The organism is Streptomyces sp. NPDC003247 (assembly GCF_042888135.1).
In the GTDB taxonomy this organism is placed as follows: Bacteria; Actinomycetota; Actinomycetes; order Streptomycetales; family Streptomycetaceae; genus Streptomyces.
This window is the reverse complement of sequence record NZ_JBIAPF010000001.1, coordinates 919,476-975,394: the sequence shown is the minus strand read 5'-3', so window position 1 is coordinate 975,394 and position 55,919 is coordinate 919,476. Positions and strand designations below refer to the sequence as shown.

Below are 55,919 nucleotides of genomic sequence, written 5' to 3'. Positions count from 1 at the left end.
GTTGACCTTGGCCGGCAGGCCGACGCACGGCTTGTTCAGCGAACCCTGCACCAGCGAGAGCTGCGGGCTCATGTCGCCGAACGTGGCCGAGTTGCCGAACGCCTGCGAGGCGCCGTTGCCGCTGGCGGACGTGGTGCCGCTGTCGTCACCGATGGCCAGGGCCGGCGACGCGGACGCGACCGCGAGACCGGCCATGGATGCGGCGACGGCAGCGGTGGCCCACAGCTTCTTCATGTTTTCGTTCCCTTCGAAAAGCGCACTCCCGACGAGGAGTTGCGTGATCGTCAACGGGCCGCGCCGTGCGGGGGTTTCGGACCGTACCCCGATCGGCGCAGCGCACCGGGCCGACGCCGCACGCCCCCCTCGCCGGTACGCGCACGCCCCTCCTCGCCGGTACGCGCACGCCCGCCGCGTCCCCTCGACGGACGCGGCGAGCAGAGACGTTTCTCTTCATCCGGGCACACAACGGAACGACGGGCCGCCGGTGGTCCGGCGGCCCGCCGAAGGGATGGGGCCGTCCCGAGGGCTCAGGGAACGCCCCCGTTCACCTCGTCCTGGCTCAGCCGTTGCCGTCGCCGTTGCCCGACAGGGCCGAGATGTCGTCCAGGATGTGCGACAGCGGCTCGTCGCCCTTCGCCTGGGTGCTGTTCTCGACGCACTGCTGGTTCTGCGGGGCCGACAGGATCGGGACGTCCTGCACGCCGATGTTGAGGAGCCCGACGAGGGACTGGGCGTTGGCCTTGGCCGGCAGGCCGATGCAGGGCTTGTTGAGGGAGCCCTGGATGAGCGCCATCTGCGGGCTCATGTTTCCGTACGTGGCCGAGTTGCCGAACGCCTGCGAGGCGCCGTTGCCGCTGGCGGACGTGGTGCCGCTGTCGTTGCCGATCGCGACCGCCGGGGCAGCGGCGGCGGCGGAGACGCCGACGACGGAGGCGGCGACCGCGGCGCCGGCCAGTACCTTCTTGATCACTTGCTAGTCCCTTCTGAAAAAACCCCGTCCACCGGAGCGCCCTGGTCAACTCCCCCCACCGTGGTTGGTTCCCCCCATTCACTCCGATGGCCCAGCGCGAACGGACGCCGGGGAATGTGCGGCTCCTATCGGGTGAAGCGCCGCAACCATTCCCGGAGTGCCGGGTTGAGTCGAGGCAGGTACATGGGTCCCGGCGTCGGAGCCGGGACGGGGAAAGGAAGAGCGAGATGCTGAAGAAGGCAATGGCCATGGCTGCGGTCGCCGTTTCCGCCGTCGGTGCGTCGGCGGCGGCCGCTCCTCAGGCGCTTGCCATCGGGGACGACAACGCCACGACCTCCGCCAGCGGCAACGGCGCCTCCCAGGCGTTCGGCAACTCGGCCACGTTCGGCGACAAGAGTCCGCAGCTCTCGCTGGTGCAGGGTTCGCTGAACAAGCTCTGCGTCGGCCTCCCGGCCAAGGTGGACCCCCAGTCCGTCCTCCTCCTCGACCTCGGTGTCCAGGACATCCCGGTCCTGTCGGCCGCGCAGAACCAGCAGTGCGCCGAGAACAGCACCCAGGCCAAGGGCGACGAGCCGCTGTCGCACATCCTGGACGACATCTCCGTCCTGGCGGGCAACGGCACGGGCAACGGCTGACGCCCGCGGCTCCCGGTCCGTCCGGCGGCCTTCTTCTCCCTGTTTCCGGCGACACGCGTGCATCCGACGGCGTGTCCCTCCCGGCCGTACGGCCGGACCCCTGGCCGGCCCTGGACCACCGTTCCGCGTCCCGAGGCCGGCCTTTCCCACTTCTTCAAGCAGGAAGACCACGAGATTGCGACAGACCCTGAGCAAGGGAGTGGTCGCGGCGGCCGCCGCGACGAGCATCCTGTCCCTGTGCGGCGGCGGTTCCGCACTCGCCGACACGCACGGGGACGGGGCCGCGAGGAACTCGCCCGGCGTCGCCTCGGGCAATGACATCCAGGTCCCGGTGACCGTCCCGGTGAACGCCTGCGGCAACTCGGTCGACGTCGTCGCCGCGCTGAACCCGGCCTTCGGCAACGTCTGCGCCACCACCTCCGACGCCGACAAGGACCGCGCCCGGCCCGGCGCACCCCACGGCCACGACGACAGCCACGGCTACGGCGCCTCCCACGGCCACGGCGACGACGACTCCGACGGCTACGGCTACGGCGACTCCGGTTACGGGGACGACGACTCCGGCTACGGCTACGGCTACGGGGACGACGACTCGGGGTACGGATCCACACCGCCCCCAGGGGGCGGGGATCACACGCCGCCTCCGGGGGACGGTGGCCACACGACTCCCCCTCCGGGCGACGGCGGTCACACGACCCCGCCCCCCGGCGACGGCGGTCACACGACCCCGCCTCCCGGCGACGGCGGTCACACCACCCCGCCTCCCGGCGACGGCGGTCACACCACCCCGCCTCCCGGCGACGGCGATCACACCACCCCGCCCCCGGGCGACGGCGATCACACCACCCCGCCCCCCGGCGACGACGGGCACACCACCCCGCCCCCCGGCGACGGGAACCACACCACCCCGCCCCCGGACGATGACGGTCGCACCACACCGCCCCGCACCGGGGGCGAGCCGCCCCAGCTGCCCCACACCGGCAGCGAGGGCCTGTGGACCGCCTCGGGGGCCAGTGTCGCGCTGGTCGCCGCCGGCGCGCTCCTGTACCGGCGGGGCAGGGTCGCCACGCGCCGGTGAACGCACGGGTGCCGGACACCCCGCGCCCGGCACCCGTACGCCTCACCCGCACACCCCGTCAGCCGGACGGGGGCGGCGGGACAGGGCCGTGCGTCAGCGCCGGGTCCTGGCCGTCGCTCGGGTCGGTCGGGTCCGGTGCACCCGGTGCACCGGACGGGCCGGTCACGGACGGCGGCGGCGGTGCCGTCCGACGGACGGCCCGGGCGGATGCGGCGGGGGTGCCGACCGGGCTGCCGACCGGGCCGAACCGGCGCAGGCGGCCCAGCAGGCGGCGGGCGACGTGGGCGGTCCACAGGCCCCACATCGCCAGGCCGGGAGCGGTGTCGTCACCGGCGTACCAGGCGAGTTCGCGGCCGTGCGGCGCCGGACGCAGGGCGGCCGGCAGCGCGTAGTTCTCCACCACGAACGACCGCCCCGGCCGCGGCTCCCCCTCCGGCAGCGGACGGTGGGTCAGGTCCAGGTGCTGGGCGCGTACGACGTCCAGTCCGGCGGTGTCGGCGAAGAGACGGAACTGGGCACCGGGGCGCGGGTTGAAGTCGAGCAGGTGGTAGCGGCCGCTCGCACCGCACCGGCGGAAGTCGAGGTCGAAGATGCCGCGGTAGCCCAGTGCGGCGGCGAGCCGCTCGGACTGCGCCTGGACCTGGGGGTTCGCGGTCCACTCGCCCACCGCTGTCAGTCCCGCTCCGCGCGGCCAGGAGCACAGCTTGCGCCCCGGACCGCCGCCGCGCACCCGCCCCGAGCGGTCGGCGTACCCGTGGAAGAACCAGTCGCCGTCGGGGCCGGGCGGCAGGAACTCCTGGAGCAGCAGCCGGCTGCCGGCCTCCTCGGAGCGCGCGTACAGGTCGCGCGCCTCCTGGGGGGAACGCACCACGACGGTGCTGCGCAGCCCCGAACCGGCCGGCAGCAGCCAGGGCCTGCTCCACTTCGCCACCACCGGCAGGCCGAGCCGCCGGACGGCGGAGGCGGCCTGCGCGGCGCTCTCCGGGACCACCGTGTCCGGGTGCGGCAGGTCCGCCGCCGCGCACAGCCCGGCCAGTTCCGCCTTGTCGGCGACCCGCTCGGGCAGCGTGCCGGGCTGCTGCGGCAGCAGGTAGGCGGGCGCCAGCTCCGCGCGCAGCCGGCTCACCGCGACCGCGCCCGCGTCGTCCATCGCGATCAGCACGGCGGGCCGCTCGATGCGGGCCGCCACCCCCAGCAGTACGGCGGCGATGTCGGCGGGGGAGGCGCCGGGCGGCGGCGGGGGATGCAGCCGGTGCGCGAAACGGGACCTGCGCAGGGGACTGCCCGTCACATCGGCGACGACGTGGACGTCGACCCCGGCTCTGCCGAGCGAGCGCACCGCCCCCAGCGTTCCGTGGTGAAAGGGGTTCCGGTCGATCCGCAGCAGTACGGCGGGGACGCGGGTGTCGAGCAGCGACACGGGCTCTTCCTTCGGTTCGGTTCACCGGTGCGGACGATCAGGGCACTCGAAAGCCGTAACGGCGGTGGCGGGCTTCCTTCGCGTGTGACTCTCATATGACTGTGTGTCGGCCACACGTGGAGGGAGGAGCAGGCATGACCCCACAGCGACGACGCGTCCGGTCGCGGCGACCGGTCGTCGTGGCGGCGGCCGTCGTGGTGGCGGCGGCGCTCGCGACCGGTTCCGGATGCACCGCGGGCGCGGGACCGGACGCGGGGTCGGGCGGCCGGCCGGTGCGGGCCGCCGGAGCTGCCGTTTCCCGGCCGGCCGCCGGGGGGAAGCCCGCGCCCGCCGCCGTCGCGCGTCCCGCCGATCCCGGCCCCGCCTTCGGCGCCTACCTCGACTACGGCCCCCGGGGCGTGGCCCGGATGGCGCTGCTCAGCCAGTGGCTGGGCGGCGCCGACCTGCGGGTCGGCCACACCTACCTGCCGGGCGACCGGTGGAGCAACATCGAGGGCCGCTCCGGGTTCCTCGGCGCGTGGGCGGACTGGCGGCGCGAGCGGAGCGACCGGATGCTCGTCCTCAACGTCCCCATGCTGGAGCGCAACGAGGAGGGCCTGCCGGACTCCGAGGTGCGCACGCTGCTGCGGCAGGGCGCGGCCGGACGGTTCGACCACCACTTCCGCGCGCTGGCCGAACGGCTGGTCGCCCTGGGGGTGCCGGACACGGTGATCGTGCTCGGCTGGGAGATGAACGGCGTCACGTACACCCATCGCTGCGGACCGGACCCCGAGGCGTGGCAGGCGTACTGGCGGCGGATCGTCACCGCCGTGCGGGCCGTGCCCGGGCAGCGCTTCCGATTCGACTTCACACCGAGCCGCGGGCGGGACGCCGTCCCGTGGACCCGCTGCTACCCGGGGGACGCCACGGTCGACATCGTCGGCATGGACTCCTACGACCAGCCGGCCGGCCGCTCGTTCGACGAGCAGGTGACGGAACCGTACGGGCTCCGGTTCCACGTCGACTTCGCGAAGAGCCACGGCAAAGCCCTCTCGTACCCCGAGTGGGGACTGTTCCGCAACGGTGACAACCCCGAGTACATGCGGCGGATGCTCGACTGGATGGACCGGCACCGGCCCCTGTACAACACGCTGACCGACTACTGCCCGCACGGTGTGTGGCAGTGCGCGCTCAACCCCCGGGCGTCGCGGGTCTACCGCTCGGTGCTCTTCGGCCGCACCGACGGGCCGGCCGGGCCGACGGCACCGCGGCCCCCGGGGAGCTGCCCGCCGCTGGGCCTCGGCGGCTGGATCGAGCACTGGATCGGCGGCCGGCCCTGCGTCCGCCCCGACCGGTGGCCGCGCGTCCGCTGACCGGCCCGCCCGCGGCGGCGGGCCCGCGTCAGCTCCCGCCGCCACCGGCACGCCGTTCACCCCCCTGGTGCGCCGTGTGCCCCCCGTCCGCCGCGGCGTCCTTGCGCTCCTCCCAGCGGCGCAGCAGCTCCTTGCCCCGCCGGCGCGCGGCCACGTCGCACACCACGGCCGACATCAGCGGGGCCGTGGGCCGGCGGGCGAGCAGCAGCCGCTGGTTGACGACCGGCTCGGGACGCCAGTGGTGCTTGTACGGCTCGTTGCCGCGCAGCAGGCTCAGCGTGCCGCGCCCGCCGTCGCGGCTGTGCTCGCAGCACGCGTCGAGCAGCATCACCGCCACGTCCGCCTTGCGCTCCCGCAGCCGCGGATGGGCGCCGTACAGGTAGCCGCCCGCCAGCCGGTGGGAGAGCAGCGTCAGGTCGACGGCGACCACGTCGTCGTCGAGCCGGAACTCGGTGACCACCGCGTCCCCCGAGCGCACCATCGGACCGACGGAGCGCACCAGGTGCTCGGAGAACCGGGCCTGGAGGTGTTCGCCCGTCACCTTCCGGCCCTGCCACTGCAACCGGTGCAGGTCGAGCAGGCGCCGCAGCGCCGGGTCCACCTCGTCGCCGCGGACGACCTGGCGTTCCACGCCGAGCGCGGTCAACTTGCGCAGCTTGGCCCGCACCCGCTGGGCCTTCGCCGAGGGCAGCCGGGCCACCAGTTCGTCCATCGGGACGGCCGGCAGTTCCAGGCACACCGAGTCGCTCACCCGTCGGCGCGGTCCGTGCCAGCGCTCGTACACCCGCTCCGCCGCGCCGCCCGGCCGGACCTCGCGGAAGTCGATCAGCGCGGTGCGGGCGACGGCCTCGAGACCCTCGGTGAGCGCGGCGACGGCCCGCTCCCCGTGCTCGTCGTCGACCAGCACGTCCCCGTAGTCGGAGATCGCCCCGCCGAGCGGCACCAGCGCGGGCAGCGGTCCGCGGACGGCCATCAGCGGGGCGGCCGCGACGAGCTCGCCGCCGGAGCGCACCAGCAGCAGCCGCAGCCGGCCGCGCCTGCCGTACGACAGCCACCACGAGTGCAGCCAGGCGTGGCTCTGGAACGGGGTGGCCGTCCCGCACCGCCGGTACAGCCGCCCCCAGACGGGTGCGAGGGCGGCGAACTCCTCCTCGTCGGTGACGAGTTCGGTGGTGTACGCCGGCATCACGGCGCTGGGCGGGCGTCGGCGGCGACGGTCGGTCCGGGTACGGCGGCGGTACGGCCGGACTGCTCCCGGTCGCCCCTGGGCCGCACGAGCAGGGCCAGCGCGCCGAGCAGTCCGCCCGCGCTCGCGCCGACCAGCCCGGTCACCGCGGGGGACGCCGACGACGGCTCGGCCGGCTCGACCGCCCGGGCGAACTGCTGGAGTTCGACGTGGGTGGTGGCCTGGGAGTCCCTGGCGTGCCGGGTCAGGGCGCGGGAGACCGCGTTGGCCATGTCGGCGGCCGTGTCGGCGCGTGAGGACGTCCCCGTGATCGCGACCATCGGGGCGTCCGGCGAGGTCGCCGTCCGTACGCCGCTTTGCAGCGTCTCCACCGGCACGCCCGCCCACACCTGCGCGTCCCCGAGCACCGCGAGCTGGGTGGCGACCCGGCCGTAGGCCTGCGCGAAGCCCAGGGCGGACGCGGTGTCGGACTGCTCCGTCGGTACGGCGACGACGTAGGCCGTGGCCGAGTAGACGGGCGGCTGGAGGACGCCGTACGCGGCGCCGAGGAGGCCGCCGGCGAGGGTGCCGGCGGCGACCAGGGACCACGGCGGGAGCGCCCTGACGCGGTGCGCGGGGCCGGACGGCCGGTGCTGCCGGTGCGGCCGGGCGGAGGTCTCGGTCATGACGGAGTGACTCCCTGAGGTGAGGGGGACGACGGGGCCGGCAGGGGCTGCCGGGACAGGGTGGCCGCGTACACGTCCATGAGCCGGGCGGCACTGCGGGCGATGTCGTAGTGGCGGGCGGCCTCGGGCGCGGTGCGCGGGCGCGGCCCCCGCGCGCGCGTCTCGGCCAGCGCCCGCGCGAACGCCGCCGCGCCGCCGGTCACGCGGCGTGCGCCGGGCGCGGTGTGCGCGGGCAGGTCCTCGACCGCGGGGCAGGAGGCGTACACCACGGGCAGACCGCAGGCGAGCGCCTCCACGACCGCCAGGCCGAACGACTCCTCCGGGGACGGCGAGACGAGCACGTCGATCGCGCAGGCGAGGGAGGGCAGGTCGGGGCCGGGGCCGCCGTCGGGGAGGTAGGGGAGTTCACCCGTGAACAGGACGCGGTCGGCGACCCCGGCCTCCCGGGCGGTGCGGCGCAGCGCGTCCTTTTCGGGGCCGGCCCCGACCAGCAGCAGCCGGTGGTCGGCGGGGAGCGCGGCCAGGGCGCGGACGGCGACGTCCAGGCGTTTGCCGGGGTGCAGGCGGCCGACCGCGCCGACGACGTGGGCGTGGTCCGGCAGGCCGAGCCGGCGGCGGACGAGGTGGCGCCGGGCCGGGTCGAAGCGGAAGCGGGCCAGGTCGATGCCGTTGGGGACGACCTGGACGCGGGCGGCGGGGACGCCCCAGCGCACGAGGCGGCCGGCGACCGCGGGGGAGACGGCGACGGTGGCCCGGCCCAGGCGCTCGCCGGCGAGGTAGAGGGCGCGGACGCCCGCGGTGAGCGGACGGCCCTCCAGCCGGGACTCGTTCAGGGAGTGCTCGGTGGCGACGATCGCGCGCACGCCCGCGAGCCGCGCGGCGAGACGGCCGTACAGACAGGCCCGGTACAGGTGGGTGTGGACGAGGTCGTAGCCGCCGGAGCGGATCAGGCCGGTCAGGCGGGGCAGGGCGGACAGGTCGCGGTTGCCGGCCATGCCGAGGTGGACCACGCGCACCCCGTCCGCGGTCAGCCCGTCGGCCACCGCCCCCGGGTTGGTCAGCGTCACGACGTCGCAGTCGGCCGGCAGGTGCCGCAGCATCAGCCGCAGTTGCTGCTCGGCGCCGCCCACGCCGAGCCCCGTGATGATGTGCAGCACCTTCACCGCAGCCCCTCCACGGGCCGTCGGCGCAGCCGGTGCAGCCGGTACTTGAGGAACAGGCGCGGCGCGGTGTCGTTCTGTCCGACGTGGACGCGGGGGAGGGTGAGCGGGCCGTTCAGCGGGCCGGGGTCGATCGCGCAGGCGTAGGCGTACCCGGCGTCGCGTACGGCGTCCACGGCCCGCCGGTCGACGGTCCCGTAGGGGTAGCAGAAGCCGTCGGGTTCCGTGCCGAGCAGCTCGGCGAGCGCGGCCCGGCTGCCGGCGGTCTCCGCCTTCAGGGTGAGGTCGTCGGCCCGGGTCAGGTCGACGTGGGTCAGGCCGTGCGAGCCGATCTCGACGCCCTCGGCGGCCGCCCGCCGGACGCCGTCGGCGGTCAGCAGCGGTCTGCGCGGGCCCAGCGGGTCCCAGGCGTTGTCGCCGCCGAGCCGGCCGGGCAGCACGAACAGGGTGGCGGTGCAGCCGTGGCGGCGCAGCACGGGAAGGGCGCCGGTGAGGAAGTCGGCGTACCCGTCGTCGAAGGTGAGGCCGATCAGGCCGCGGCCCCCGCCCCGGGCGCGCGCGGCGAGCAGCTCGGCCACGGACACGCCCCGCAGGCCGCGCCGCGACAGCCAGAGCAGCTGCCGCTCCAGCCGCTCGGGGGTGACCGTGATGCGGTACGGGTCGTCGGAGCAGTCGCCCACGGAGTGGTACATCGCCACCCAGGGGACGGGGCCGGGGGCGGCCTCAACGGGAACGGACATACGGCAGCCTTCGGATCGCGGAACGGACGGAACTCGAAGCGGTGGCGATGCCCCGGTCGCCCAGGGCCCAGCCGATCAGGACGAAGACGGCGGCCGCGGTGAGCGTTCCGGCGGCGAGGCCGGGAAGGGGGCCGGTGATCCCGTCCGCCACCAGCGTTCCGGCGAGCGTCGCGGCCACGGCCGCCCGCAGCGGCCGGCTCAGGTCGCGCAGCACGAGCCGGACGCGGACCGGCACCGTGCGCGGGCCCGTCCCGGCCAGCAGCACCAGCGCGGTGACGGTGATGCCGGCCGCGTTGGCGGCGGCGATCCCGTACACGCCGAAGGGCCGTACGGCCGACGCGCCCAGGACGCAGGTGACGACGATCCCGACGGTCATCGCGCCGAACGGGTACCAGGACGGGCGGGCGCCCGAGAAGTACGAGCGGGCCAGCGCGCCGACCAGGGTCTGGCCGAGCAGCCCCAGCGCGTACACCCGCATCACCCCGGCCGTCGCCGCCGTGTCCCGGGCGGTGAACGCGCCCCGCTGGAAGAGCAGTTCGATGATCTGCGGCGCGCAGGCGACGACCGTGGCCGTGCCGAGCAGCACCACGCACGCGGCGAGCGCCACGTCGCGCTCCACGCGGTCCCGGGCCCGCTCGGTGTCGCCCTCGGCGAGCGCCCGCGCCACCACCGGGAACGTCACCGTGCACAGCATCAGCGAGAGGATCATCGGCATCTGCGCGACCTTCTGCGCGTAGTTCAGGTGCGAGATCGCCCCGGACGGCAGGTGCGAGGCGAGGAACCGCTCCACGAGGACCTGCGACTGCCGGCAGAGCGCGAACAGCAGCACGGTCGCCACGACGGCCGTACCGAGCGGCCGCGGCTCCTCACCGCCCGCCTCCGGCACCCCGGCCGGACGCCTCCTCAACCGCCCTACTAGCGAAGGCAGTTGAACGACGACCATCAGGCACCCGCCGACCGCGACGCCGACCGCCGCCGACCGCACCCCCCACCGCCCGGCGAGGACGAACATCCCCGTCACGATGCCGACGTTGTACGCCACGTAGATCGCGGCCGGTGCCACGAACCGCCGGTGCGCGCGCAGGGCCGCGCTGCAGTACCCGGCGAGCCCGAAGCTCACCACGCAGGTGGCGGTGAGCCGGGTGCAGTCGACGGCGAGCCGGGGGTCGGGCAGGCCGGGCGCGAGGACCTCGACCAGCTGGGGGGCGAGGAGCACGACGAGGACGCCTACCGCGACGAACGCCGCCGACAGGCGCGGGAGCGTCCCGGCGACCAGGGCGCGGACCGGATCGCCGGGAACCCCCTGGGCGCGCCGGGCCAGGGCCACGCTGAACGCCGGGATCAGCGCGAACGCCAGCCCGTCCTCGATGAGCAGCGTCGCCGCGAACTCGGGCACGGTCCACGCCACGAGGAACGCGTCCGTGTCGCTGCCCGCCCCGAACAGCCGGGCCAGCGCCTGGTCGCGCACCAGCCCCAGCAGCGACCCGGCGACCGACAGCACGGCGGTGACGAGAGCGGCCTTGGCGAGGAACCGCCGTGAGGGAGCGGGGAGTTCGGGGTCCGCGGTCCCGGCCCCGGACCGCCCGGCGCCTCCCACGGACGGCGCGACGGCACCGCGGTCCGCCGGACTGCGGCCGACCGTGCCGGTGCCGGTGCCGGTGCCGGTGCCGGTCGGGCGGCGGTCGGCCGGGCTGCTGCCGGCCGTGCCGCTGTCCGCCGTGCCGCCGTCACTCACACCGCCGTCCGCCGGGCCGCTGCCGGCCGCGCCGCCGCTGGCCGGGCGGCTGTCCGCCGTGCCGCCGTCAGCCGCCCCGCCGTCCGCCACACCGCCGTCCGCCGTGTCCTGGTGCGCCCCACCGTCCGCGTGCGCGGGGTCCTGCGCGTGGCCGTCCGCGCGGGGGGCGCGGGAAGGCGTCACCGTCATCGGGCGAGCGCCTCCTCGCGCCCGTCGCCGCCGACCAGGGCCCACCAGGCCGCGAGCCCCAGGCACACGGCGGTCAGCACGGTCGAGGGCCCGCCGATGTCGGCGTACAGGAAGTCGGTGAGCTGCCAGAGCAGCAGACCGCAGGCGACGAGGGCGCAGTCGGGCCCGGGGGCGCCGGCCCGGCGCACCCGTGCCCAGCCGCGCACCGCGCACACCAGCAGGGCCAGCCAGCCGCCCGCCAGCCCGAGCAGTCCGACGAGTCCCTGCTCCCCGAGGATCAGCAGGTACATGTTGTGCGGGGAGAGCAGCGGCTGCCTGCGGAAGCCGGCGCCGGCGCCGTCGGTGTCGCTGCCCGCGGACAGGGCCACCGAGGCGTGCGCGTCCCGGTTCTCGGGGAAGCCCTTCAGGCCGACGCCGGTGAGCGGCCGGTCGCGCCACATGCCGGCCGCGGCCGCCCACATGGTGTACCGGTCGGTGACCGACTGGTCGGGGGCGTCCGCGACCCGGGTGATGCTGCCGACGCGCTCCTGGAGCATCGCCGAGCCCACGCCGAAGCCGCCGACCAGGACGATCCCGGCGGCGACGGCGACCGCGCCCACCGTCAGCGCCCGCCGCACCCCGGCCAGCGCGAGCTGCGCCGAACAGGCCACCGCCGCCGCGATCCACGCGCCCCGGCTGAAGGACAGCGCGAGGGGCAGGAGCAGGCCGAGGGCGCAGGCGGTGGCGATCGCCCGCTGCCGTACGGGGGCCCGGCCGAGCGCCAGCCCCACCGCGCAGACCAGGCCGAAGGACACGACCGTCGCCATGCCCATCACGTCCTGCGGCCCGAAGGTGCCGACCGCCCGGATCGTCTCGCCCTGGTAGGAGGCGCCGGTCCCGGTGGCGAACTGGTGGACCCCGACCGCGCCCTGCCACCCCGCGAGCCCCACGAACGACCAGGCCAGCAGCCGGAAGTCGGACCGGTCGCGGATCAGCAGCAGCACCGCCGCGGGGACCAGGACGAAGATCTGGAGGTAGCGGCCCAGGCCGGTGATCCCGGCCCCCGGCGAGGACGCGCCCGCCGCCGCGAGCGCGAGCCCGACGACGGGGAGCCCGAGGACCACCGCCGCGGTACGGGACAGGGGGCGCCGCCGCTGCCGCAGCAGCCGGACCGCGCAGTACAGCACCACCAGCGCGGACAGCGCGTCGGCCGGACCGGCGCCGCCCTCGCCGCCGGGGGAGACCGGCAGCGCGAGCAGGGCCACCACGGCGACGACGGGCAGCACCGGCGACAGCGTCCGGGCGCGGGGCAGGGACAGGGCGAGGCTCATCGGACGGTTCAGCTCCCGGTCGGTCGCACGAGGGCGGCCGCGGTGCGCAGCAGGATGCAGACGTCCTGCCAGAGCGACCAGTTGTCGATGTACGCGTTGTCGAAGCGGGCCCGGTCCTCGATGGAGGTGTCGCCGCGCAGCCCGTGCACCTGGGCGAGCCCCGTGACCCCGGTCCGCATCCGGTGCCGGGCCGCGTAACCGGGGTACGTCCGGCTGAACTCGTCGACGAAGTGCGGGCGTTCGGGCCGGGGGCCGACGAGGCTCATGTCGCCGCGGAAGACGTTCCACAGCTGGAGCAGCTCGTCCAGCGAGGTCCGCCGCAGGAAGCGGCCGAAGGGGCTCATCCGCGGTTCGCCGGCCACGCTCCACCGGGTCGCGGACTCGTGCTCGTCGGCCGGGCGGTAGGTGCGGAACTTCAGCAGCGTGAACGGCCGTCCGTCCTTGCCGACGCGTTCCTGCCGGAACACCACGCCCGGCCCGGTGACCCGCCGCAGCACGGCGGCGCACACCAGCAGCAGCGGGCCGAGCAGCGCCAGCAGCGTCCCGGAGACCGCGAGGTCGAGCAGCCGCTTGCCGGGGCTGCCCGGGCGCCGCGGCCCCAGGTCCAGGCGCCGGCAGGCGAACCCGGCGAGCTGCTCACGGCTCGCGTACGACGGGCTGTCGGCGTCGACCTCCCACACCGCGCACCCCGACTCGGCGAGCGCCCGCAGCAGCGGCCCCTGGGCGGTGCGCACCGAGGGGTGGACGCACAGCACGTCCAGGACGCCGTTCTGGACGATCGCCCGCTGCACCTCCTCGCCGGTGGTGAGGACGGGCAGCAGCCCCTCGGGACCGTCCGGGTGCGCGGCCACGACACCGACCGGCCGCACCCCGTACCGGGGGTGGCGCAGGACGGCGGCGGCCACGCGCTGCGCGGTCGCCGCCGGGCCGATGACGAGTGCGGCGCGCGGGTGGCGCAGCAGCGCCCGGCGCCGCCGCAGGTGGACGACCGCGCGGCCGGAGCAGGCGGCCGCGCTCTGCGCCGCCCACCCCAGGAACAGGGTGCGGGCGGAGAGGGCGTGGGCCGGCGTGTGCGCCGCGACGAGCGCCCCCAGTGACACCCAGGCCACCGCGGTCCGGCCGCAGACGGCGGGCAGTTCGTCCAGCACGCCGTGCACCCCGTGCACCGGCCGGGACCGGCGCGGGCGCAGCAGTACCGTCGCCACCAGCAGCAGGGCGACCAGCAGCGGGCGGCGCTGCGCCCCGGTGAGCGCGAGCGCGCCCACGACGACGGCGAGGCAGTCGGTGAGCAGTGGCGGCAGCGAGGAGGCGGGCCGGGCGGGGGACCGCCGGGCCGGGAAACGGAATCCCGCCGCGCTCTCGGGCCGCGGCATCACCGTGACCGGTGGGTGTCCGGGCTCGACTCCGGGGACTCCGGGGGAGGGGACGGTGCTTTCCGCGGTCACGAGTGGATGGACTCCCTGCGTTCGGTGGGTGCGTCGGGTGCCTGCGCTCCGGCCTCGGGCGGCCGGTCGCCGAGCAGTTCGCGGTACAGGGCCGCGACGGCCCCGGCCGTGCGCCGTACGTCGTGCGTGGACAGGACGTGGCGGCGCCCCTGCCCGCCGAGCGAGGCGCGCAGCGGCGGGTCGAGCAGCAGCCCGGCGACGGCCGCGGCCAGCGCCGCCGGGTCCTCGGGGGGCACCAGACAGCGGGACGCGAGCGCGGCCGGCAGGCTCTCCCGGGCGCCGTCCACGTCGGTCACCACCACGGGCCGTTCGCAGGCCAGCGCCTCCAGCGGGGCGAGGGCCATGCCCTCCCAGCGCGAGGGCAGCACCACCAGATCGGCGGCCCGGTACCAGGGGACGACGTCGGCGACGGCCCCGGCGAACAGGACGGACGCCGGGGCGCGGGAGCGCAGCCGCACCTGGTCGGGACCGTCCCCGACCAGCGCGAGCCGGGCGCCGGGCACCTGGCCGGCGACCGCCTCCCACGCCTTCAGCAGCACGTCCTGTCCCTTCTGCCGGCACAGCCGCCCCACGCACACCACCAGCGGGGCGGCGGGGTCGGCGTCCGGCAGGAGCGCGGCGCGCACGGCCGTCGCGGGCGCCGGATGGAAACGCTCGGTGTCGATGCCGTTGGGGACGACGCTCCACTGTCCGGCGATCCCGGCGCGTTCGCCGGTGACGCGCTCGGCCTCGCTCACGCACACCAGCCGGTCGGCCCATCGGGCGGCGAACCGCTCCCAGGTGAGGGCCAGCTCCGCGGTGGTCCCGCCGACCGCCTCGAACGACCAGGCGTGCGGCTGGAAGACGGTGGGGATCCGCCCCCGTACGGCGAGCCGGCCCGCGAGCCCGGCCTTCGCGCTGTGCGCGTGCACCAGGTCGGGGCGCACCTGTGCCAGGACCCGCGCCAGCCGCCGCACCTCGCCCGGGAGCGAACGCCCCGGCGTCCGCGAGGCTTCCCACCGCCGTACGTCCACGCCCAGGGACCGCAGGTCCGCGGCGAGGGCGCTCTGGGGACAGGCCACGGTGACGTGCAGTCCGGCGGCGAGCTGGGCCCGCGCCAGATCCGTCACGACGCGGGCGACCCCGCCGTCCACGGGCTGGGTGAGGTGCAGGACCCGGGATCCGACGTCGGGTTCTGGCTGGTGCATCGCGCGGTTTCCTCGCTCACGGTGTCGCTCGGGACGGGCGGGAACGCGCTGTTCGCGGCCGACGGCGGCGAAGCGCGCCGGCCCGCGTGGCGTCCCGCTGGGAAACGAGCCGAAAGCCCGGCTGGTCACCGCCGAGCCGAAAAACCGCGCCGGGATCGAACAAGCGGGAGAGGCCGCCGGCGGTGCGCGCGTACGCCGGGACACGCGCCGCCGGAGCCGCTCCGGCGCGTTGATCTCGGCGTTCGTGTCCCGTCCCGCTCGAAGGGGGGTCGCCGGAGGGCGCGGGGACGGCCTCGGGGGTCCGTCGAAGGGGTGAGCGATAACAAGCAGATCATCCGAACAGCACGACGGTCACGGACGGTCGCCAACGGCCCGGCGTACGGGCGAACGTGGTCATACGACGTGAAAATATGAACCTGGGGTGCGTCACTCCATTGGCGGCACAACCCCCGGTGGTGTCGCGCGTTGACACAGCGCCGGGCATCCCCGCCCGGGTGTTCGTGTCACAACCCCAAGGAGCACCTCTCCATGTCGCGTATCGCGAAGGGCCTGGTCCTGACCTCCGTTGCCGCCGCGGCCGTCGCCGGCACCTCCGGCATCGCCGCCGCCGACAGCGGCGCGAACGGCATCGCCGAGCACTCCCCGGGTGTGCTGTCGGGCAACGTCGTCCAGGTTCCCCTCCACATTCCGATCAACGTCTGCGGCAACACCATCGACGTGGTCGGCCTGCTGAACCCGGCGTTCGGCAACACCTGCGTCAACGACTGACGCCGGGCGACCGGCGTCACGCGACCGCCGTCGCGACGCCGGTGCGCCGTCCCACGGCCGTCCTCCTGCCGGGGGGCGGCCGTTCGCGTTGCCCCGGACGGGGCAGGGCCGGCGGTCCCGACGGCACGGCCGGACGGGCTCCCCACCAGCGGACACGGCCGGCGGAGGAGGGGTGCGGGGTGTTCTCTCTGTTGCGGGGTGTGACGGGCGCTTCCACGGTGGTGGTGCGACCCGACGCACTTCGAAAGGAACCCTCATGCGTGGTCTGCCCGTCCGGCGTATCGCTTCCACCGCACTGTGCGCCAGCCTCGTCCTCGGCGCCGCCGTCCCCATCGCCCTCGCGGCAGAGGGTGACACGGCTGCCCGTGCGCGCACCCCTGCGGCGTCCCGGGCACCCGTCCCCGGTGCGGACACGGTCACCGCGCAGCTCGAGGCCCTCAACGCGCTCGGCGTCGTCCTCACCCCGGTCACCGAGCTCCTCGGCACCGCCATGCAGGCCGACAACGGCCAGTTGACCGCCGACCAGGCCAAGCAGCTCGGCGACGCCGTCAAGCAGGCCGTCGCCATCATCACGACCGTGATCCCGCCGACCCCGCCGACCACGCCGGACACCGCGACGACGCCGGACTCCACCACGACGACGGACACGGCTACGACGACGGACACCGCTACGACGCCGGACACCGCTACGACGCCGGACACGGCCGCCACGGACACGGGCACCGCGGCTACGACGGACACCGCCGCGCCGACGGGCACGACCGCCACGGGCACGGAACCGACGACCACGACCCCCACGGGCACGGAGCCGGCGACCACGGTCGTCACGGACCCGGCCACGGCCGGCACCCTGCCCCTGCTCACCCGAGGCGGTGACGGGACGAAGGCGCGGACCGCGGCCGCCGACCTCAAGCGGGACGCGCTCACCTCCCTCCAGCAGGCACTCGACACGCTGCTCGCGGCCATCACCTCCGGCGACGCCGCCCAGGTCCTCCCGGCGACCACGGCCGTGGTCAACGGCCTGGTCGACCTGGTCGCGGCGACACTGCTGGGCGGCGACCTGCCCGCCCCGACCCTCGCCGGCCTGCCGCAGCCGGCCTCCGCCCCGGCGACGGCCTCCGCCCCGGCAACGCCCGCCGCCCCGGTGACGCCCGCCACGCCGGCGACGCCCGCGACCCCGGCGACGCCCGCCGCCCCGGCAGCGCCCGCCCTGTCGGCCATCACGCCGCCGGCCCGCACCGGCGCGCTGCTTCCCACCCCCTGACGGACGGCCCTCCCCTCCGCACCCCGGCGCACGCACAGCCCCCGCCCCCCCGGCCGGGTGGCCCGCGCCGGGGTGCGGACATTTTGCGCCCACGGGGTTTCCGCAACCGACGGGGATCGTTAGGCACGGCGTCAGACAGTCCCCGGGCGACCTGGGCCACCGCGCGGCCGAGCTGCCGAGCCGAGCCGTCGGAGTCGCCGGAGTCGCCGAAGAAAGGAAACCCGATGAAGTCCCTGAAGGCCGCCGCCGTCGTCGCCGGATCCATGGTGATCGCCGGTGCCGCCGCACCCGCGTTCGCCCACACCCCGGCCGACCTCACCCCCACCAGCCTCAACGGCGCCGTCGACACGCTCACCCGGGGCCCCTCCCTCGACGTCATGCCGCTGCGGCAGCAGTCCGACGCCCTCGACACCGAGAACGAGAACTCCCCGCTCAACACCGTGAAGGACGCGACCGCGGCCCTCAACGACGCCCACGCCCCGCTCCTCGGCGGGCTGCCCCTGAAGGGGTGACGCCCCGTTCGGGCTTCTCCGGAGGGCCGGTCCCGTACCGCACGGGACCGGCCCTCGGCGCTGTCCGACGCACCGATCCCGGCACCGTTCGAGGCGCCGCGCCCCCGGCGCGTCCCTCGTTCGTGTGGACCACCCGCGTGGCGTCCTCCTCCCGGGTGAGAAGCCGCCCGGACGGCCTCCGGTACGCGGATAGGGTCGCGCGGTGACCTCAACCCCCAGCACAACCCACCCCGCCGGCGCGGCCGAACTGGGCACCCTCGTCGTGATGCCGTGGAGCGGCGAGGCCCCCGACGGCGGCGACATGCCGTACCTCCTCGCGTACTCCCTCGGCGACGCCGCGACCGGTCCCGAGGCCTCGGCCGCCGCCATCGAGCGGCTGCTGAACGACAACGGCCTGTCCGCCGGCGGCGACCTCGTCGACGGCACCGAGCGGCCCGGCCTGCCGGTCGGTCTGCTCGTCGAGTCCGGTACCGCCGTCCTGACGCTGCCGGGCCTCACCGCCCAGTGCGTGCCGCCGCCCGAGTGGATCGCCGCCGTCGGCGAACGCGGCTACGCCTACCTCGTCTTCACCACCCGCCCGTGGCCCGAGGCCACCCCCGGCAGGCCGGTCGAGGCCGAGGCGCTGGCCGCGTTCGCCGGCGCCGACGAGACCCTCCGGGCCGCCGCACACATCGTCCTGCCCGCCCGCAGCCTGCGCGGCTGATGGCGTAGGCCGCCCGGTAGCGGCCGGCAGGCCGGCCCCGGCCCGCCGGTCGGATCTCCGGACGAGCCGACCTTCATCCGTCGTACTACTGCTGCACCCGGGCGATTTGCGCGGCGATGCGCCCTGACGGCGTTTCCCGGCTCGTTACTCGGTACGCACGCACCGCCCCTCCCCGAACTCCGAAAGGGCCGCACCGAGATGAAGACGAAGCCGACCACCCGAGGAGCCCTCGCCGCCGTGCTCACCTGTGTGGCCGCCGCGGCCGGTGCCGTCGCCGCGACCCCCGCCGCCGCGATCGGCACGGTCCCCGTCCCCGTACCGCTGAACGGAGTCGAGAACTCCCTCCACATGGAACTGCCCGAGGCCGCCGGTGAGATCCCGCTGCCGGCCACGGGCACGCCCGACGGCCCGCGGTACGCCGAGGGCCGGCTCCTCCCCGAGCGGGTCCCGCCGCAGGTTCCGGTCCGCGCCGGGCTGCCCGGCGCGGACCTGGACGCGCCCCTGCCGGAGGCCCTCGGCGACGACGCCCGGCTCGTCGGCCTCGAAGCGCCCGCCTCCGAGCTGCGCACCCCCGAGTCCGGACCGGCCCTGGACGTCCCGCTCACCGCCCCCGACGCCGACGGCCTGCCGGGACTGCGACCGCCGCGGGCCGGCGTGGTCGGCCCGGTCCTCCAGCGGGTGCGGGCCGGGGACCCCGGACCGGGCCGGGGCCGGTAGGAGCGGGCCGGGAGCACGGCCACGGGCCCGGACGGCCGTCCGGGCCCGTCGTCATGTCGTGACCAGAAGGGCCGCCGGACGGTTACGGCTGTGGAAGATCCGAACCGGACGAGGAGCACACCGTGGTCGTCAGCCCCGACGGAACAGCAGTGAACGCGGTACCGGTGCCCGCGGCAAGACGCGGGATCCGGCGTGACGTGCTGCGCGGGCTGCTCGGCGCGACCGCCGCGCTGGCGCTCGCCCCGGTCGTCGCCGCCTCCCGGCCCGGGCGCCGCCAGGACGGCCCGCCGGACACCGGCTTCGACGAGACCTACCGCGGCAGGCGCCTGCGGGGCGTCCTGCTCCCCGCGACCCGTGCCGCCGGCGGCGGCGAGCGCTGGCGTGTCACGGTCGACGGCCGCCCCCTGCACCTCATGCGCCGGGCCGACGGCACCTGGCTGAGCATGGTCGACCACTACCAGTCGTACGCCACACCGCTGGAGGCGACCCGTGCCGCCGTGGACGAGCTGGGCCCGGGGCAGACGCTGCGCGACACCGGCTCCGCCGGCGGCCGCGCGCACGCGGGGCACACCCGGTCGGGGGAGCACCGTGGTCTACACCCGTAAGGACGTCAGCACGCTCACCGCCACCGAGCGGCGCCGCTTCGTGTCGGCCCTGCTGGAGGTCAAACGGAGCGGCGAGTACGACGAGTTCGTGCGCATGCACATCGACTACTACGTCTCCGACGGCGAGGGCGGTCTGCGGACGGCCCACATGGCGCCCTCCTTCCTGCCCTGGCACCGCCGGTTCCTGCTGGACCTGGAGGCGGCGCTGCGCCGGGTCGACCCGTCGGTCACCCTGCCGTACTGGGACTGGACGCGCGACCGCGGCAAGACCTCCGTCCCCTGGACCGAGGACCTCCTCGGCGGCGACGGGCGCGGCTCCGACCGTCAGGTGACGACCGGGCCGTTCGCCTACGCCACCGGGAACTGGACCCTCAAGGAGGGCGTGACCGACGCCGAGTTCCTCACCCGCGACCTCGGCCGCGCCCGCGACCCGATCGAGCTGCCCGTCGAGAGCGACGTGGAGTGGGCGCTGGAGGACCCCCTCTACGACGCCTCGCCCTGGAACTCCACCTCGTCGCAGGGCTTCCGCAACAAGCTGGAGGGCTGGGGGACCGGCCGGGGCCCGGCCGCCTGGCGCAACCACAACCGGGTGCACCGGTGGGTCGGCGGGGCCATGGTCGGCGGCGCCTCCGTCAACGACCCCGTCTTCTGGCTGCACCACGCCTACATCGACCTGCTGTGGACCCGCTGGCAGCAGCGGCACCACGACCACCGCTACCTGCCGGCCGAACCACCGGCGGCGGGCAGCGGGCAGTACCGCCGGATCGTCGCCCGGCACGAGAAGCTGCCGCCGTGGGACGTGACACCGGACCAGCTGGAGGACGCGGGGGGGATCTACCGCTACGCGTGAGCCGTCCCGTGCGCGGTGTGTCGCCGTTCCGCGGCGGCCCGCACACGGGCAGAGCCCCGGCGCTCGAGGTGCCGGGGCTCTGCCGTGGGGAGTGCGCGGGACGGCGTCAGCCGCCGTAGTTGCCGCCCGAGTGGCCGCCGCCGGCGTGCTCGCCGTTCTTGCCCTCCTCGCCGTGCTCGCCGCCCTTGCCGTAGTCGTCGTGGTGGTCGCCGTTGGCGCACTTGTTCCCGAAGGCCGGGTTCAGCAGGGCGATGACGTTGACCGTGTTGCCGCAGACGTTGACCGGCACGTGCACCGGAACCTGGACGACGTTGCCGGACAGGACGCCCGGCGAGCCCACGGCCGCGCCCTGCGCCCCCGCGTCCGCCATGGCCAGACCGCCCCCGCTGACCACCACGGCACCCGTACCCAGGGCGACGGCCGTTGCCTTCGCGATGCGAGACATCACGTTCTCCTTAGTGAATCGGTTCGCGCGACAGCAGAAGGCGCCGCCGCACTCCCCGTTCAACGCCGGGGCGCGGGGCCGGTCACGGCGTGTTCGGGCGGATCACCCTTTTCGCAGCTCCGCTAGCCGGTCCCACAGCGTCGAGGGCGTCGCGAAGGTCTCCATCACCAGCAGTTCGTCGGGCAGTTCGACGGCGAACCGGTCCTCCAGCTCCGCGACCAGTCCGAGCAACGTCAGTGAGTCCAGGCCGAGTTCGGTGAGGCTGGCGTCCGCTTCGAGGGGGGAGTCCGCGTCGAGGAAGGGGAGCGTCTGCCGCAGGACGGATTCGAAGTCGCGGTAGGAAAGATCGTTCACGCCTGCTCCTCGATGCTGTGCGGCCTTCGGGTGACGGGTGTGCTCCGTACGGGTCACAGTAGTGCGTGGACGATCACCGGTCAGGGGCGCTGCCGGTGCGCGGAGACGAAGTCGGTGAGCGTGGCGATGGACTCCAGACTGTCCAGGCTCAGATCCAGGGCGGCCACGTCGACTCCGTAGCGCTCGTCGATCGTGCCCAGGAGCGTCACGCCCGCGAGCGAGGTGAGGCCGATCCGCGGGCCGAACAGCTCGGTGTCGGCGGGGAGTTCCGCGATCGCGGCGGCGTCCAGCCGGGCGGCCTCGGCGATCATCGACCGCAGCTCCCGTTCCACCGCCGCCCGGTCGTCGTCACGGGAGGGAGTGCGGGGGTCCGTCACGCTTCGGGGTCCTTTCGGGGGGAGACGTGCAGCCAGGCGGGCGGTGCCGGCAGGTCGCCGTGCAGGGTGCGCGCCAGGACGGCCGGCTCGGCGGCGGTACCGGCGGTGTCCGGGGCGCTGTCCGGGGCGGTGTCCGCGGTCCGGGCGCGGCGAAGTCCCGCCTGGCGCAGCAGGATCCGCATCTCGAGGTTGGCGTCGGTCGGGCGCAGGGTCACCCGGAACTCGTCCGCGCCGGCCTCCCGGGCCCGTTCCATCAGCCAGAACAGGAAGGCGGCGGCGGCCCCCCGGCCGGCGACCCGGCAGGAGAGCGCCAGCAGCGGGACCGACCGGACGCCCGGCGCGCTCCCGTCGACCAGCGCGGCCCCGATGATGCCGTACTCGCCGAAGCGGTCGGCCATCCGGGCGGTGTACAGCGTGTGCCCCTCGGCGGCGGCGAGGCCGCGCAGCCGCTCGGGCGTCAGGCCGGAGGAGTTCAGGCGGTGGGTCCGGGCGGCCAGTTCGAGCGCGCGCGGAACCTCCTCCGCCACGGCCTCGCCGACGGTGAGCCGCATCGCGCACCAGCGCAGGAACTCCTCCCGCGTGCCCTGGAAGCGCTCGCCCTCGGCGCGGCGGGTCTCCTCGGTGCGGTAGCGGCGCACCCGCTCCCGTGACTCGGGGGTGACGTCACGGCCCTCGAACGCCGCCAGCAGCGCGGGCACCTCCTCCGGGCCGAGCGTGCGCACGCCGGGCAGCAGGGCCTCCACCTCGGCGCGCTCGTACGCCGAGTCGTCGACCAGGACGAGCGCCTCCACGGCGATCCCGAGGTCCTTGGCGATCCGGCGCAGTGACTCGCTCTTGTCCTGCCAGGACACCTGCGGGGCGAGGAACCGTTCGCGCAGCCGCGGTACGGCGTCCATCCGCGCGAGGACCGCGGGCGCGCTGCGGCTGGCGAGGCTGCTGAGCACACCGCGGGCCGCCAGCGCGTCGATCGCGGCGAGCATCTCGGGGCGGGGGACGGGGAGGTCGTCGGTGGGCGCCTCGACCGCGATCTCGTCCCACAGGGTGCCGTCCAGGTCCCAGACGACGCACTTGATCCGGTCGGGGTCGTACCCGCCGGGCCGGTCCGGCCCGGTCGCTCCGGTCGTCCCCGTCGTCCCGGTGGTCCCGGTGGTCCCGGTCGATCCGGTCGCTCCGGTGGTTCCGGTCGCTCCGGGCGTCCCGGTCATCGGGCGTCCTGTCGTGGGAGCCGCAGCTTCATCGTCAGGGTGGCGGGGTCGAAGCCGAACTTGCGGTAGACCGTGCGCATCGGGACGTTGCCGACGTGGACGCGTCCGACGACCTCCGTGATCCCTTGCTCCAGGCAGAACTCCAGGCCCGCGGTGAGGAGCAGTTCGGCGACGTCGCCGCGGTTGTCCAGCGGGGCGACGGCGAGGGAGCGGAAGTTGGCGTAGCGGTCGCCGGTCATCGCGTTCTGGTTGACGCTCACCCACAGCCAGCCGACGGGCTCCCCGCCCGGACGGCCCGCGACGAGCATGCCCTCCTTGGACTTCTCCATGGCACGGCCCAGCCGGGACGCCCAGCGCGCGGGGTCGTCGATGGCGTCCTCGCCGAAGGAGACACGGGCGATCTCGGCCTCGAACTCGCCGATGGCCGGCAGGTCCCTCTCCTCCGCCGGACGGATGACGAAGGGCGCCGCCCGCCGCTCCAGCTCCGCGCGGTCGTCGGCGCTCGGCGCGTCCCAGCCGGACCGCACGGCCTGCGGCCGCCCGGCGGGCGCGGGTGCCCCGGCGGGGGCGGACACCCCGGTGGGGACCGGCGCCTGCGCCGGGACCGGCGTCCGAGCGGAGACGGAAGCGGGAGCCGCCGTCCGAGCCGGAACGGAAGCCGGTGCCGCATCCGGTGCCGGGGCCGTATCCGGTGCCTGGACCGGGACAGGCGTCTGGTCCGGGGCCTCGGCCGGTGTCTCCTCCGCCGGGACCAGGCGGCCCGGGCGGAAGGGGCCCTGCCCGCACTTCGGGCAGCCCTCGTCGCGCAGGGCGGCGACCGAGGTCCAGCGGGCGCCGGGGCCGACGCGGACCCGGGTGCCGCAGGCCACGCACTCGTACTCGCGCTGCCGGGTGCGCTTGTCGCCGGTGTAGAGGGGGCCGCCGTACTCGCCCTGCCGCGAGGCGGTCGAGGTGGTGGTGAGCAGGTGCTGGAAGAAGCCGACGCCGCCGAGGATGCCGCTGCCCTCGTACTCGTTGAAGTTGCGGATGTAGCCGTTGGTGACCAGGCCGAGGGCCTGGATCTCGCGCTGGACCTCCAGCATCTCGTCGGGGCTCTTGCCGCCGAAGGAGAAGAAGACGCTGTGCGCGGGTCCGGGGCGCAGGCCCTCCACGGCGCGCGACAGGAAGAGCCGGGCGCCCTCCGGGGTGTAGGGCGGGTCGGTCATCGCGACGTCGAAGCCGTCGTGCAGCTCGGCGGGGAGCGGACGGCGCAGGTCGTGCTCGACCGTCTCGACGCGGGTGCCGAGGCCGGCCGACACCTTCCTGATGTGGGCGAGGATCTCGGGGGAGATGTCGACGACGGTCACCCGCTCGACGATCGGCGCGCCGAGGACGTCGCCGACGACCGCGACGGCCAGCGAGACGAGGTCGTCGTCGCCGATCAGCAGCAGCGAGCCGCCCGGCAGGGCGCCCGCGGTGAGCAGCGCGAGGACCCGGCGCACCTTGGTCTCGGCCGTGCAGTGGGACTGGTCGATCGCCATGTCGGCGGCGGGGCCCGTCTCCATGACGGCGCGCAGCCGCTCCACGGCCTCGTCGAGCACCGAGGGGATGACCAGCTCACGGCCGTCGCACGTGGTGCAGGTGGCGTCGAGGGTGAGGTCCATGCCGAGCCGGGCGACGACGTCGAGACCGGCCGGGGTCAGCCGGGAGGGGCGCTCCTTGGTGACGAGGTCCCGGCGGCGCAGCTCGTTGCCCACGGCGGCCACGATGGGGACGGGCAGGCCGGTGGCGCGGCTGAGGTCCTTGGTGGAGGCGGGGGCCAGGCGGCGCAGGGCGCGGAGGACGGACCGCACTCCGGGCGGGCCCTCCTGGAGCCTGACGGCGTCCGCGACTTCCGTGAGCACGTGATCGGCGTGGGTACTCCGACGGTGTCGAGGCGCGTTCTTCACAAGGGAGCTCCGGGCGGGACCGAGGTGAGCAGGACCCTCCAGTATAGGCGCGGGGGGTCCGGGCTCCGGCCCGCCGAGGGGCCGCGCAAGACCCGCCGGGGGGCCGCGCAAGACCCGCCGGGGGGCGGCGCAAGGCCCGCCGGGGGCTGCCGAGGGGCTGCCTGGCGGCCGCCGAAGGCCTGCCGGTGGCTGACGAGGGACCCCCGAAGGCCCGCCGCCGGGAGCTGACGAGGGCGGGCCGCCGGGAGCCCGCCGGGAGCTGACAGGGCCTGCCGGGGGCTGCGAGGGGCCGCCGACAGCCCGCCGAGGCCCGCGCGGATCATGCGGACCCGCGTGACGCGGACCCGCGTGACGCGGGCCCCCGTGACGCGGGCCCCCGTGACGCGGGGGCGTCGGTCGGCCCGCTCAGGCGACCGCCTCGCCCACCCTCTCGCTCCACTCCTTCTCCAGGGCCGCCGTCTGCGTCATGAGGTCGGCGATGCGGACGACCGTGGCGGCGCCCTTGCGGAACCGCAGGAAGAAGGTGTTGCGGGTCATCTCCCAGCGCCGGGACAGGGCGTCGGCGTCGGCCGCCCGGTCGAGCAGCGCGGGGAGGGCGCAGGCCCCGGCCGCCGCCCGCAGGAAGCGGGCGTTGAGCGCGCGCCGGCTGGCCAGCTCCCCGAACCAGGCGCTGACCTCGATCATGCCCACGGGGCTCAGGGCCGCGAAGGCGTCCGGGGCGGCGCGCAGTTCGTCCGCGCAATCGGTGAGCAGGCCGATGCCGCCGGACTCCCGCACGTTGCGGGCGAGCGCGGCGCGGTGGCGCTCCCCGTCCGGCTCCCCGGGGCGCTCTCCGGCCCGCACGACGACGGTGCGGTTGCGCCAGTCGGGATCACCCCTGCGGGCCTCGCCCAGGGCGTCCGAGGACATCGCCGCCGACAGCGCGCGGGCGTCGAGGGGACCGTCGTAGAGGGAGCCCTGGTAGCGGTCGACGACCCGGAACACGGTGCCCTCGCCCTCGCCCTCGGCGCGGGAACGGAGCACGAGCCGGTGCGCATGGTGCTGCTGGCCGTGGAAGGAACTGTGCGGGACATGGAAGGTGTCCACCCAGGCGATCACCGGAATTCCGTCACGCACCTGCGCCCGAATGTATTCCCCGGCTTTCTCCGGGGTTCCGTGACAGAGCAGTTCGGTGGTCGTCCCGTGCCATGCGCGAAGGATTTCCTCCGGTGAGCTCCGGTGAATTCCCAGGTGTTCCACGGGCCATTCGGTCTCGACCGCGTCCGCCCTCCGGTGATAGCCCCACTCGCTGCCCAGGACGCTCGGGTCATGGCCGAGCCAGGCCGTCGTGATGCCGTAGGTCGCCGAAATGCAGTCCAGTGCCGAGAATTCCGCGTCCGCCGTGCCCCGCTTTTCCAAGAACCCCACTCCCTCGCTGTCCCCGCCGGAGCCGTCGCTTTCCGGCCGATCCCATGTGACCTTCGAAGACCCCCTTGACGCAGGGCACGCGCGAGCCCTAGGGCGCCCCGGATGCTACGCTGGGCACCACCGAGCGCCAGTGACCGGCCTCGTCGACCTTCCGCTTCTGCCGCGCAGACCAGCACAGATCTATGAAAGGAGACGGGGGCAGCGGTTCGCGTCCCCCGGTTCCCCATGACCAACTCCTCCGAGCTCGCCACCGAGGGCATAAACGTCGACGATTTGTGCTCGTACGCCGTCGACGTATGGGTGAGCGACCACAGCATCCTGACCGACGAACAGCGCCTTCTCCAGGTTCTTCGCACGGCCGCGGAAAAGGGAAACGCGACGGTCCTCGGTGAAGCGTCGCACGTGTTCCCCAACGGTGCCGTCACCGCGATTCTCCTGCTTTCCGCCTCGCACCTGAGCATCCACACCTGGCCGGAATTCAGCCTCGCCAACGTCGACCTGCTCGCCTACGGCCGGCTGAACGGCGAGCGGATGATGCAGAGCGTCGAGCTGGGCCTCTCGCCGACGAAGATCAACGTCACCCGCATGCTGCGCGCGGTGCACTGACCCGCGCCACGGACGGCGATCACAGCCACCCCGCCAGCGACGTGAGGAACGCGTCGAATCCGTCCCGGTGGATGGCGTGCGTCGCGCCCGGCACCGTCCGCACCTCGAAGCCCCGCCGGACCAGGTCCGTCCGCATCTCCCCGCTCACCAGCGAACTCGGTTCCGCCGCCTGGACGAGCGAGGGGACCAGGGGCTTCTCGGGGGTGTGGTCGACCGTCCGGTACGCGGAGAGGGCGAGCGCCGAGCGCTCGTCCCAGGCGCGCAGCGCCGCCACCTCCGCCGCGACCCGCCGCTCCCCCCAGTCCGGCCGCAGCCCCCTGATCAGCAGCCGGGGCGCCCGTTTGAACAGGGCGAACGACGCCGGGTCGAGGGTGCCGTGCGGGCCGCCGAGCCGCCACGCGGGCTCGGAGTAGACGGCGCGCCCCGGCTGGAGTTCCGCCACCGCCAGCGCCAGGGCCAGCGCGCCCAGCGAGTGGCCCACCGCCAGCTCGGGACGGCGGGGCAGCGTCTCCAGCAGATCCTCCGCGAACAGGTGCGGGGCGTACGCGCCCCGGCCGCTCGCGCCGTGGCCGCGCAGATCGACGGCGACGACGCGGTACCCGCGGCCCGTCAGGGCCGGCACCAGCTCCTGCCAGGTGCGGTGATCGGACATCAGGCCGTGGACGAGGACGGCGAGGCGGTCGCCCGAGCCCCACTCCCGGGTGTGCAGTCGCATGCGGCCCACCTCAGCAGGCCGGACCGGCGGACGCCAGTTCCGCCACGGCCTCGGCCGACTCCGGCAGCGCCCACAGCCGCTCCGCGAACCCCGCCGCGCCCAGCCCCCGCCCGTACCGGACGATCCGCCGCGTGACCGCCTCCAGCACCTGGAGCCGGTACGGCCACAGCGCCTCCTGCTTCGTCAGCGCCGCCTCCTCCGGGCCGGGCACCAGCACCGGGCGCAGACCGGCGGGCAGCCGGCCGGCCACGGCCCGGGCGTCCGCGAAGAGCGAGTACGGCATGTCCTCGTAGAACGCGACCCGTCCCGGCTCCAGCTCGCCCCGGACGAGGAGTTCCAGGGCCGCCCGCCGGGTCAGGACGTGGTCGACGTGACCGCCCACGCCGAGCGGCACCAGGACGAGGTCCGCGCCGGACACCTCGGCCGCCAGGTCCGCCGTGACCCGGCCGAACAGCTCCGGCTCGCCGGCCGCGGCCGCGTCCTCGGCGTCCGGCTCCAGGAAGAAGTTCTCCCGCCAGGCCGCCCGGTCGGCGGCGTCGGTGTGGCCGAGCACGGTCAGGCCCACGCCGAGCACACCGCACGCCACCCGCTCCTCCGCCAGCAGCAGCCGCGAGGAGAGCGCGGGACGGCTCTGGTAGTAGGGGCGGCGGGTCCAGGTCTCGTGCGAGAACACGTCCACCACGCGGCCGCCGCACCGGGCGAGCAGCCCGCCCAGGGCCAGTTGGGCGTCGTCGGGGTGCGGCGAGAGCACGACCGGCGCCCGGGACGGCGCCGCGCGCGGCGGCGGCACCGCGACCACCAGGCCCGCCGCGTGCCAGCGGCCGATCAACTCCCGCTGCGGGGACGGCCAGGAGCGGTACGGACGGGTGCCGTCGCAGGCCTCCCACACGTCGGCCGCTTCCGGCGGCAGCAGGTCACGGGCGACCGGCTCGCCGAGGAAGCGCGCCTCGGGACCGTCGAACTCGGCGTGCGGCAGCCGTACCGGCCGGTCGTCCGCCGTGAGTGCTCTCGGCGTCCGCCGCACGAGCGGGCCGGGTGAGGGGCGCTCGGACATGCGCAGGAGTGTAGGGCAAGGGGCAATCATGGAACGATGGGACGAGCACGTGACAGGGCTGTGATCGGCACGCGACGGAAGGCTCGAACAGCATGTACGTACTCGCCCGGGGACTTGCCGCGACGGAGACCGAGAACCTGCGGGAGGCCTGCGAACGCACCGCGCTCCCGCTGAGGCCCGTTCCCGACGGGGACGGTGTCGCCGAGCACGTCGCCGCCGACCTCCTCGTGGCCTTCGTGGCCGCCGCCGACGACGGCACCGCCCCCCTCGACCTGCGCGACCTCACCCACGGCGGCGCCTACGCGGTGCTGGTGCAGCCGGCGCCGACCGCGCGGACGACGCTGGCGGCGGTGCGCTCCGGCGCCGGCTTCGTCATGGCCGCGCCGCTCGACGTGGACCGGCTGGTGCCCTTCCTGACCTACCTGCGCGACGTCGCCGCTCCCGCCGCGGCCCAGGTCCTCGACCTGGACGAGGCCGGCGTGCTGGCCACGCCCTCCGGCTCGGTGCGGCTGTCCGAGGCCGAGGCGCGGGCGCTGCGCGCGCTCGCCGACCGCCGGGCCACCATCGTCGGACGGCCCGACCTGATGCGGCTGACCGGCGAGGACCCGCGGGACGTCGTCGAGTCCCTGCGCGCCCGGTTCCGGGAGGTCGGCTCCGGCGCCCAGATCCTCAAGGTGCCCCACATGGGCTTCCGGCTCGTCGGGGAAGTGCGGCTGAAGGCGACCGCGTGACGGCCGCGGCGGCCCCCGAGGCCGCGCCGGGACGCACCGTCGACCTCTGGTGGGCCCGCCCGGACGACGCGTCGGCCCGCCTCGCCGCCCTGCTCGACCCCGTGGAGCGCGGCCGGTACGAGGCGACCGCCGACCCCGTCAACGCGGCCCAGTTCCTGGTGGGGTGCGCCCTGAGCCGCGTCGTCCTCGGCGAACTGCTCGGCCTGGCGCCCGCCGAGGTGCCGCTGCGGCGGGTGTGCCCCCGCTGCGGCGGACCACACGGCAAGGTCACGCTCGCCACGGCCACGGCCACCGCCACCGGCACCGAGACCGCGACCGGCACCGAGACCACGACCGCCACCGGCACCGAGACCGCCACGGACGTCCGCTTCAACGTCTCCCACAGCGGCGGCATCGTCGCGCTCGCCGTCTGCCGCGGTGCCGACGTCGGCCTCGACGTCGAGGACGCGGCCACCACCGTCGACGTGGACAAGGTGGCGCCCCGCGCCCTCACCGGCACCGAACTCGCCGCCCTGCGCGCCCGCCCGCCCGCCGGACGACCGGCCGCGTTCCTGCGTTACTGGACGCGCAAGGAGTCCGTCCTCAAGGCGCTCGGCGTCGGGCTGCGCATACCGCTGCGACGGCTCGAAGTGACCGATCCCGCGCTGCCGCCCGCCGTAGTGAGCCTGCCGGAACAGATCACCACCTGCCGCGAACTGCGCATGGCCGATACGGTGGTCGACAGGACGCACCCCGCGTCCGTCTCGGTGGCGGGAACTACGGAGGTGATCCTCGTCCAGCACCGGGCGTCGGCGCTCCTCGGGGCATGGCGGTGACCGGACCGCACCGCAACCCCCCACACCTGCCGCCGACTTGATTCGACGTGTTGCTCACAACGGGGAAGGGCAGAGCCAGATGTCGGACGTCGTGCTGTTGACTCCGCGGGAGATCACCACCGGGGCGACCAGCCTCAACAACCAGAACGTGACCGTCACCGACGAGGAGTACGTCCAACTCGACCCCGCCCTGCGGATCTTCTACGAGAAGGTCCGCGAGAACCTGGGGCTCGCCTGCATCACCGGCTACCTCCGCAACGCCGGATACTCCGTCACCTCGCTCAACCTGCACGGCCGCAACCCCGGCGACGAGGTCATCATCGACCTCATCCGCCGCGAACGCCCCCGCTTCGTGGGCATCAGCATCATGTACGACCTGCACATCATCGACGCCATCCGGCTCATCCGGTGCGCCCGCGCCGCCGACCCGGACGTGTTCATCGCGATCGGCGGCGCGTTCTGCACGTACAACGCCAAGCTCATCGCGGAGCGGGTGCCCGAGGCCGACTGCGTCACCTTCGGCGAGGGCGAGCTGACCGTCGTGGGGATCATGGACCGGCTGACCTCGGGAGCCGACTGGCGCCGGACGCCCGGACTGTTCTACCGGGACGGCGACCGGGTGCGCAGCAGCGGCATGCCCGTCCTGCCCGACCTCGGCAACCTCGTCTGGCCCGCCCGTGACGTGCTGGAGTACCACCGCGCGGCCGGCATCGCGACACCCGTGGCGTCCACGTTCACCAGCCGCGGCTGCCACGCCAAGTGCACCTTCTGCTACGCGCCCCGCCAGCCCGGAGTGGTCGACGGGTTCTGGCGGATGCGGCCCCCCGCGGACGTCGTCGACGAGATCGAGTACCTCCAGCGGGAGTTCGGCACCCGCTTCATCTGGTTCAACGACGACAACTTCGGCGGCGCCTTCGGCGACGGCTTCGCGCACGCCGTCGAGTTCGCCGAGACCGTCCTGCGGCGCGGCCTGAAGTTCCAGTTCCACTGCGAGTTCCGCGTCGACTCCGGGCTGATCGACCACGAGGCCCTCGACCTGCTGCACCGCGCCGGGCTCTCCTCCGCGCTGCTCGGCATCGAGTCCGGCTCGCCCGGCATGCTGCGCCGGTTCAAGAAGGGCACCACCGTCGCGTACAACCTGGACGCGGCCCGCATGTTCAAACGCAAGGGCCTCGGCCTCGACCCTGGCTGGATCATGATCGAGCCGAAGACCTCGGTGGCCGAGCTCTGGGAGAACCTGGAGTTCATCGTCGCCGCCCGCATCCACGAGGCCGACAACCCGTTCTTCCTCATCAACCGCGCCATCGCGCTGCGCGGCACCGAGATGTACGACAGGATCGAGGAACCGCTGCCGCTGGCCGACATCGACGGCCTGGAGGGCGACGCCTATGAGATCCTGCGCACCGCCCGCCGCGACTACCGGGTGCCGGACCCGCGCGTCGAGGCGCTGTGGGCCGCCTGGAGCGAGGTCGGCGAGGAGATCAGCGACCGCAAGGAGAACGTCCTGCCGTTCGTCGCGCAGAAGATCGCCCTGGGCGCCCGCCGGCTGCGCGGCACCGAGCACAACCCGCGCGCCCTGCTCAGCAGGCTGCGGGCCTGGCGCAACGGCCTGCCGGAGCTGTTCCTCGCGTTCATGAACTACGGCCTCGTCCTCGCCGAGAGCGGCCCGCCCGACCTCGCCGCCCGGCTCACCGCCGACCTGCGGGACCTGGTCGCCGACTACGACGCCGAGCACCTCGGCGAGTCCTTCGACGACTTCGGCGAGCGGGTGGAGCGCATGTGCGGCGCCGAGGCCCTGACGGCGGCGGGAGCGGGCCGATGACCCTGCGGTACGGAGTGGTCGGGTGCGGCCGCGTCTTCCAGCGCTACCACCTGCCCGTCGTCACGGAACACCCGGACCACACGCTCGTCGCCGCCTGCGACACCGACGCCGACAGCGCCCGCGCGGTGCTCGGCGCGGCCGCGGAGGGCGTGCTGGTCACCACGAGCCTGGAGGAGTTCCTCACCGTCGGGCGGCCGGACGTGGTGGCGGTGTGCACGCCGAACGACGCGCACACCGGGCCCGTCCTGGCCGCGCTCGCGGCCGGCGCGCACGTCCTGTGCGAGAAGCCGCTGGCCGCCGACATCACCGAGGCCCGCCTGCTGGCGGCGGCGCCGGGCGCCGCCGACCGGCTCGCGGTCAACCTGCCCTACCGCTTCCACGAACTGGTCCCCGCCTTCGGCAAGGCGCTCCCCGACGGCCCCTGCGAGATCACGCTGACCTTCACCACCGCCGGTCAGCGCCTGTGGCGGCCGGTGACGAACTGGTACGGCGACGTCGCCCGGGCCGGCGGCGGCGCGCTGGTCGACCTCGGGGCGCACGCCCTGGACCTGATGATCACCGTCTTCGGCGCGCCCCGCCCGGCCGGCTGCCGCGTCGACGCGGCGGGCGTGGAGGAACGGGTCGTCGCCGACCTGGAGTTCCCGGCCGGACCGGGTCGGCTGCGCATCGACCGCCGCAGCCGGGTCATGGGCCTGACCCTCGAGGCCACGGCGGCGGACGGCGAGAGCGCCGTGCTCGACCTGCGCCGCGGCGAGGTCCGCGGCCGCGACGGCACGGTCGTGGCCGAGGACCGCCGGCCGGAGCTGGCGGCGATCCGCGGCTTCCTCGACACGGTCGCCGGCCGGGTGAGCGGCCGGACGGTGACCCCGGCGCAGGCGCTTCAGGTGCAGGAGATCGTCTCCGCCCTGTACGCCCGCGCCGAGACCGATCAGGAGCTGACGCTCTGAACCGTGTCCGGGTGGTCCTCGGGAGCCGCGTCCGGGCCCGCCGCGGGAGCACCGGAGAGGACCGGCCGGAACCTCTCCTTCAGCTCCCGCAGCCGGGCCCGTGACCGCTCGCCCGAGTACAGGTGCGTCGCGCCGATCTCCTCCTCGGTGATCCGGTCGAGGAAGTACAGGTTGATCACGTCGGACGGCGTGGCGCACGTCTTGCAGAAGCCGAACCGCGGCCGGTCGTGCATGAACAGGTCGTAGTGCTGGTGGCTGCCGTACTGGTCGAGCAGCAGGGTGCGGTTCTCCGCCAGGTTGCCCATCGGCTTGACCCAGGCGTGCGGGCAGGCCGAGACGTCGCCCTGGCCGAAGAGCTGCGCCATGGTCGCGGTGACGAAGCAGCCGAGCGTGCGGACGTTCGTCTGCAACTGGAGGGCCATGTGCTCGACGTAGGCGCGCGGCGGCAGGACGGAGGCGAACTCGTCGTAGCGCTCCACGAGCGGCACCAGGTGGTCGCCGGGCGGCGGGCCCATCCGCTCGGCGGTCTCGCCCCGCACCGGGAAGAAGTACAGGGTCGTGCTGCCGTCGACCCGGTCGCGCAGGTACTCGGCGAACTCCAGCTGACCGGCGTAGTTGGCGTCGGTGAGCACCGACTGGATGTCGAGGCGCAGGCCGGCCTCGGCCGCCGCGTGCAGGGCGCGCATGATGACGTCGTGCAGCCGGGCCTGTTTCGGGGGGAGCCGGTGCCGGTTCAGCTCGAGCGTGTGTCCGTCGAGGGAAATGTTCAGCTGGACGTTTCCCAGTGCGGCCAGTGCCTCGATGCGCCGTTCGTTGAGGAAGACGCCGTTGGTGATCACCTGGACGGTCTCGTAGCGGCGGCTCGCCTCCTCGACGAACTCGGTGGAGCCTTTCAGCCAGAAGAACTCCCCGCCGGACAGCCGGAGAATGGGGGCGTCGACGTGGGCGTGATACAGATCGAGTATCTCGTGCCAGTCCTGCCGGCGGTCGGTGGTCAGCCGCAGCCGGGCGTCGGGCACGTTCATGAGGAGGTTGTACTCCTCGGTGAGGCAGTAGGAGCACCGCATTTGGCAAAGTTGTTCCTCGATGACCATGTCGTTCATCAGGAACGGCAGTCGGCCGCTCTCGGCCGCCGAGGCGGTGAGGGCGGCACGAAACTTTTCCTTAAGGCGCATGAAAGTCCCCGTATTCGGCCGTCGGCTTCCTGCGGGCCACCCTAACGGCTCGTCAAGTGCGCTACCAGAGCGCGAGTTCTCGACAGGAGGCTCGTGAAACCCCGGGCGCGCAACGAGAATTGGGCGTATCACTCTCTCGGGGGGTGACCATGATCAGTACCTGTGCGCTAGCATGCCCGTCGGTGAAGGCCGGACAGCCACGGGGGCACTGAAGGCATGAGCGCAATCCGTTCACGGGTGGAGGTCGGCGGGGGCGCGGAATCCGGCCTCAGCCGTGTCGACGTCACCTCGAAGGACCACCACTACGCCGTCCACGTCGGGCCGGGGGCCCGCCGGCTGCTGCCCGCGGTGCTGGAGGAGCTCGGCGTCGGCCGCGTCGCCGTCGTCACCGCCGTCCGCGAGCCACGGCTCCCCGACCCCGGCGTGCCGTTCACGGTCGTCCCGGTCGCCGACGGGGAGCACCACAAGACGCTCGCCACCGTCGAGACGTACTGCCGGGCGTTCGTCGCGGCCGGGCTCACCCGGGCCGACGCGGTCGTCGCCTGCGGCGGCGGGACCACCACGGACACCGTCGGCCTGGCCGCCGCCCTCTACCACCGCGGGATCAAGGTCGTGCACCTGCCGACCACGCTGCTCGCGCAGGTCGACGCCAGTGTCGGCGGGAAGACCGCCGTCAACCTCCCCGAGGGCAAGAACCTCGTCGGCGCCTACTGGCAGCCGAGCGCGGTGCTCTGCGACACCGACTTCCTGCACGGCCTGTCCCGGCGCGAACTCCTCAGCGGCTACGGCGAGATCGCCCGCTGCGCCTTCATCGGCGCCGGCGACCTGCGCGGCCTCGGCCTGCGGGAGCAGATCGTGGCGAGCGTCCGGCTCAAGGCCTCCGTCGTCGCGCGGGACGAGCGCGACCAGGGCGTCCGGCACCTCCTCAACTACGGGCACACCCTCGCCCACGCCGTCGAGCGGGCCACCGACTACACCTGGCGGCACGGCGAGGCGGTGGCCGCCGGAACGGTGTTCGCGGGACTCCTCGCGGGCCGGCTCGGACGGATCGGCACCGACCGGGTGACCCTGCACCGGGAGATGGTCGAGAGCTTCGGCCTGCCCACCTGGCGGCCCGCGGACGTCCCCGTGCCGGTGCTGGTGGAGCTCATGCGGCGGGACAAGAAGGGACGGGACACCGACACCGGGCTCACCTTCGTCCTCGACGGGCCGGACGGCGCGGAACTGGTCACCGGCGTCGACGAACGGCTGGTCGCCTCCGTCCTGGCGGACCTGCCCACGGGCCCCGCCCCGGCCGCCGCACCGGGAGCGCCATGACCGACCCCCGGCCCGCCGTCTCCGGCACCACCCGCCTCTACGTCGTCCTGGGCGACCCGGTGGCCCAGGTGCGCGCCCCCGGCCTGCTCAACGACCTGTTCGCCCGCACTGCGACGGACGCCGTGCTGGTCCCCGTCCACGTCGGCCCCGACGGGCTCGACGAGGTGATGCGCGGACTGCGCCGCACCCGCAACCTCGACGGCATCCTCGTCACCGTCCCGCACAAGATCGACGTGTGCCGGTACGCCGACGAGCTGGGGCCGGCCGCCGAGCTCGCCGGCAGCGCCAACGCCCTGCGCCGCAATGCGGACGGCACCTGGCGGGCCGACAACTTCGACGGAGCCGGCTTCGTCCACGGGCTGCGCGGCCACGGCCACGACCCCGCCGGGGAGCGGGTCGCCCTGTTCGGCGCCGGGGGAGCCGGGCGGGCCCTCGCCGCGGCCCTGCTCACCTCCGGCGCGGCCCGGCTGCTGCTGTTCGAGTCCGACCCGGAGCGCCGTACGGACCTCCTCGACCGGCTCGCGGCACACCGGCCGGGCTGGGCGCGGGCCGGTGCCGACGGCGACCTCGCGACCGCCGGCCTCGCGGTGAACGCCACCCCGCTCGGCATGCGCCCCGAGGACCCCCTGCCGTTCGACCCGGCCCACCTGCGCGCGGACTGCACGGTCGCCGACATCGTGATGAAACCCGCCGAGACCGCCCTGCTCCGGGCCGCCGCGGACAGCGGCCGGCCCGTCGTGCCGGGCCGCTCCATGCTGGACAGCCAGGTCCTGCTCTACCAGCGGTTCTTCGGACTGCCCGGCGGAGAGGGACACCGAGGAAACGGGAGGTTGGAGCGGTGATCGACCACGCCGGGGCCGTGGCCCTCGCACAGCGGGCCCTGGCCCACCTGGAGGTCGGCACGACCGATCAGGCCGACGACGTGATGCGGGTTCCCGTCGAGGAGTACCTCGACCCCGGACGCTGGCGGCGCGAGCTCGACACCGTGTTCCGGCGCGTCCCGCTCGCCCTCGCGCTCTCCGCCGAACTGCCCGCCGCCGGCACCTACAAGGCCCTCGACGCGCTGGGCACCCCGGTCCTCCTCAGCCGCGGCCGGGACGGCGTCGTACGGGCCTTCCTCAACGTCTGCCGCCACCGCGGCGCCCAGCTCTGCCCCGTCGGCACCGGCACCCGCCACCGCTTCCGCTGCCCGTACCACGCCTGGGTCTACGACGACCACGGCTCCCTGGTCGCCGTCCACAAGCCCGGCACCTTCGGCGACGTCGACACCGACGCCCTGGGGCTGCGGCCGCTGCCCGCCGTCGAGGGGTACGGGTTCGTGTGGGTCTCCCTCACCCCGGACCGGCCGATCGACCTCGACTCCTGGCTCGGCGACTACGCGCGGGAACTGGAACGGCTCGAACTCGACCGGTGGCACGTGTACGAGCAGCGGGAACTGGACGGCCCCGGCTGGAAGGTCGCCTACGACGGCTACCTGGAGAGCTACCACATCCAGGCGCTGCACCGGACGACGTTCGCCCCGACCTCCACCTCCAACCTGATGGTGGTCGACGCCTTCGGCCCGCACCAGCGGATCCTGTACCCCGCCAAGTCGATCCGGACCCTGCGCGACCTGCCGGTCGAGGAGTGGGACCCCGCCCCGCACTGCGGGACCGTCTACACCGTCTTCCCCAACGTGTCGGTCGCCGGCGCCTGGGAGGGACACGGCGTGGTCTCCCGGATCATGCCCGGCCCCACCCCCGACCGCAGCCGCACCGTGCAGACCATCGTGACCCGCGTCCCGCCGGTCACCGAGGAGGACAGGAAGTACACGGCGGAGTTCAGCGAACTCGTCGAACGCGGTGTGCTCGAAGAGGACTACCGCACCGGATTCGACGTACAGGCGGCCTTGTCCTCGGGGGCGAATACGCACTTCGTCTTCGGCCGCAACGAGATGGCGCTGCAACACCAGCGGAGATGGCTCGAACGTCTCCTTGCCGATGCCAAGTGACGTGTCAAGTCGCCTTTCTGATGGATATTCAGCATGGACAGCCCGGGTTCTTGCCCACTAGATTGTGATCCGACCGATCGAATGAAAGGCTGCGTGTGAACCGCGACGAAGTGCTTCAGGAGATACACCAAATCGCCAAGGAGTTCGCCGCCTCCAGTGGTCGAACGGTGAATGAGAACAGCAGCAACTTCCTCGAGGCGTACGGCTTCACTTCACTGGACGCGCTGGAGTTCCTGCTCCTTCTCGAAGAGCGCTTTGGTGTCACCTTCGAGGACGAGGATCTGACCGAGGACACCCTGACGTCCGAGGACCGCCTCGCCGACTACGTCGTCGAGCGTCTCGGCTGAGTCCCGGGAGAGCACCGGAAATGACGCCGCCGAAGCTGATGGAAGTGGCGGACGGGATCTCCGTGCACGCCGTCAGCGCGCTGGACGCGCGCTTTCTGTACGGGGAGATATTCCAGGGCGGCACCTATGCGGGCATTTCGCTGCCCGACGATCCGTTCGTCGTCGACGTCGGGGCGAACATCGGGCTGTTCACGCTCTTCGTGAAACAGCAGTGTCCCCGGGCGCGCGTACTGGCCTTCGAGCCGCTGCCCGAACTCGTCGCCGCCCTGCGCGCCAACGCGGCCCGGTTCGGCTGGGACGGCGTCGAGGCGCACGACGTGGCCCTCGGCGCCGAGGCGTCGGACGGCGTCTCCTTCCGCTACTACCCGCTGCTGCCCAGCAGTTCGACGCGGTACCCGCAGGACCAGGGACAGCTGAAGGAACTGCTCGGCCGGAGCTTCCCGCCGAGGGTCGTGGAGCGGATGTTCCAGGGGCGGGAGACCACCGTCCGCGTCGACCGGCTCTCCCGGTACCTCGGCACCGAGCGCCCCGTCGACCTGCTGAAGATCGACGCGGTGGGCTCCGAACTGGACATCCTGCGGGGGATCGACGAGCGGCAGCTCCCCCTGGTGCGCACCGTCGTCATCGACGCCCAGGACGTGCGCGGCCGGGTCGCCGAACTCTGCGCGTACCTGACGGAGATGGGGCTGGAGCCGAACGTACTCACACCTCCGGCGGCGGCCGGCGACGACGGACTGAACTGCCTGATCCACGCCGTGCGCCCGTGACCACGGCACACGCGCAGAGCTCGAAGAGGGGAAACCAGGGGATGCTGACGCTCGGCCTCGGCGGCTCCAACCACGACTTCGCGGCCTGTCTCGTCTCCGACGGCACCATCGCCGCCGGCATCGAGGAGGAACGGGTCCGCCGGGTCAAGTACTCGGTCGGGGTCAACTCACTGTTCAACCAGTCCTGGCGGTACTGCCTCGACACGGCCGGGGCGCGCCTCGCCGACGTCGACGTCGTCGTCGCCGACGACACCCTGCTGGCCCCCGCCTGGTTCCCGTTCCGCAAGCGCATCCACCTGATACGGCACCACATGGCGCACGCCGCCAGCACCTTCTACCCCTCACCCTTCGAGCGGGCCGCCATCCTCGTCGTCGACGGCGCGGGCAGCCTCATCGACGACCGGGGCGTGGAGACCCTCACCACCGCCGTCGGCGACGGCACCACCATCACCGAGCTGACCAAGGTGCTCGGCACGAACTGGTCCACCGACGGGCTCAGCGCCCTGCGCGTCTACCAGGCCGGCGACAGCGACCACTCCCTCGGCTACATGTACAAGGCGGTCAGCCACGCCATCGGCTTCACCCTGTACGAGGACGAGTACGAGGGCCGGCACTGGTACCTGTCCGAGGACGGCAAGACCATGGGTCTCGCCCCCTACGGAACGCCCCGCTACCGCAAGCGGTTCGCCGAGTACCTCACGCTCCTGCCCGACGGCCGCTACGAACTCCACCTGAAGGACGGCGGCCTCCTCGACTTCATCGAGCACGCCCTCGACGGCTACGAGGGCGACGAGCGCTTCGCCCGCGCCGCCGACCTCGCCTGGGCCGCGCAGGACACCCTGGAGGAGACCCTCCTGCACGTCGCCCGGCGGCTGCACGCCGACACCGGCCTGACCGACCTGTGCCTGGCCGGCGGCGTCGCGCTGAACTGCGTGGCCAACGGACGGCTGCTGCGCGAGACGCCGTTCGAGAACGTCTTCGTCCAGCCCGCCGCGGGCGACGGCGGCTGCGCCGTCGGCACCGCCTACTACGGCTACCACGTCATCGCCGGGCAGCCCCGCAAGGAGCCCGCCCGCACCGCCCAGCGCCACGCCTACCTCGGCCGCACCTACGACGACGGCGAGGTACGGGCCGCCCTCGACGCCTCCGGCCTGCCCTACCGCAAGGTCGCCGAGCCCGCCCGCACCGCCGCCGCACTGCTCGCCGACGGCAAGCTGCTGGGCTGGTTCACCGGAGGTTCGGAGTTCGGGCCGCGGGCGCTCGGCCACCGCAGCATCCTCGCCGACCCGCGGCACGCCGAGACCAAGGACGTCATCAACGCCCGCGTCAAGCACCGCGAGGCGTTCCGGCCGTTCGCCCCGGCCGTGCTGCGCGAGCACGCCGCCGACTGGTTCGACCTCGACATCGAGTCGCCGTACATGCTCATCGTCGCGCCGGTGCGGCCCGAGAAGCAGGCGCACGTGCCGGCGATCGTGCACGTCGACGGGACGGCCCGGGTGCAGACCGTGACGGCCGCCGACAACGGCGCCTACCACGAGCTCATCGCGCACTTCCACCGGCTGACCGGAGTGCCGGTGGTGCTGAACACGTCGTTCAACGACAACGGCCAGCCGATCGTCGAGACTCCGCAGCAGGCCCTGGAGTTCTACGGCTCCAGCCTGCTGGACCTGCTGGTCATCGAGGACTACGTGGTCGGACACTCCGCCGACGACCTGGACGCGTTGCCGCCGGCCGGCGACCGCGCCACCGACTGAGAGGGACGCACAGTGGTTCTGGCACTCGACGGCGGGACTCCGGTCCGCCGCCACGACTTCCCGGCCTGGCCCCACCACGACGACGCCGAACGCGAGGCGCTCGTCCGCGCCGTCGACCAGGGGCAGTGGTGGCGGGTCGGCGGCAGCGAGGTCACCTCGTTCGAGGCGGAGTTCGGCGCGTACCACGGCGGCACCGCGCTCGCCGTCACCAACGGCACGCACGCCCTGGAGCTCGGCCTGGAGCTGCTGGGCCTGGAGCCGGGCGACGAGGTGATCGTCCCCGCGTTCACCTTCATCTCCACCTCCATCGCCGTGCAGCGCGCCGGCGGCGTCCCGGTCCCGGTGGACGTCGACCCCGACACGTACTGCCTCGACCCGGCCGCGCTGGAGGCCGCGCGCACCGAGCGGACCCGGGTGGTCATCCCCGTGCACATGGCCGGGCACATCGCCGACATGGACGCCATCGGCGCCTGGGCGGACCGGCACGGCGTCGTCGTCTTCCAGGACGCGGCGCACGCCCACGGCGCCGTCCGCTCCGGACGTCGCGTCGGCGACTTCGGCACGCTCGCCGCGTTCAGCTTCCAGAACGGCAAGCTGATGACGGCGGGCGAGGGCGGCGCGCTGCTGCTGCCGTCGGCGGACCGGTTCGACGAGGCGTTCGCCCGGCACAGCTGCGGCCGGCCGATCGGCGACACCCACTACGAGCACCGCAGCCCCTCCTCCAACTACCGCATGACCGAGTTCGCCGGCGCGGTGCTGCGCGTCCAGCTCGGCCGGCTCGCCGAGCAGAACGAACGCCGGGAGAGCCGCTGGAAGACCCTGTCGGCGGCGCTGCGCGAGATACCCGGCGTGCTCCCGCAGGGCCGCGACCCGCACTGCGACCTCAACCCGCACTACATGGCCATGGCCGCCCTCGACCCCGAGGTCCACGCCGACGTCGACCGCGACCACCTGGTGCGGGCCCTGGTCGCCGAGGGCATCCCCGCCTTCGTCAACTACCCGCCGGTGTACCGCACCGAGGCCCACGCCGCCCTGATCGGCAACGGCCTGCCCGGCGTCGCGGAGCTCGCCGAGCGCAACCCGGTCAGCGAGCACCTCGGCGCCCGGGGCTTCTGGCTGCACCACCGGGTACTGCTGGGCACCGACGCCGACTGCGCCGACGTCGCCGAGGCCCTGGCCAAGGTGCTGTCCGCGCCGGCGGGGAAGAAGCGTCCCGCTTGATGAGGGTCGCCGTCGTGGGACTGGGCTGGGTGGCCCGCGAGGTGTGGCTGCCCCGGCTGGTCAAGCACCCCGCGTTCGAGGTCGTCGCCGTGGTGGAGCCGCGGCCCGAGGCCGTCGAGCGGGCCGGGGAGCTGATCGCCGGGGCCCGGCTGTGCGGCGGCCCCGGCGAGATCGGGCGGGACGACGCCGACCTGGTCTTCGTCCTCACCCCCAACCACACCCACGGCGCCCTCGCGAGCGGCTTCCTGCGCCGGGGCCTCGACGTCTTCCTGGAGAAGCCCACCGGCACCACACCGGGCCATCTGCGGCTGCTGGAGGACGCGGCCCGCGAGGGCGGCGGCCGGCTGCTGCTGTCCACCGCCGCCCGCCACCGCGCCGACGTCGGGGAACTGGCCCGGATCGTCGCCGCCGGGGCGCTCGGCACGCCCCGGCTCGCCGAACTGAGCTGGGTGCGCTCCCGGGGCATCCCCGGCAGCGACTGGTTCGCCCGCCGGGAGAGCGCCGGCGGCGGCGTCCTGGTCGACCTGGGCTGGCACCTCGTCGACGTCCTGCACCACCTGTGGGGCGCCTCCGCCGTGCGCGGCGCCACCGCCCTCGCCTCCAGCGACTTCCTCACCCGCGAGGGCTGGGGCGCCGAGTGGCACGCCGGCGCGGCCGCCCGCCCGACGGCCGACGTCGAGGACCAGCTGACCGCCCTGGTGGCCACCGAACGGTACGGCCTGCACCTGAGGTGCGCCTGGGCGTCGTACGAGACCGTCGACGTCACCCGGCTGGTGCTGCACGGCACCGAGGGCACCGCCGAGCTGACCACCACCTTCGGCTTCAGCACCCGCCGGGTGACCGCACCGGCCCTGACCCTGCGGGACCAGGACGGGGAGCGGCGCGTACCGCTGCCCCCGGCCGGCATCGGGGACGAGTACGACCTGCACCTGGACGCGCTGCGGGACGAGGCGGCGCGCGCCGACGCCACGGAGCGCGCCCTGCGGGAGGCCCGCGACGCCCTGGCCGTCGTCGACACCTGCTACCGCGCCACGGCTGCCCTCTAGACAGCACCGGAGACGAATGCCATGACCACATCCCTGTCCGAGCCCACCGCCCTGCGCTACGAACCGCTGCGCGGACTGGCCCTGTGGGGCGAGGAGGAGAAGGCGGCCGCGCTGGAGGTGCTGGAGAGCCGCTCCCTCTTCCGCTACTACGGGCCCGCCCTCCAGCGTCGCGTCGAGACCTTCGAGGAACGTTTCGCCGCCCTCCACCAGGCGCCCCACGCGGTGGGCGTGTCCTCCGGCACCGCCGCCCTGACCTGCGCCCTCATCGGCATGGGCATCCCCGAGGGCGGCGAGGTGATCGTGCCGTCCGCCACCTTCATCGGCTGTGTCAACGCCGTCGTCGCCGCGCGCGGCGTCCCGGTCTTCGCCGACATCGACGAGTCGCTCACCCTGGACCCGACGGCCTGGGAGGAGCTCGTCACCGAGCGGACCTTCGCCGTCATGCCGGTCCACCTCAACAACGCCGCCGCCGACCTGGACCCGATCCTCGCCGTCGCCGCGCGGCACGGCCTGAGGGTGCTGGAGGACGCCGCCCAGGCCTGCGGAGTCGGCTACCGGGGGCGGCCCGTCGGGGCGATCGGGGACGCGGGGGCGTTCAGCTTCCAGCTGGAGAAGAACATCACCGCGGGCGAGGGCGGCGCCGTCGTCACCCGTGACGCGGACGTCCACGACCGCGTCGTGCGCTACCAGGACCAGGGCGGGCAGTTCACCACCTCCCGCGGCGGGGACCGCGGCGGCACGGCGGGCGAGGCCTTCCTCGGCGCCAACCTGCGGATGACCGAGATCGCGGGCGCCGTCCTCTCCGTCCAGCTGGAGCGGCTCACCCCGATGCTGCGGCGGCTGCGCGACACCGCCCGCACCGTCCGCGCCGAACTCGCCGACCTGGACCTCGCATGGCGGCGGCTGCCGGACGAGGAGGGCAGCGGCGGCGACCTCACCCTGCTGCTGGAGAACCGTATGGCCGCCCGCCGCTTCGTCACCGCGCTCACCGCGGCGGGCATCCCCGCCGGCACCCTCTACCAGGGCCGCCTGGTCCACCAGAACCCCGCCGTGCGGGCCGGCCGCACCGCCTGGGGCACCGCCTGGGAGGCCCCCGGCCGGCTGCGCGCCAGCGAGGCGATCCTCGGCCGGTCGGTCACCGTCGGGCTCGGCGCGACCATGACCGACGACGACGTCGCCCACCTGGTGAGCGGCCTGCGGGCGGCCGCCGCCGGCGGAGCGACCGGTGAGTGACGTTCCGGTGGAGCGGGGGGTGGGCGGGGTTCCGGCGGAGCGGCCGGTGGGTGGCGTTCCGGGGGAGCGATCGGTGAGTGACGTTCCGGTGGAGCGGGGGGTGGGCGGGGTTCCGGTGGAGCGGCCGGTGGGTGGCGTTCCGGTGGAGCGGCCGGTGGGTGGCCTGCCGTCGCAGGGAGCGGTGAGCGGCCTGCCGGCGCGGGGACCGGTGGGCGATCTGGCGTCCCAGGGACCGGCGGGTGGCCTGTCGTCGCGGCGACCGGTGGGCGAACCGCCGCTGCGGGCCGTCGTCCTGGACCTCGACGGCGTCCTCATCGACAGCATCCACGTGATGCGCAGGGCCTTCCAGCGCGCGTACGCCCTCACCGTCGGCGACGGCGAGGCGCCCTTCGAGGAGTACCTCGCCCATCTGGGCCGGCACATGCCCGACACGCTGCGGATCATGGGCCTGCCCGTCGCGATGTACGAGCCGTTCGTCATCGAGAGCCGCAAGCTCGTGCACGAGATCGAACCCTGCCCCGGCGCCGCCGAACTGCTCACCGGCCTGCGCGAGGCCGGCCTCGCGCTCGCCGTCGCCACCGGCAAGACCCACGGACGGGCCGTCGAGGCGCTCTCCGCGACCGGACTGCTCGACCTGGTGGACGCCGTCTGCGGCAGCGACGAGGTCGCCCACGGCAAGCCCGCCCCGGACATCGTCCTGCTCGCCCTCGACAAGATCGGCGCCGCCGCCGAGGGCGCCGTCATGGTCGGCGACTCCGCCCTCGACCTGCGGGCCGGCCGCGCCGCCGGCACCCGCACCGCCGCGTGCCTGTGGGGCCAGGGCGACCGGGAGGAACTCCTCGGCCACCGGCCCGACCTCGTCGCCGCGTCCTGCGCCGAACTCGCCCTGCTCCTGCACCACCGTGAAGGGACCCCCGCGTGACCACCGCCCCGACCTCCCGTGACGTCCTGCTGCTCAACGGACCCAACCTGGGCACCCTGGGCACCCGCGAACCCGGGATCTACGGCACCACCACCCTCGCCGAGGTGGAGGAGGCGGTCGCCGCCCGGCTGGCCGCCGCCGGGTACGGGCTGCGCAGCGAACAGCACGACGGCGAGGGCGAGGTGATCCGCGCCCTGCACAAGCACCGCGACACCGCCGCCGCGATCGTCAACCCCGGCGCGCTGATGATCGCCGGCTGGAGCCTGCGCGACGCCCTCGCCGACTACCCGGCGCCCTGGGCGGAGGTGCACATCTCCAACGTCTGGGCCCGCGAGTCCTTCCGGCACAACTCCGTCCTCTCCCCGCTCGCCGTCGGCGTCATCGCCGGCTTCGGCACCCACGGGTACGAACTGGCGGCGGACGCGCTGCTGCGACGGCTGGCGGAGGCGGGCGGCGATGGGCGCTGAGCGGTCACGACCGCGGGCACGCCCCACAGCCCACCCCGGGGCGTCCTCGGACCCGTCTCGGGGTGGCCTGTCGGACGTGCCCCGGGATCTGTGGGAGGCGTTCTCCCGGCCGGACCTCGATCCGGACGCGCCCGCGCTGGGCGAGCTGACCCGGCGGGAAGCCGTCGCCCGGGTGGTGGAGCTGGCGGAGCGGCTGCGCGCGGCGGGGGTGCGCCCGGGTGAGCCCGTCGGCCTGCACGGCCCCAACCAGCCGGAGTGGGTCGTCGGGCTGCTCGCCCTGACCGCGGCCGGAGCATGCCCGCTGCTGCTGCCGGCCGACGCGCCCCCGGCGGAGGTACGACGGCTGTCCCGGGCCGTCGGGGCGGCACGACGGCTGCTGACGGACGGGGGGACACGGACACGGATCGAGGAGGGCGGGGACGCGGGGGGCGGTCCGGTCGGCGGGGACGGCCTGGTCGACGCAGAGGGCCTGGTGGGCGGAGACGGCTTGGTGGGTGGAGACGGCTTGGTGGGTGGAGACGGCTTGGTGGGTGGAGACGGCTTGGTGGGTGGAGACGGCTTGGTGGGTGGAGACGGCTCGGTGAGCGGCGTATGTCATGAGCCTGGCACCCTGCTCCTCGCGTCCTCCGGCTCGACCGGTGCCCCGAAGACGGTGGCCCGCACCCCGGCTTCGGTGATCGACGAGGGCCTCCGCTACCACCGCGCCGGCCTGGCCCTGCCCGACGACTCCGTGCTGCTGCCGCTGCCGCTGAGCCACGCCTACGCGCTCGGCTGGCTGGCCGGTGTGCTGGTCGCCGGGGCGCACGCCGACCCCGTGCCGCCCCGCGCCCTCGGCGCCGTGCACGCCAGGCTGCGGCAGGGGGCGACCGTCCTGGTCACCGTGCCCGGCCTGGCCCGCGTGCTGGCCCGGCGCCGGGCGCTCGCCGAGGACGCGCCCTACCCGGCCCTGCGGCGTGTGATGGCGGGCGCCGGCTATGTGGACGCCGAACTGGACGCCCTGTGGACCCGCGCCCTCGGCATCGGCGTCTCCCGCAACTTCGGCTCCAGCGAGACGGGCGCCGTGCTGTGGGGCGACCCCGGGCTGCCCTCGGGAGCCGTCGGCCACCCGATGCCCGGAGTCCGCGTCGACCTGCTGGGACCGGACGGCGAGCCCCTGCCGGGCCCGGCCCAGGGAGAGGTGGCGGTCGTCCTGGAGGACGGCTCGACCCACCGCATGCACGACCTCGCCGAGCGCGACGAGCACGGCGTCCACCGCATCCTGGGCCGGGCCCGCCGCGGAGTGGTCCGCCGGGGCGCGCGCTGGGTCTCCACCCTGGAGGTCGAGTCGGTGCTGCGCGGCGCCCCGGGCGTCGCCGACGTCTCGGTCACGGCGACCGGTCCGGACGACTCCGACGACCAGGGCCTCACCGTCGAGTACGTGCCCGCCGACGCCGGCCTCGCCGCGCCGGAGCGCGTCCAGGCGTACGCCCGCGCCCACCTGGCCGCCTACAAGGTCCCGGACGCCTTCCTGTCGCGGTACCGGCTGCGCCGCTCCGCCGTGGGCAAGGCACAGGCGGCACCCGTGTACCGTCTCGCCCGGCCCGCCGGGGACACCGCCGAGCGGGTCCTCGCGGCCGCCCTCACCGACCTCGGCCTGCCGCCGCGACTGGCGACGGGCGCCACGGCCGCGGACCTGGCCCGGACGGACCCGCTGCGCGCGGAGATGCTGATCCCCCTGCTGGACACGGCGTGTGCGCTGGGCCTGCTGGGGACGGACACGGGCACCGCGCTCCCGGCCGAGACCTGGGAGCGGCCGACGCGGACCGGGACGACGGTGACGGAGCCGGAGCCGGAGCCGGAGGCCGCGGCAGCGGCGACTACGGCGGTGCCGGCGGCCGTGGCAGCGACGGTGGCGACTACGGCGGTGACGGCGACGGCGGGGGTGACGGCGGTGCCGGCGGCCGTGGCAGCGACGGTGGCGACTACGGCGGTGACGGCGACGGCGGGGGTGACGGCGGTGACGGCGACGACGGCGGCGGCCGTGACAGCGACGGCGGCTGCGGAGACGGCGGCCGGGCGGATGCTGGCCGACCGGGTGCGGCACGGCGCCGCGTACACGCCGGACGGCGGCCCCCTGCCACCGGCCGCTGCGGTGAGCGCGTCCGACGACGCGTCCTCCGCACGTGCCGCAGTGGACGACTTCCTCGCGCGGGCCGCCGTGGACGGCCCGCTGCTGGAGGTGGGCGCGGGCGGCCTCCCACCGTCCGCCGGTGCGGAGTACGGGGGGCCCGGGGTAACTGGGGGAACCGGGGGGCCCAGCGGGTCCGGCGGGTCAAGCGGACCTGGCGTACCCGGCGTACCCGGCGTACCCGCTGTACCCGGCGTACCCGGCGTACCCGCTGTACCCGGCGTACCCGCTGTACCCGGCGTACCCGCTGTACCCGGCGTACCCGCCGTACCCGCCGGACCTGCCGTACCCGGCGGGTACGGCGCATGCGTCGTCGTCGGCGGGGTGCACGACCCCGTGCCCCGGCTCGGTGCCCTCGCGGCGCTGCTGCGGCCCGAGGGCCTGCTGGTGCTGGCCGACGCCTTCGTGGCCGACGCGCGGGTCCTGCCCGACGGGGCGAGCCGTACGGCGGCGGTCCGATGGCTGGCCGAGGGACGCCTGCACTGGTGGACGGTGCCGGAGCTCCAGGCGGCACTAGAGTCCGTAGGGCTGCGGGTGGAGGAGAGCCGGGCCGTGGGAGCGGGTGCCTGGTCGGTCGTGATCGCGCGGAAGCCGGCATGACCGGCGCGGTCCTCGCCGTGGACATCGGCGGCACGAAACTCGCCGTGCGCGCCCTGGCCGACGGCGTCACCGTGCACGAGCGCACCCTCCCCTGGCGCGACGGCGCCGACCCGGACGCCGACCTGGACCTGCTCGGGGCGTCGGTGTCCGAGGCGGCCGGGGCGCTCGGGACCGCCCCGGTGCGGATCGGCGTGGCGGCGGCGCCCAACGTCGACGGTGACGGGCGTGTCGTCGGCTGGCCCAACCGGCCGGGCTGGACCGGCCGTTCCCTGCGCGTGCCGTTCGCGCGCACCGGTGCCGAGGTTCTGTTCGGCGACGACGCGACGCTCGCCGCACTGGCCGAGGCCCACGCCACCGGCTGCCGCGACCTGGTCTACCTGGGCCTCGGCACGGGCGTCGGCGGCGGCCTGGTCTGCGGTGGCCGGCTGCTGACGGGAGCGTGGGGGACGGCGGGCGAGGTCGGCCACCTGGTGGTCGACCCGGCCGGTCCGCCCTGCCGGTGCGGCCGGCGCGGCTGCCTCCAGGCCGGCGTGTCGGGCCCCGCCCTGGCCGCTCACGCCGCCGCGCGGCGCGGCCGTACCACCACGACCGCGGAACTGGTGGCGGGCGTGGCGGACGCCGAGGACTGGGCGGAGCACACCCTCGATCACGCGGCCGGCCTGATCGCCCGTGCCCTGGCCGTCCTCACGGAGCTCGTGCAGCCGGCCCGCGTCCACATCGGCGGCGGCCTCGGCTCCGCGCTCACGGCCCTGCCGGAGCGGGTGGCGCCGCGGCTGGCCGCGACGGTACGGGCGGGGCGTCCGGTGCCGGAGGTCCGGCCCGCCGTGCACGGGGCCCATGCGTCGCTCGCCGGAGCGGCCCTGCTCGCCGCTCGCGGTGCGGCCCTGCTCGGTGAGGAGAGCGTGGCATGACCCGCCCGGTGCTCAGCGTGGTGATCCCCACCCGGGACAAGGCGGCCAGCCTGCGGCTGGTGCTGGCCTGTCTGGCCCGGCAGACGGGGGCCGGCCCGTACGAGACCGTGGTGGTCGACGACGGGTGCACCGACGGCACCCCCGGGGTCGTGGCGGACGCCGCGGGCCGGCTGCCGCTGCGGACCGTGCCCGGGCCGGGGGCGGGCCGGGCCGCGGCCCGCAACGCCGGCGCGCGGGCCGCGCGCGGGACGCTCCTGCTCTTCCTGGACGACGACATCCTGCTCCCGCCCGCCGCGCTGACGGCCCACGTCGCCGAGCACGCCCGCCCCGGCCCCGCCTGCGTCCACGGACCGCTGCGCGAGCTGCCCGGCGCCCGGCGTCTGCTGGCGTCGGCGGACGAAGTGCTCGACGACCCGTACGGGACGGCGGCCGGCGGCCGCTTCGGACGTACCGTGTCGACCGCCCTGGAGCGCCTGGTCCTCGGCATGGCCGACGGCGGGCTGCCGCCCGTGTCGCCGTGGCTGACGTGCGTCGGGGCCAACACCTCCATGCCGTACGAGGTGTGGGAGGCGGCCGGCGGGTACGACGAGGCGTTCGGGACCACGTGGGGCTGCGAGGACCTCGAACTCGGACTCCGGCTCTGGCGGTCGGGGGCGCGGATGCGGCTGGCGCCCGCCGCGCCGGGCGTCCACCTCACCCACGAACGCGCGGACCGCTGGGAGCAGCACACCGTCAACCTCACCCGCTTCACCGCCAAGCACCCGATCCCCGCCGTGCGGGCCCTGCCGGAACTCCTCGGCCCCTCGGGCAACGCCCGGCGCTACGTCACGGCCGTCCGCACCTTGGACGGAACGCAGCAAGAGGCCGTTCGCACCCTGGACGGGACGCAGCAAGAGGCCGTCCGCACCTCGGACGGGACGCAGCAAGAGGCCGTCCGCACCTCGGACGGGACGCAGCAAGAAGCCGTCCGCACCCTGGACGAGACCCTGGAAGAGAGCGACCGCTCATGACGCACACCTCCGCGAGTGCGGATGCGCTGCCCCCGTACTCCCGCCAGGACTGGTGCTGGCAGTGGATGCGCAGCTACCCCGTCGACTCGGCGCCGATCGAGTCGACCGAGACGCTGCTGCTGCGGGGCCCGCTCGACGTGGGCGCGCTGCGGGACGCGCTCGCCGAGATCGAGACCCGGCACGAGGCACTGCGCCTGCGGCTGACGGCCCCGCCCGGACCCGACCCGTCCGCCGTGTGGCCCGGCCAGACGCTCCGGCCCGACCCGGGGCGGCTGACCACCGTCCGGGTGCGGCCGGAGGATCTGACGGCCGAGGCGGAACGAATACTCGGCCGGCCCCTCGACCTGACCGACCGCATGGTGCGCGCGACCCTGCTCCGGGCGGGCGAGCGGGAACACCTGCTCGTCGTGCAACTGCACCACCTGATCTTCGACGGCTCCTGCCACCACCTCTTCCGCGCACTGCTCGCCGAGGCCTACACCCGGCGTGTCGCACCCGGCCGGAGCGCCACGCCCGGCATGCGCCGTACCGAGCCGGAGAGCTACACCGGGCTGATCCGGCGCGAGCAGGAACCCGAGGCGCGGTCCCGGGTGCGGAAGCGGGCGGCCGCGCTCGCCGCGGAACTGCGCGCGCACGGCACCAGGGAGCCGCTGCCCGGCGACGCCGCCGCGGTCGTCGCCGACACGCGGTTCGCGTCCGTGTCCCTCGACCTGACGGCGGACCGGACGCGACGGCTGCTGCGGAGGTCGCGCGCCGAACGGGTCACCCCGCACACCGTCCTGCTCGCGGCCCTCGCCCGCGCCGTGGCCACGGAGTACGACCGGGACCGGCTGGTGTGCTCGGTGTACACGCACGGGCGGACCTCACCGGCCGCCCACGAGACGCTCGGCCTGTTCAGCAACGTCGTGTCGGTGCCCCTGGAGACGGCCGGCGGGCCGCTGCCCGCGTACGTCCGGTCCGTCCACGAGGGCGTACGACGGGCCTCGGACACCGCCGACCTGCCGTTCACGGACGTCGCCTCCCGCGTCCTGGACCGTCCGTCGGACGACGGGGCGTACTGCCGCAGCGCGCTGGCCCACCTGGAGCTGAGGCTGACCGGGGTGACGGGCCTGCTGCCGGTGGACCAGTACCGGTCGACGGCGCTGGCACCGGAGGTGGAGGTGATCCCGCAGATCATCACCGCCGACCACCCGGTGCCCGTCTTCAACGGCCTGGAGCGGGCATTGGCGTGCGCCGCCACCCTCTTCACCGACATGCGGCTGAAAGCCGGAGCCCTCATCGGCGAACTCTGGTTCGAGCGGGGCTATCACGACGCCGGGCGAATCGCACGTGTGGCCGAGAATTATCACGACTTCGTGGGACGGTTGTCGGACGACGTCTGAATTGCCGGGCCCCGGGGGCGCGCCGATTGCCTCTCCCGAGTGCTCCGAAAATCGGACGCCCTTTTCCAAAGACCTTGTTGACGCCGGATCATCCAGGCTGGAAGCATTTCCCTGCCACCGTTCGGTGGCGGACGGAACAGCGACGATAGGAGTCGAAATGGTCAAGGTCAACTCGGTGAGCCTCGCCCTGATCGATGTCAAGCAGCTGCGTCGCCAGGCCGCGGCCAAGTAGAACCCTCGGCGGGTGTCGCCCGGCGGCCTCGGGCGCCGGGTGGCACTCGCCGCACCTTTCCGGGAAGCGGGGCGCATGCGACAGGCGAGCGGGACAGAAACGGTTTTTCACGCCACGGAATTGAGCCGGCACCAGCTGCGGCTGTGGCAGGTGGAATGCGCGGTCCGGGGAAGTGCACTGCTGCATACGGGCATTGCGCTGAGACTCGACGGCGAACTGGACGAGAAACGGCTCACCCGGGCCGTGGCCTCCGTCCTCGGCCGTCATGAACTGCTCGCCACCGGATTCCACGCGGACGGCGAGACCCTGACCCTCGGCCCCGCGGTCCCCCACGAGACCCGGGTCCAATACCGCCCCGACCTGCGTCCCGACGACGCCGGGCACCTCGCGGAGGTCCGCCGGTGGGCGACCGAGGCCCAGACGGAGCCCTTTCCCCTCACCGGGGAGGCACTGGCCCGAGCGGACCTGCTGATCCTCGGCGACGGCGACGGTGATGGCCACGGTGATGGCCACGGTGATGGTGATGGGCCCGGTGATGGCGACGGCGAGCGTGACGGCTGTGCCGTCCTCGTCCTGACCTTCCACCGCCTGGTGATGGACCTCTTCTCCCTGCACCAGGTGGTGGCGGACCTCCAGGAGGCCTACGCCGCCGACGGGCCGCCCGCCCGCGCCGACCGCTACTCCGCCCTCCTGGCCGCCCGGGAGAACCGCCGGTCCCGCGACTGGGAGTTCTGGCGGGTCGCACTGGCCGGCTTCCCCACGCCGTGGATCGGCGAGCGGCGACCGGAGCCGGGCTGGCTCCCGGCCGGCGCCGAGCTGCGCCTCCCCCTCCCCGCGGATCTGCCCGCCGTACTCCGGACCGGCGCCCGGGAGGCCCGCTGCACCCCCACCGTCCTCGTCGTCGCCGCGGCGGCCCGCCGGGTCCTGGAACACTCCGGTGCCGACGACCTCGTCCTCGGCACCATGTCCGCCAACCGTATGAACTCCGATGCCGTGGGTCCGCTCGCCCAGGCCGTCCTCGTCCGCGTCGGCGCGCGCGCACCGTACGGCGAGGAAGGGCCTCTGGCCCAGGTCAGGCGGGGGATGCGGGAGGGGATGGCGCACCAGGGGGTGGAGTTCGAGGAGATCGTCGAACTGCTCACGGACGAGAAGGGCGTGGCCCGCGACGACCTGGCCCCGCTGAGCGTCACCGTGACCGACGACTCCTGGCGGACCTCCGCGGCCGGGCTCACCTTCACCCCGTTCGACCTGGAGGAGGACGACGACACGGCGGAGCCGGCCGCGCCGGTGGTGCGCCCGTCCCAGCTGGACGTGGAGCTGAACCTGTCCGGCACCCGGCCGGAGCTGGTCGTCACCTACGACCGCGCGTGCTTCGGCCCCGACTGGTGCGCGCGGTTCGCGGCCGGCCTGCTGGCCGACCTGCGGACCTGACCGCCGATCAGGCGGCGCCGTGCGTCGAGTCGATGAGCTCCTGGCCCAGCCGCCGTACGTCGCCGAAACGGGCCTCGTCGAGCAGCGCGGTCATCAGGCAGACGTCCAGGTCCTCCACGTCCGGGGCGCACTCGGCCGCCTCGGCGGCGATCCGGGCCGCGTGCAGGGACGTGCCGCCGGCCTCGTAGAAGTCCGTGTCCTCCTCGGCGGGCGTGCCCAGGACGCCCTGCCAGGCCGCCGCGAGGGCCGTGGCCAGCACGTCCGGACCGGCGGGATCCCTCGGTGTGCTCGGAGTTGCCGCATGCGCCATGGCAGGAACATAACGCAGCCGCAGGGATGCCGTCCGCGCATCGTGGATCACGTGGGTGGTGCGGTGGGGAGCGGTCGGGGATGCTGACGGGGACGCGGATGCTGACGGGGACAAGGACGCGGACGGGGATGCGGATGCCGACGGGAACGAGAGCACGAACGGGGACGAAGGCGCGTACGGGGATGCGGATGCGCACGGGGACAGAAGTGCGTACGGAAACACGAACGCGGACGGGAACACGAGCGCGGACGGGAACACGAGCGCGGACGATGACGGGAAGGGCCGCCCGATGACGGCCGCCGGCCGACTGGCCGCCCGACTCCCCCTGGACCTCCTGCGCGAGCGCACCCTGCGGCGGCTGTTCGCCGCTCACGCCGCCTCCGTGCTGGGCAGCAGCATGATGCCCATCGCCCTGTCCTTCGCCGTGCTGGACAACGGCGGCGGGGCGAGCGGAGTGGGCCTGGTGCTGGGGGCGCAGACCGCGCCCCTGATGGTGTTCCTGCTGGCGGGCGGGGTGCTGGCGGACCGGTGGGGGCGCCGGGTCACGATGATCGGCAGCGACCTGGTGCGGGCGGCCGTCGAGACCACCATGGTCGTCGTCCTGCTGACGACGGGACTGCCGACGGCCGGGTTCGTGGCGTTCGCGGCGGTGCTCTCCGTCGCCGCGGCCTTCTTCCACCCCGCCTTCCACGGGTTCGTCCCCGAGGTGGTCCCGGAGAAGCGGCTCCAGGAGGCCAACGCCCTGGGGTCCACGCTCCAGTCGATCGGCTCCCTGGTGGGCCCCGCCGTCGGCGGTGTGCTCGTCGCCTGGACCGAGCCGGCCTGGGTGATCGCCATCGACGCGGCGACCTTCCTGGTCAGCGCGCTGCTCCTGGCCGGCGTACGGACGACGCCGACAGCACGTGCCGACCGCGCGGACGAGAGCTTCCTGCGCCAGCTCAAGGAGGGCTGGCGGGAGTTCCGTTCACGGACCTGGCTGTGGTCCCTCCTCGCCTACACCTCCCTGGCCTGCACGTTCGTCCTCTGCCCGGTGATGGTCCTCGGCATCACCTCCGTCGGCGGCAAGGAGCACGGCGCCGCCCAGTGGGGCACCGTCCTCGCCGCCGAGGGCGTCGGCGCCCTCCTCGGCGGTCTCCTCGGCATGCGCCTGACGTTCCGCAGGCCTCTGCTCGCCTCCGTCTTCTGCACCTTCGGCCTGGGCCTGTTCGCCGCCCTCCTCGCCCTGGGCGCCCCGGTCCACGTCCTCGTCGCGGGCTCGCTCCTGTCCGGCGCGGGCTTCGCCCTCCTGCACATCCTGTGGACGAGCAGCCTCCAGGCGGACGTCCCCTCCGAGGTCCTGTCCCGCGTCAGCGCCTACGACGGCGTGGCGACGGTCCTGTCCATGACCGTCGGCTACTGGTGGGCCGCCCCGGCCGCCGCCCGCGTCGGCACCGCGCCCCTGCTGTGGTTCGGCGTGGTCTGGACCGTGGCGAGCGCGGCCGTGATGCTCGCCGTACCGCAGATCCGCCGCTCGGCGATCGGGGCGGCCCGGGAGCCGCGCGACGGCGGGAACACGGCGGTCACGGAAGAGCCCTTCCAGGGGGAGGGCGGAGACTTGCAGCCCCCGGCAGGACTCGAACCGGCGGCCAAGCGCCTGGAAGGCGCCTGACGGGTCACGCCCCCACCCCCGCTGACCGGCTTCCGTCCCTCTGCGCGGCGTACCGCCGACCGGCCTTCGGTACGCCTTCGGCATGCGTTCGACACGCGCTCGACAGGGCGTCAGAGGCCGTACTGCCGAAGGTCCGTTCCCGGGCGGGTCCGGCACGGCGGGGACACGGGCTGCCCTCTCCCGGCTTGCTGGCGAGGCGAGGCCGGGGGAGGGGGGCTCGTCGGATCTAGTCGGCGGTCACGCGGACGTCTGTGGCCCTCGGGCTGACACCGCGTTCACGGCAGAACCGCAGACCAGCACCGCTGACAGTGCGATCAAGCTGGTCAGGACGTCCTGGAGCTGTGCGACGGGGCCGTAGACGACCAGGATGACGACGAGGACGGTTGTCCAGTCTCGCAGTCGGGGGATTGAAAGCGGGTTCGTCGGGGTCACTTTCATGGCAGTACCTCCTAGGTGCTCGCCCACCGTCGCCGCTCTTGCCGGTAAGCCTGCGCGGCGATCGGTGGGCGTTCGCGTTGGGACACTGTGATGCGGGTCTCCCCTCAGCGTGCGGCGGAGTAACGGCCCGTAAGCGTGACCTTTACGGCATGCCCGATGGTCGGATTATCGGATGATTTGCGCGATGGTTCGGGCGGCGAGGGGTGCCCGACGCGCGCGCAAGGCGGTCCTGCCGCCGCACGTCGGCTGACCGTCCCGGCCGGCCGGCGCTGCGGACTTCACGACGCGACCACTGTCATGTCACGAACGTGTCCTGGAGGCGGTCGAGAGGCAACTTGGGCAACCGCACCGGCCGTCTGGGGAATCAGAAAGCCACACGGGCGAACAGTCGCCCAGCTCATTCGGCCGCTCCCAGGAGCGACAGCCCCACGCAGAGGACAGATACCAGCATGCGCACTCGGAAGATCTCGGTACTGGCCATGACCGCAGTGGCCCTCGGCCTGGCGCTGACGGCATGCAACAACGACGGTGGCGACAACGCGTCCTCTTCTGCGAGCAGCTCATCGGCGACGGCCACGAGCACCCCGCAGTCCGGCACTGCGGAGGGCGAGTCGTCCGGCACGCCCGCCAAGTCCGACACGAAGTGCACGGATC

At 74.5% G+C, this 55,919-nt stretch carries 53 protein-coding genes and 1 pseudogene (1 of these 54 only partly in view); 33 read left to right on the top strand and 21 right to left on the bottom strand.

Features of this window, described 5'->3' with window-relative positions:
- Together ACFYWQ_RS04105 and ACFYWQ_RS04100 are read right to left on the bottom strand one after the other, a co-directional pair.
- Positions 1 to 234, bottom strand: partial view of a rodlin gene (locus ACFYWQ_RS04105; protein ID WP_389512568.1) — the 5' portion only. 174 nt of this gene lie to the left of the window's left edge; the window shows 234 of its 408 coding nt (coding positions 1-234); its start codon is at positions 232 to 234; its stop codon lies beyond the left edge, outside the window.
- A 325-nt stretch (positions 235 to 559) separates the two neighbouring features.
- Entirely contained in the window at positions 560 to 970 is a 411-nt protein-coding gene (locus ACFYWQ_RS04100) for a rodlin (protein ID WP_389512566.1), read from the bottom strand.
- A gap of 227 nt (positions 971 to 1,197) precedes the next feature.
- Between ACFYWQ_RS04100 and ACFYWQ_RS04095 the strand changes: the two genes are divergently transcribed.
- Entirely contained in the window at positions 1,198 to 1,605 is a 408-nt protein-coding gene (locus ACFYWQ_RS04095) for a rodlin (RefSeq protein ID WP_389512564.1), read from the top strand.
- Positions 1,606 to 1,780: 175 nt separating this feature from the next.
- Positions 1,781 to 2,683 (top strand): chaplin family protein, encoded by a 903-nt coding sequence (locus ACFYWQ_RS04090; protein ID WP_389512562.1) that lies wholly within the window; start codon positions 1,781 to 1,783, stop codon positions 2,681 to 2,683.
- A 58-nt stretch (positions 2,684 to 2,741) separates the two neighbouring features.
- Here the strand turns inward: ACFYWQ_RS04090 and ACFYWQ_RS04085 are convergent, their stop codons facing one another.
- Complete coding sequence (locus ACFYWQ_RS04085) at positions 2,742 to 4,103, bottom strand: ATP-grasp domain-containing protein (RefSeq protein ID WP_389512560.1); 1,362 nt, start codon at positions 4,101 to 4,103, stop codon at positions 2,742 to 2,744.
- Positions 4,104 to 4,237: 134 nt separating this feature from the next.
- Here ACFYWQ_RS04085 and ACFYWQ_RS04080 point away from each other — a divergent pair, with 134 nt between their 5' ends.
- Positions 4,238 to 5,455, top strand: coding sequence for a glycoside hydrolase family 26 protein (locus ACFYWQ_RS04080; protein ID WP_389512559.1), 1,218 nt, complete (start codon positions 4,238 to 4,240; stop codon positions 5,453 to 5,455).
- A 28-nt stretch (positions 5,456 to 5,483) separates the two neighbouring features.
- Here the strand turns inward: ACFYWQ_RS04080 and ACFYWQ_RS04075 are convergent, their stop codons facing one another.
- The 8 genes from ACFYWQ_RS04075 to ACFYWQ_RS04040 are packed head-to-tail and all read right to left on the bottom strand — an operon-like array spanning position 5,484 to position 15,072.
- A complete protein-coding gene (locus ACFYWQ_RS04075) occupies positions 5,484 to 6,641 on the bottom strand; it encodes a GNAT family N-acetyltransferase (protein WP_389512557.1) in 1,158 nt (385 codons plus the stop codon).
- On the bottom strand, positions 6,641 to 7,306 hold the full coding sequence (locus ACFYWQ_RS04070) for a lipopolysaccharide biosynthesis protein (RefSeq protein WP_389512555.1): 666 nt from the start codon (positions 7,304 to 7,306) through the stop codon (positions 6,641 to 6,643). Before ACFYWQ_RS04070 ends, ACFYWQ_RS04075 begins: the two co-directional genes overlap by 1 nt.
- The gene (locus tag ACFYWQ_RS04065; RefSeq protein WP_389512553.1) at positions 7,303 to 8,469 is read right to left on the bottom strand and encodes a glycosyltransferase; all 1,167 of its coding nucleotides are present in this window, start codon (positions 8,467 to 8,469) and stop codon (positions 7,303 to 7,305) included. Before ACFYWQ_RS04065 ends, ACFYWQ_RS04070 begins: the two co-directional genes overlap by 4 nt.
- Positions 8,466 to 9,206 (bottom strand): polysaccharide deacetylase family protein, encoded by a 741-nt coding sequence (locus tag ACFYWQ_RS04060; RefSeq protein ID WP_389512551.1) that lies wholly within the window; start codon positions 9,204 to 9,206, stop codon positions 8,466 to 8,468. The genes ACFYWQ_RS04065 and ACFYWQ_RS04060 overlap by 4 nt, the downstream gene beginning before the upstream one ends.
- Positions 9,190 to 11,130 carry a murein biosynthesis integral membrane protein MurJ gene (murJ, locus tag ACFYWQ_RS04055; RefSeq protein ID WP_389512549.1) on the bottom strand — a complete coding sequence of 647 codons (1,941 nt, stop codon included), beginning with the start codon at positions 11,128 to 11,130 and terminating at the stop codon, positions 9,190 to 9,192. Before murJ ends, ACFYWQ_RS04060 begins: the two co-directional genes overlap by 17 nt.
- Positions 11,127 to 12,440, bottom strand: coding sequence for an O-antigen ligase family protein (locus ACFYWQ_RS04050; RefSeq protein WP_389512547.1), 1,314 nt, complete (start codon positions 12,438 to 12,440; stop codon positions 11,127 to 11,129). The genes murJ and ACFYWQ_RS04050 overlap by 4 nt, the downstream gene beginning before the upstream one ends.
- 8 nt (positions 12,441 to 12,448) lie before the next feature.
- Positions 12,449 to 13,885 carry an exopolysaccharide biosynthesis polyprenyl glycosylphosphotransferase gene (locus tag ACFYWQ_RS04045; RefSeq protein WP_389512545.1) on the bottom strand — a complete coding sequence of 479 codons (1,437 nt, stop codon included), beginning with the start codon at positions 13,883 to 13,885 and terminating at the stop codon, positions 12,449 to 12,451.
- On the bottom strand, positions 13,882 to 15,072 hold the full coding sequence (locus ACFYWQ_RS04040) for a glycosyltransferase (protein ID WP_389512543.1): 1,191 nt from the start codon (positions 15,070 to 15,072) through the stop codon (positions 13,882 to 13,884). Before ACFYWQ_RS04040 ends, ACFYWQ_RS04045 begins: the two co-directional genes overlap by 4 nt.
- Before the next feature lie 528 nt (positions 15,073 to 15,600).
- Between ACFYWQ_RS04040 and ACFYWQ_RS04035 the strand changes: the two genes are divergently transcribed.
- The 7 genes from ACFYWQ_RS04035 (at position 15,601) to ACFYWQ_RS04005 (ending at position 20,491) form a co-directional block, all read left to right on the top strand.
- Positions 15,601 to 15,840, top strand: coding sequence for a chaplin (locus ACFYWQ_RS04035; RefSeq protein WP_389512541.1), 240 nt, complete (start codon positions 15,601 to 15,603; stop codon positions 15,838 to 15,840).
- Between the two features lie 256 nt (positions 15,841 to 16,096).
- Complete coding sequence (locus ACFYWQ_RS04030; RefSeq protein ID WP_389512539.1) at positions 16,097 to 17,104, top strand: hypothetical protein; 1,008 nt, start codon at positions 16,097 to 16,099, stop codon at positions 17,102 to 17,104.
- A gap of 224 nt (positions 17,105 to 17,328) precedes the next feature.
- Entirely contained in the window at positions 17,329 to 17,616 is a 288-nt protein-coding gene (locus tag ACFYWQ_RS04025) for a hypothetical protein (RefSeq protein ID WP_389512537.1), read from the top strand.
- 202 nt (positions 17,617 to 17,818) lie between these two features.
- A complete protein-coding gene (locus ACFYWQ_RS04020; RefSeq protein WP_389512535.1) occupies positions 17,819 to 18,319 on the top strand; it encodes a DUF5949 family protein in 501 nt (166 codons plus the stop codon).
- Positions 18,320 to 18,517: 198 nt separating this feature from the next.
- Positions 18,518 to 19,036, top strand: a complete 519-nt coding sequence (locus tag ACFYWQ_RS04015; RefSeq protein WP_389512533.1) for a hypothetical protein — start codon at positions 18,518 to 18,520, stop codon at positions 19,034 to 19,036.
- A gap of 122 nt (positions 19,037 to 19,158) precedes the next feature.
- A complete protein-coding gene (locus tag ACFYWQ_RS04010; protein ID WP_389512530.1) occupies positions 19,159 to 19,641 on the top strand; it encodes a tyrosinase family oxidase copper chaperone in 483 nt (160 codons plus the stop codon).
- Positions 19,625 to 20,491, top strand: coding sequence for a tyrosinase family protein (locus tag ACFYWQ_RS04005; protein WP_389512528.1), 867 nt, complete (start codon positions 19,625 to 19,627; stop codon positions 20,489 to 20,491). The genes ACFYWQ_RS04010 and ACFYWQ_RS04005 overlap by 17 nt, the downstream gene beginning before the upstream one ends.
- Before the next feature lie 106 nt (positions 20,492 to 20,597).
- Here the strand turns inward: ACFYWQ_RS04005 and ACFYWQ_RS04000 are convergent, their stop codons facing one another.
- From ACFYWQ_RS04000 to ACFYWQ_RS03975, 6 genes are all read right to left on the bottom strand, one after another.
- The gene (locus ACFYWQ_RS04000) at positions 20,598 to 20,936 is read right to left on the bottom strand and encodes a chaplin (RefSeq protein WP_389512527.1); all 339 of its coding nucleotides are present in this window, start codon (positions 20,934 to 20,936) and stop codon (positions 20,598 to 20,600) included.
- 102 nt (positions 20,937 to 21,038) lie between these two features.
- Positions 21,039 to 21,290 carry a phosphopantetheine-binding protein gene (locus tag ACFYWQ_RS03995; protein WP_389512525.1) on the bottom strand — a complete coding sequence of 84 codons (252 nt, stop codon included), beginning with the start codon at positions 21,288 to 21,290 and terminating at the stop codon, positions 21,039 to 21,041.
- 80 nt (positions 21,291 to 21,370) lie between these two features.
- Positions 21,371 to 21,667 carry a phosphopantetheine-binding protein gene (locus tag ACFYWQ_RS03990; RefSeq protein WP_389512524.1) on the bottom strand — a complete coding sequence of 99 codons (297 nt, stop codon included), beginning with the start codon at positions 21,665 to 21,667 and terminating at the stop codon, positions 21,371 to 21,373.
- Entirely contained in the window at positions 21,664 to 22,872 is a 1,209-nt protein-coding gene (locus ACFYWQ_RS03985; protein ID WP_389512522.1) for an HAD-IIIC family phosphatase, read from the bottom strand. Before ACFYWQ_RS03985 ends, ACFYWQ_RS03990 begins: the two co-directional genes overlap by 4 nt.
- Positions 22,869 to 24,755 carry a GNAT family N-acetyltransferase gene (locus ACFYWQ_RS03980; protein ID WP_389512520.1) on the bottom strand — a complete coding sequence of 629 codons (1,887 nt, stop codon included), beginning with the start codon at positions 24,753 to 24,755 and terminating at the stop codon, positions 22,869 to 22,871. The genes ACFYWQ_RS03985 and ACFYWQ_RS03980 overlap by 4 nt, the downstream gene beginning before the upstream one ends.
- Positions 24,756 to 25,205: 450 nt before the next feature.
- Positions 25,206 to 25,916, bottom strand: coding sequence for a hypothetical protein (locus ACFYWQ_RS03975; RefSeq protein ID WP_389512519.1), 711 nt, complete (start codon positions 25,914 to 25,916; stop codon positions 25,206 to 25,208).
- A gap of 516 nt (positions 25,917 to 26,432) precedes the next feature.
- Here ACFYWQ_RS03975 and ACFYWQ_RS03970 point away from each other — a divergent pair.
- A complete protein-coding gene (locus tag ACFYWQ_RS03970; protein ID WP_385068105.1) occupies positions 26,433 to 26,813 on the top strand; it encodes an S-adenosylmethionine decarboxylase family protein in 381 nt (126 codons plus the stop codon).
- Between the two features lie 19 nt (positions 26,814 to 26,832).
- On the opposite strand, the gene ACFYWQ_RS03965 is transcribed toward ACFYWQ_RS03970, so the two are convergent.
- On the bottom strand, positions 26,833 to 27,528 hold the full coding sequence (locus ACFYWQ_RS03965; RefSeq protein ID WP_389512517.1) for an alpha/beta fold hydrolase: 696 nt from the start codon (positions 27,526 to 27,528) through the stop codon (positions 26,833 to 26,835).
- 10 nt (positions 27,529 to 27,538) lie between these two features.
- Complete coding sequence (locus tag ACFYWQ_RS03960) at positions 27,539 to 28,582, bottom strand: PIG-L deacetylase family protein (protein WP_389512515.1); 1,044 nt, start codon at positions 28,580 to 28,582, stop codon at positions 27,539 to 27,541.
- 92 nt (positions 28,583 to 28,674) lie between these two features.
- Between ACFYWQ_RS03960 and ACFYWQ_RS03955 the strand changes: the two genes are divergently transcribed.
- From ACFYWQ_RS03955 to ACFYWQ_RS03940, 4 genes are all read left to right on the top strand, one after another.
- Positions 28,675 to 29,313, top strand: a complete 639-nt coding sequence (locus ACFYWQ_RS03955; protein WP_389512513.1) for a hypothetical protein — start codon at positions 28,675 to 28,677, stop codon at positions 29,311 to 29,313.
- A complete protein-coding gene (locus ACFYWQ_RS03950) occupies positions 29,310 to 30,128 on the top strand; it encodes a 4'-phosphopantetheinyl transferase family protein (RefSeq protein ID WP_389512512.1) in 819 nt (272 codons plus the stop codon). The genes ACFYWQ_RS03955 and ACFYWQ_RS03950 overlap by 4 nt, the downstream gene beginning before the upstream one ends.
- Positions 30,129 to 30,207: 79 nt before the next feature.
- On the top strand, positions 30,208 to 31,950 hold the full coding sequence (locus ACFYWQ_RS03945; RefSeq protein ID WP_389512510.1) for a B12-binding domain-containing radical SAM protein: 1,743 nt from the start codon (positions 30,208 to 30,210) through the stop codon (positions 31,948 to 31,950).
- Positions 31,947 to 32,897: a Gfo/Idh/MocA family protein gene (locus ACFYWQ_RS03940; protein ID WP_389512506.1), complete on the top strand. Its 951-nt coding sequence runs from the start codon at positions 31,947 to 31,949 to the stop codon at positions 32,895 to 32,897. Before ACFYWQ_RS03945 ends, ACFYWQ_RS03940 begins: the two co-directional genes overlap by 4 nt.
- On the opposite strand, the gene ACFYWQ_RS03935 is transcribed toward ACFYWQ_RS03940, so the two are convergent.
- Positions 32,879 to 34,072: a radical SAM protein gene (locus tag ACFYWQ_RS03935; RefSeq protein WP_389512503.1), complete on the bottom strand. Its 1,194-nt coding sequence runs from the start codon at positions 34,070 to 34,072 to the stop codon at positions 32,879 to 32,881. The genes ACFYWQ_RS03940 and ACFYWQ_RS03935 overlap by 19 nt on opposite strands.
- A gap of 216 nt (positions 34,073 to 34,288) precedes the next feature.
- Here ACFYWQ_RS03935 and ACFYWQ_RS03930 point away from each other — a divergent pair, with 216 nt between their 5' ends.
- The 16 genes from ACFYWQ_RS03930 (at position 34,289) to ACFYWQ_RS03855 (ending at position 52,869) form a co-directional block, all read left to right on the top strand.
- On the top strand, positions 34,289 to 35,389 hold the full coding sequence (locus tag ACFYWQ_RS03930; RefSeq protein ID WP_389512501.1) for a 3-dehydroquinate synthase family protein: 1,101 nt from the start codon (positions 34,289 to 34,291) through the stop codon (positions 35,387 to 35,389).
- The gene (locus tag ACFYWQ_RS03925) at positions 35,386 to 36,231 is read left to right on the top strand and encodes a shikimate dehydrogenase family protein (RefSeq protein WP_389512499.1); all 846 of its coding nucleotides are present in this window, start codon (positions 35,386 to 35,388) and stop codon (positions 36,229 to 36,231) included. Before ACFYWQ_RS03930 ends, ACFYWQ_RS03925 begins: the two co-directional genes overlap by 4 nt.
- The gene (locus ACFYWQ_RS03920; protein WP_389512497.1) at positions 36,228 to 37,379 is read left to right on the top strand and encodes an aromatic ring-hydroxylating dioxygenase subunit alpha; all 1,152 of its coding nucleotides are present in this window, start codon (positions 36,228 to 36,230) and stop codon (positions 37,377 to 37,379) included. The genes ACFYWQ_RS03925 and ACFYWQ_RS03920 overlap by 4 nt, the downstream gene beginning before the upstream one ends.
- A 95-nt stretch (positions 37,380 to 37,474) precedes the next feature.
- Positions 37,475 to 37,726, top strand: coding sequence for a phosphopantetheine-binding protein (locus ACFYWQ_RS03915; RefSeq protein ID WP_020129798.1), 252 nt, complete (start codon positions 37,475 to 37,477; stop codon positions 37,724 to 37,726).
- A gap of 20 nt (positions 37,727 to 37,746) precedes the next feature.
- Positions 37,747 to 38,493, top strand: coding sequence for an FkbM family methyltransferase (locus ACFYWQ_RS03910; protein WP_389512495.1), 747 nt, complete (start codon positions 37,747 to 37,749; stop codon positions 38,491 to 38,493).
- A gap of 41 nt (positions 38,494 to 38,534) precedes the next feature.
- The gene (locus ACFYWQ_RS03905) at positions 38,535 to 40,247 is read left to right on the top strand and encodes a carbamoyltransferase (protein WP_389512494.1); all 1,713 of its coding nucleotides are present in this window, start codon (positions 38,535 to 38,537) and stop codon (positions 40,245 to 40,247) included.
- A 12-nt stretch (positions 40,248 to 40,259) separates the two neighbouring features.
- On the top strand, positions 40,260 to 41,468 hold the full coding sequence (locus ACFYWQ_RS03900; RefSeq protein WP_389512492.1) for a DegT/DnrJ/EryC1/StrS family aminotransferase: 1,209 nt from the start codon (positions 40,260 to 40,262) through the stop codon (positions 41,466 to 41,468).
- A complete protein-coding gene (locus ACFYWQ_RS03895; protein WP_389512490.1) occupies positions 41,468 to 42,514 on the top strand; it encodes a Gfo/Idh/MocA family protein in 1,047 nt (348 codons plus the stop codon). The genes ACFYWQ_RS03900 and ACFYWQ_RS03895 overlap by 1 nt, the downstream gene beginning before the upstream one ends.
- Before the next feature lie 21 nt (positions 42,515 to 42,535).
- A complete protein-coding gene (locus tag ACFYWQ_RS03890; RefSeq protein ID WP_389512488.1) occupies positions 42,536 to 43,747 on the top strand; it encodes a DegT/DnrJ/EryC1/StrS family aminotransferase in 1,212 nt (403 codons plus the stop codon).
- 73 nt (positions 43,748 to 43,820) lie between these two features.
- Positions 43,821 to 44,669 carry an HAD-IA family hydrolase gene (locus ACFYWQ_RS03885; RefSeq protein ID WP_389512487.1) on the top strand — a complete coding sequence of 283 codons (849 nt, stop codon included), beginning with the start codon at positions 43,821 to 43,823 and terminating at the stop codon, positions 44,667 to 44,669.
- Positions 44,666 to 45,136 (top strand): type II 3-dehydroquinate dehydratase, encoded by a 471-nt coding sequence (locus ACFYWQ_RS03880; RefSeq protein WP_389512485.1) that lies wholly within the window; start codon positions 44,666 to 44,668, stop codon positions 45,134 to 45,136. The genes ACFYWQ_RS03885 and ACFYWQ_RS03880 overlap by 4 nt, the downstream gene beginning before the upstream one ends.
- Before the next feature lie 76 nt (positions 45,137 to 45,212).
- Positions 45,213 to 47,903, top strand: a complete 2,691-nt coding sequence (locus ACFYWQ_RS03875; RefSeq protein ID WP_389512483.1) for an AMP-binding protein — start codon at positions 45,213 to 45,215, stop codon at positions 47,901 to 47,903.
- Positions 47,900 to 48,814 carry an ROK family protein gene (locus tag ACFYWQ_RS03870; RefSeq protein WP_389512481.1) on the top strand — a complete coding sequence of 305 codons (915 nt, stop codon included), beginning with the start codon at positions 47,900 to 47,902 and terminating at the stop codon, positions 48,812 to 48,814. The genes ACFYWQ_RS03875 and ACFYWQ_RS03870 overlap by 4 nt, the downstream gene beginning before the upstream one ends.
- On the top strand, positions 48,811 to 49,824 hold the full coding sequence (locus ACFYWQ_RS03865) for a glycosyltransferase family 2 protein (protein ID WP_389512479.1): 1,014 nt from the start codon (positions 48,811 to 48,813) through the stop codon (positions 49,822 to 49,824). The genes ACFYWQ_RS03870 and ACFYWQ_RS03865 overlap by 4 nt, the downstream gene beginning before the upstream one ends.
- The gene (locus tag ACFYWQ_RS03860; protein WP_389512477.1) at positions 49,821 to 51,206 is read left to right on the top strand and encodes a condensation domain-containing protein; all 1,386 of its coding nucleotides are present in this window, start codon (positions 49,821 to 49,823) and stop codon (positions 51,204 to 51,206) included. The genes ACFYWQ_RS03865 and ACFYWQ_RS03860 overlap by 4 nt, the downstream gene beginning before the upstream one ends.
- A gap of 352 nt (positions 51,207 to 51,558) precedes the next feature.
- Positions 51,559 to 52,869: a condensation domain-containing protein gene (locus ACFYWQ_RS03855; protein ID WP_389512476.1), complete on the top strand. Its 1,311-nt coding sequence runs from the start codon at positions 51,559 to 51,561 to the stop codon at positions 52,867 to 52,869.
- A 7-nt stretch (positions 52,870 to 52,876) separates the two neighbouring features.
- Here the strand turns inward: ACFYWQ_RS03855 and ACFYWQ_RS03850 are convergent, their stop codons facing one another.
- Entirely contained in the window at positions 52,877 to 53,179 is a 303-nt protein-coding gene (locus tag ACFYWQ_RS03850; protein ID WP_389512474.1) for a phosphopantetheine-binding protein, read from the bottom strand.
- A 289-nt stretch (positions 53,180 to 53,468) separates the two neighbouring features.
- On the opposite strand from ACFYWQ_RS03850, the gene ACFYWQ_RS03845 reads away from it, so the two are divergent.
- Positions 53,469 to 54,827, top strand: coding sequence for an MFS transporter (locus ACFYWQ_RS03845; RefSeq protein ID WP_389512472.1), 1,359 nt, complete (start codon positions 53,469 to 53,471; stop codon positions 54,825 to 54,827).
- Between the two features lie 887 nt (positions 54,828 to 55,714).
- Positions 55,715 to 55,919, top strand: a pseudogene (locus ACFYWQ_RS03840) (hypothetical protein); the annotation flags it as partial.

Bases quoted from the DNA above. Each gene is read 5' to 3' on its own strand.
- ACFYWQ_RS03935 (WP_389512503.1), bottom strand. From the start codon at position 34,072: ATGCGCCTTAAGGAAAAGTTTCGTGCCGCCCTCACCGCCTCGGCGGCC.
- ACFYWQ_RS03985 (WP_389512522.1), bottom strand. From the start codon at position 22,872: ATGACCGGGACGCCCGGAGCGACCGGAACCACCGGAGCGACCGGATCG.
- ACFYWQ_RS03940 (WP_389512506.1), top strand. From the start codon at position 31,947: ATGACCCTGCGGTACGGAGTGGTCGGGTGCGGCCGCGTCTTCCAGCGC.
- ACFYWQ_RS03930 (WP_389512501.1), top strand. From the start codon at position 34,289: ATGAGCGCAATCCGTTCACGGGTGGAGGTCGGCGGGGGCGCGGAATCC.
- ACFYWQ_RS03860 (WP_389512477.1), top strand. From the start codon at position 49,821: ATGACGCACACCTCCGCGAGTGCGGATGCGCTGCCCCCGTACTCCCGC.
- ACFYWQ_RS04030 (WP_389512539.1), top strand. From the start codon at position 16,097: ATGCGTGGTCTGCCCGTCCGGCGTATCGCTTCCACCGCACTGTGCGCC.
- ACFYWQ_RS03925 (WP_389512499.1), top strand. From the start codon at position 35,386: ATGACCGACCCCCGGCCCGCCGTCTCCGGCACCACCCGCCTCTACGTC.
- ACFYWQ_RS04050 (WP_389512547.1), bottom strand. From the start codon at position 12,440: ATGAGCCTCGCCCTGTCCCTGCCCCGCGCCCGGACGCTGTCGCCGGTG.
- ACFYWQ_RS03895 (WP_389512490.1), top strand. From the start codon at position 41,468: ATGAGGGTCGCCGTCGTGGGACTGGGCTGGGTGGCCCGCGAGGTGTGG.
- ACFYWQ_RS04000 (WP_389512527.1), bottom strand. From the start codon at position 20,936: ATGTCTCGCATCGCGAAGGCAACGGCCGTCGCCCTGGGTACGGGTGCC.
- ACFYWQ_RS03960 (WP_389512515.1), bottom strand. From the start codon at position 28,582: ATGTCCGAGCGCCCCTCACCCGGCCCGCTCGTGCGGCGGACGCCGAGA.
- ACFYWQ_RS04060 (WP_389512551.1), bottom strand. From the start codon at position 9,206: ATGTCCGTTCCCGTTGAGGCCGCCCCCGGCCCCGTCCCCTGGGTGGCG.
- ACFYWQ_RS03945 (WP_389512510.1), top strand. From the start codon at position 30,208: ATGTCGGACGTCGTGCTGTTGACTCCGCGGGAGATCACCACCGGGGCG.
- ACFYWQ_RS03970 (WP_385068105.1), top strand. From the start codon at position 26,433: ATGACCAACTCCTCCGAGCTCGCCACCGAGGGCATAAACGTCGACGAT.
- ACFYWQ_RS04040 (WP_389512543.1), bottom strand. From the start codon at position 15,072: ATGCACCAGCCAGAACCCGACGTCGGATCCCGGGTCCTGCACCTCACC.
- ACFYWQ_RS03955 (WP_389512513.1), top strand. From the start codon at position 28,675: ATGTACGTACTCGCCCGGGGACTTGCCGCGACGGAGACCGAGAACCTG.
- ACFYWQ_RS04025 (WP_389512537.1), top strand. From the start codon at position 17,329: ATGAAGTCCCTGAAGGCCGCCGCCGTCGTCGCCGGATCCATGGTGATC.
- ACFYWQ_RS03965 (WP_389512517.1), bottom strand. From the start codon at position 27,528: ATGCGACTGCACACCCGGGAGTGGGGCTCGGGCGACCGCCTCGCCGTC.
- ACFYWQ_RS03845 (WP_389512472.1), top strand. From the start codon at position 53,469: ATGACGGCCGCCGGCCGACTGGCCGCCCGACTCCCCCTGGACCTCCTG.
- ACFYWQ_RS03905 (WP_389512494.1), top strand. From the start codon at position 38,535: ATGCTGACGCTCGGCCTCGGCGGCTCCAACCACGACTTCGCGGCCTGT.
- ACFYWQ_RS04015 (WP_389512533.1), top strand. From the start codon at position 18,518: ATGAAGACGAAGCCGACCACCCGAGGAGCCCTCGCCGCCGTGCTCACC.
- ACFYWQ_RS04070 (WP_389512555.1), bottom strand. From the start codon at position 7,306: ATGACCGAGACCTCCGCCCGGCCGCACCGGCAGCACCGGCCGTCCGGC.
- ACFYWQ_RS03870 (WP_389512481.1), top strand. From the start codon at position 47,900: ATGACCGGCGCGGTCCTCGCCGTGGACATCGGCGGCACGAAACTCGCC.
- ACFYWQ_RS04095 (WP_389512564.1), top strand. From the start codon at position 1,198: ATGCTGAAGAAGGCAATGGCCATGGCTGCGGTCGCCGTTTCCGCCGTC.
- ACFYWQ_RS03890 (WP_389512488.1), top strand. From the start codon at position 42,536: ATGACCACATCCCTGTCCGAGCCCACCGCCCTGCGCTACGAACCGCTG.
- ACFYWQ_RS03850 (WP_389512474.1), bottom strand. From the start codon at position 53,179: ATGGCGCATGCGGCAACTCCGAGCACACCGAGGGATCCCGCCGGTCCG.
- ACFYWQ_RS04080 (WP_389512559.1), top strand. From the start codon at position 4,238: ATGACCCCACAGCGACGACGCGTCCGGTCGCGGCGACCGGTCGTCGTG.
- ACFYWQ_RS03910 (WP_389512495.1), top strand. From the start codon at position 37,747: ATGACGCCGCCGAAGCTGATGGAAGTGGCGGACGGGATCTCCGTGCAC.
- murJ (WP_389512549.1), bottom strand. From the start codon at position 11,130: ATGACGGTGACGCCTTCCCGCGCCCCCCGCGCGGACGGCCACGCGCAG.
- ACFYWQ_RS04075 (WP_389512557.1), bottom strand. From the start codon at position 6,641: ATGCCGGCGTACACCACCGAACTCGTCACCGACGAGGAGGAGTTCGCC.
- ACFYWQ_RS03865 (WP_389512479.1), top strand. From the start codon at position 48,811: ATGACCCGCCCGGTGCTCAGCGTGGTGATCCCCACCCGGGACAAGGCG.
- ACFYWQ_RS04035 (WP_389512541.1), top strand. From the start codon at position 15,601: ATGTCGCGTATCGCGAAGGGCCTGGTCCTGACCTCCGTTGCCGCCGCG.